General features: G+C 69.2%; 62 protein-coding genes and 4 tRNA genes (2 of these 66 running past the window's edge). 34 read left to right on the top strand and 32 right to left on the bottom strand.

The features are described 5' to 3' along the window. The 4 genes in view from ACQUSM_RS08330 to ACQUSM_RS08315 are tightly spaced (at most 3 nt apart) and all read right to left on the bottom strand, a layout consistent with a single transcriptional unit that may run on beyond the window. A protein-coding gene (locus ACQUSM_RS08330) for an ABC transporter ATP-binding protein (RefSeq protein WP_435117627.1) crosses the window boundary here: on the bottom strand, window positions 1–379 show its 5' end (the start). The gene continues 668 nt to the left of window position 1, outside the view; the window shows 379 of its 1,047 coding nt (coding positions 1–379); its start codon is at window positions 377–379; its stop codon lies off the left edge, out of view. Window position 380: 1 nt separating this feature from the next. Next, window positions 381–1,364 (bottom strand): ABC transporter permease, encoded by a 984-nt coding sequence (locus tag ACQUSM_RS08325; RefSeq protein ID WP_435117625.1) that lies wholly within the window; start codon window positions 1,362–1,364, stop codon window positions 381–383. Then, window positions 1,361–2,317 (bottom strand): ABC transporter permease, encoded by a 957-nt coding sequence (locus tag ACQUSM_RS08320; RefSeq protein WP_435117623.1) that lies wholly within the window; start codon window positions 2,315–2,317, stop codon window positions 1,361–1,363. The genes ACQUSM_RS08325 and ACQUSM_RS08320 overlap by 4 nt, the downstream gene beginning before the upstream one ends. 3 nt (window positions 2,318–2,320) lie before the next feature. Then, complete coding sequence (locus ACQUSM_RS08315) at window positions 2,321–4,009, bottom strand: ABC transporter substrate-binding protein (protein ID WP_435117621.1); 1,689 nt, start codon at window positions 4,007–4,009, stop codon at window positions 2,321–2,323. 101 nt (window positions 4,010–4,110) lie between these two features. On the opposite strand from ACQUSM_RS08315, the gene ACQUSM_RS08310 reads away from it, so the two are divergent. Continuing rightward, complete coding sequence (locus tag ACQUSM_RS08310; protein WP_435117619.1) at window positions 4,111–4,794, top strand: helix-turn-helix domain-containing protein; 684 nt, start codon at window positions 4,111–4,113, stop codon at window positions 4,792–4,794. Window positions 4,795–4,803: 9 nt separating this feature from the next. On the opposite strand, the gene ACQUSM_RS08305 is transcribed toward ACQUSM_RS08310, so the two are convergent. The 3 genes from ACQUSM_RS08305 to ACQUSM_RS08295 all read right to left on the bottom strand — a co-directional run bounded on the left by ACQUSM_RS08305 (window position 4,804) and on the right by ACQUSM_RS08295 (window position 7,631). Beyond that, window positions 4,804–5,238, bottom strand: coding sequence for a universal stress protein (locus tag ACQUSM_RS08305; protein ID WP_435117617.1), 435 nt, complete (start codon window positions 5,236–5,238; stop codon window positions 4,804–4,806). 282 nt (window positions 5,239–5,520) lie between these two features. Next, entirely contained in the window at window positions 5,521–6,882 is a 1,362-nt protein-coding gene (locus ACQUSM_RS08300; RefSeq protein WP_435117615.1) for a M28 family peptidase, read from the bottom strand. 155 nt (window positions 6,883–7,037) lie between these two features. Further along, window positions 7,038–7,631 (bottom strand): DJ-1/PfpI family protein, encoded by a 594-nt coding sequence (locus ACQUSM_RS08295; protein ID WP_435117613.1) that lies wholly within the window; start codon window positions 7,629–7,631, stop codon window positions 7,038–7,040. Window positions 7,632–7,882: 251 nt separating this feature from the next. Between ACQUSM_RS08295 and ACQUSM_RS08290 the strand changes: the two genes are divergently transcribed. The 3 genes from ACQUSM_RS08290 to ACQUSM_RS08280 all read left to right on the top strand — a co-directional run bounded on the left by ACQUSM_RS08290 (window position 7,883) and on the right by ACQUSM_RS08280 (window position 9,730). Next, window positions 7,883–8,707 carry a class I fructose-bisphosphate aldolase gene (locus tag ACQUSM_RS08290; protein WP_435117611.1) on the top strand — a complete coding sequence of 275 codons (825 nt, stop codon included), beginning with the start codon at window positions 7,883–7,885 and terminating at the stop codon, window positions 8,705–8,707. After that, window positions 8,704–9,570, top strand: a complete 867-nt coding sequence (locus ACQUSM_RS08285) for a class 1 fructose-bisphosphatase (protein ID WP_435117609.1) — start codon at window positions 8,704–8,706, stop codon at window positions 9,568–9,570. Before ACQUSM_RS08290 ends, ACQUSM_RS08285 begins: the two co-directional genes overlap by 4 nt. Window positions 9,571–9,645: 75 nt before the next feature. Beyond that, window positions 9,646–9,730: transfer RNA gene (locus ACQUSM_RS08280), tRNA-Leu, on the top strand. A 187-nt stretch (window positions 9,731–9,917) separates the two neighbouring features. Here ACQUSM_RS08280 and ACQUSM_RS08275 read toward each other — a convergent pair. Beyond that, the gene (locus ACQUSM_RS08275; RefSeq protein WP_435117607.1) at window positions 9,918–11,087 is read right to left on the bottom strand and encodes an AI-2E family transporter; all 1,170 of its coding nucleotides are present in this window, start codon (window positions 11,085–11,087) and stop codon (window positions 9,918–9,920) included. Window positions 11,088–11,206: 119 nt separating this feature from the next. Between ACQUSM_RS08275 and dacZ the strand changes: the two genes are divergently transcribed. Further along, a complete protein-coding gene (gene dacZ / locus ACQUSM_RS08270; protein WP_435117605.1) occupies window positions 11,207–12,013 on the top strand; it encodes a diadenylate cyclase DacZ in 807 nt (268 codons plus the stop codon). After that, window positions 12,013–12,816 carry a mechanosensitive ion channel domain-containing protein gene (locus ACQUSM_RS08265; RefSeq protein WP_435117603.1) on the top strand — a complete coding sequence of 268 codons (804 nt, stop codon included), beginning with the start codon at window positions 12,013–12,015 and terminating at the stop codon, window positions 12,814–12,816. Before dacZ ends, ACQUSM_RS08265 begins: the two co-directional genes overlap by 1 nt. Window position 12,817: 1 nt before the next feature. Here ACQUSM_RS08265 and ACQUSM_RS08260 read toward each other — a convergent pair whose 3' ends face one another. Further along, on the bottom strand, window positions 12,818–13,318 hold the full coding sequence (locus ACQUSM_RS08260; RefSeq protein ID WP_435117601.1) for an acyltransferase: 501 nt from the start codon (window positions 13,316–13,318) through the stop codon (window positions 12,818–12,820). Window positions 13,319–13,440: 122 nt separating this feature from the next. Continuing rightward, on the bottom strand, window positions 13,441–13,635 hold the full coding sequence (locus tag ACQUSM_RS08255; protein WP_049981782.1) for a cold-shock protein: 195 nt from the start codon (window positions 13,633–13,635) through the stop codon (window positions 13,441–13,443). Window positions 13,636–13,750: 115 nt separating this feature from the next. On the opposite strand from ACQUSM_RS08255, the gene ACQUSM_RS08250 reads away from it, so the two are divergent. Then, window positions 13,751–14,137, top strand: coding sequence for a ribbon-helix-helix protein, CopG family (locus ACQUSM_RS08250; RefSeq protein WP_435117599.1), 387 nt, complete (start codon window positions 13,751–13,753; stop codon window positions 14,135–14,137). Here ACQUSM_RS08250 and ACQUSM_RS08245 read toward each other — a convergent pair. Next, on the bottom strand, window positions 14,134–14,589 hold the full coding sequence (locus ACQUSM_RS08245) for a DUF5814 domain-containing protein (protein ID WP_053947179.1): 456 nt from the start codon (window positions 14,587–14,589) through the stop codon (window positions 14,134–14,136). The two genes, ACQUSM_RS08250 and ACQUSM_RS08245, sit on opposite strands and share 4 nt — an antisense overlap. 114 nt (window positions 14,590–14,703) lie before the next feature. Between ACQUSM_RS08245 and ACQUSM_RS08240 the strand changes: the two genes are divergently transcribed. Beyond that, window positions 14,704–14,774 (top strand) — tRNA-His (locus ACQUSM_RS08240). Between the two features lie 726 nt (window positions 14,775–15,500). On the opposite strand, the gene ACQUSM_RS08235 is transcribed toward ACQUSM_RS08240, so the two are convergent. Next, the gene (locus ACQUSM_RS08235; RefSeq protein ID WP_435117596.1) at window positions 15,501–16,679 is read right to left on the bottom strand and encodes a CBS domain-containing protein; all 1,179 of its coding nucleotides are present in this window, start codon (window positions 16,677–16,679) and stop codon (window positions 15,501–15,503) included. Between the two features lie 87 nt (window positions 16,680–16,766). On the opposite strand from ACQUSM_RS08235, the gene ACQUSM_RS08230 reads away from it, so the two are divergent. Then, window positions 16,767–17,132: a cupin domain-containing protein gene (locus ACQUSM_RS08230; RefSeq protein WP_435117594.1), complete on the top strand. Its 366-nt coding sequence runs from the start codon at window positions 16,767–16,769 to the stop codon at window positions 17,130–17,132. Window positions 17,133–17,174: 42 nt separating this feature from the next. Here ACQUSM_RS08230 and ACQUSM_RS08225 read toward each other — a convergent pair whose 3' ends face one another. Next, window positions 17,175–17,378: a hypothetical protein gene (locus ACQUSM_RS08225; protein ID WP_435117592.1), complete on the bottom strand. Its 204-nt coding sequence runs from the start codon at window positions 17,376–17,378 to the stop codon at window positions 17,175–17,177. Between the two features lie 131 nt (window positions 17,379–17,509). On the opposite strand from ACQUSM_RS08225, the gene ACQUSM_RS08220 reads away from it, so the two are divergent. The 4 genes from ACQUSM_RS08220 to ACQUSM_RS08205 all read left to right on the top strand — a co-directional run bounded on the left by ACQUSM_RS08220 (window position 17,510) and on the right by ACQUSM_RS08205 (window position 21,852). Further along, on the top strand, window positions 17,510–19,564 hold the full coding sequence (locus tag ACQUSM_RS08220) for a DEAD/DEAH box helicase (protein WP_435117590.1): 2,055 nt from the start codon (window positions 17,510–17,512) through the stop codon (window positions 19,562–19,564). 37 nt (window positions 19,565–19,601) lie between these two features. Beyond that, window positions 19,602–19,805, top strand: a complete 204-nt coding sequence (locus tag ACQUSM_RS08215; protein ID WP_435117588.1) for a hypothetical protein — start codon at window positions 19,602–19,604, stop codon at window positions 19,803–19,805. A 48-nt stretch (window positions 19,806–19,853) separates the two neighbouring features. Beyond that, window positions 19,854–21,737 (top strand): SLC13 family permease, encoded by a 1,884-nt coding sequence (locus ACQUSM_RS08210; RefSeq protein ID WP_435117586.1) that lies wholly within the window; start codon window positions 19,854–19,856, stop codon window positions 21,735–21,737. A 42-nt stretch (window positions 21,738–21,779) separates the two neighbouring features. Continuing rightward, window positions 21,780–21,852: transfer RNA gene (locus ACQUSM_RS08205), tRNA-Pro, on the top strand. A 54-nt stretch (window positions 21,853–21,906) separates the two neighbouring features. On the opposite strand, the gene ACQUSM_RS08200 is transcribed toward ACQUSM_RS08205, so the two are convergent. Then, on the bottom strand, window positions 21,907–22,590 hold the full coding sequence (locus tag ACQUSM_RS08200; protein WP_435117584.1) for a hypothetical protein: 684 nt from the start codon (window positions 22,588–22,590) through the stop codon (window positions 21,907–21,909). A 197-nt stretch (window positions 22,591–22,787) separates the two neighbouring features. On the opposite strand from ACQUSM_RS08200, the gene ACQUSM_RS08195 reads away from it, so the two are divergent. The 3 genes from ACQUSM_RS08195 (at window position 22,788) to ACQUSM_RS08185 (ending at window position 26,817) form a co-directional block, all read left to right on the top strand. Further along, window positions 22,788–24,209 carry a single-stranded DNA binding protein gene (locus ACQUSM_RS08195; protein WP_435117582.1) on the top strand — a complete coding sequence of 474 codons (1,422 nt, stop codon included), beginning with the start codon at window positions 22,788–22,790 and terminating at the stop codon, window positions 24,207–24,209. Window positions 24,210–24,280: 71 nt separating this feature from the next. Next, window positions 24,281–26,182: a flippase activity-associated protein Agl23 gene (locus ACQUSM_RS08190; protein ID WP_435117580.1), complete on the top strand. Its 1,902-nt coding sequence runs from the start codon at window positions 24,281–24,283 to the stop codon at window positions 26,180–26,182. Continuing rightward, a complete protein-coding gene (locus tag ACQUSM_RS08185; protein ID WP_435117578.1) occupies window positions 26,179–26,817 on the top strand; it encodes a DUF309 domain-containing protein in 639 nt (212 codons plus the stop codon). The genes ACQUSM_RS08190 and ACQUSM_RS08185 overlap by 4 nt, the downstream gene beginning before the upstream one ends. Here the strand turns inward: ACQUSM_RS08185 and ACQUSM_RS08180 are convergent. Next, on the bottom strand, window positions 26,814–27,626 hold the full coding sequence (locus tag ACQUSM_RS08180) for an MOSC domain-containing protein (protein WP_435117576.1): 813 nt from the start codon (window positions 27,624–27,626) through the stop codon (window positions 26,814–26,816). The genes ACQUSM_RS08185 and ACQUSM_RS08180 overlap by 4 nt on opposite strands. 89 nt (window positions 27,627–27,715) lie before the next feature. On the opposite strand from ACQUSM_RS08180, the gene ACQUSM_RS08175 reads away from it, so the two are divergent. Together ACQUSM_RS08175 and ACQUSM_RS08170 are read left to right on the top strand one after the other, a co-directional pair. Continuing rightward, a complete protein-coding gene (locus ACQUSM_RS08175) occupies window positions 27,716–28,189 on the top strand; it encodes a redoxin domain-containing protein (protein ID WP_435117574.1) in 474 nt (157 codons plus the stop codon). Between the two features lie 104 nt (window positions 28,190–28,293). Continuing rightward, window positions 28,294–28,839: a type IV pilin gene (locus tag ACQUSM_RS08170; protein ID WP_435117572.1), complete on the top strand. Its 546-nt coding sequence runs from the start codon at window positions 28,294–28,296 to the stop codon at window positions 28,837–28,839. Window positions 28,840–28,853: 14 nt separating this feature from the next. Here the strand turns inward: ACQUSM_RS08170 and azf are convergent, their stop codons facing one another. Continuing rightward, entirely contained in the window at window positions 28,854–29,648 is a 795-nt protein-coding gene (gene azf / locus ACQUSM_RS08165; protein ID WP_435117570.1) for an NAD-dependent glucose-6-phosphate dehydrogenase Azf, read from the bottom strand. 112 nt (window positions 29,649–29,760) lie between these two features. Next, window positions 29,761–29,946 (bottom strand): hypothetical protein, encoded by a 186-nt coding sequence (locus ACQUSM_RS08160; RefSeq protein ID WP_435117568.1) that lies wholly within the window; start codon window positions 29,944–29,946, stop codon window positions 29,761–29,763. A gap of 72 nt (window positions 29,947–30,018) precedes the next feature. Here ACQUSM_RS08160 and ACQUSM_RS08155 point away from each other — a divergent pair, with 72 nt between their 5' ends. Beyond that, window positions 30,019–30,369 carry a dihydroneopterin aldolase family protein gene (locus ACQUSM_RS08155; RefSeq protein WP_435117565.1) on the top strand — a complete coding sequence of 117 codons (351 nt, stop codon included), beginning with the start codon at window positions 30,019–30,021 and terminating at the stop codon, window positions 30,367–30,369. A gap of 142 nt (window positions 30,370–30,511) precedes the next feature. Further along, complete coding sequence (locus ACQUSM_RS08150) at window positions 30,512–30,934, top strand: DUF5790 family protein (protein ID WP_435117563.1); 423 nt, start codon at window positions 30,512–30,514, stop codon at window positions 30,932–30,934. Here the strand turns inward: ACQUSM_RS08150 and ACQUSM_RS08145 are convergent, their stop codons facing one another. Continuing rightward, complete coding sequence (locus ACQUSM_RS08145) at window positions 30,935–31,666, bottom strand: creatininase family protein (RefSeq protein ID WP_435117561.1); 732 nt, start codon at window positions 31,664–31,666, stop codon at window positions 30,935–30,937. It lies immediately after the preceding gene. A gap of 103 nt (window positions 31,667–31,769) precedes the next feature. Here ACQUSM_RS08145 and ACQUSM_RS08140 point away from each other — a divergent pair, with 103 nt between their 5' ends. Continuing rightward, window positions 31,770–32,471, top strand: coding sequence for a TVP38/TMEM64 family protein (locus ACQUSM_RS08140; protein ID WP_435117559.1), 702 nt, complete (start codon window positions 31,770–31,772; stop codon window positions 32,469–32,471). Window positions 32,472–32,483: 12 nt separating this feature from the next. Here ACQUSM_RS08140 and ACQUSM_RS08135 read toward each other — a convergent pair whose 3' ends face one another. The 6 genes from ACQUSM_RS08135 to ACQUSM_RS08110 form a co-directional block, all read right to left on the bottom strand. Beyond that, complete coding sequence (locus ACQUSM_RS08135; protein ID WP_435117557.1) at window positions 32,484–33,146, bottom strand: DUF502 domain-containing protein; 663 nt, start codon at window positions 33,144–33,146, stop codon at window positions 32,484–32,486. 120 nt (window positions 33,147–33,266) lie between these two features. Beyond that, entirely contained in the window at window positions 33,267–34,106 is an 840-nt protein-coding gene (locus ACQUSM_RS08130; protein WP_435117555.1) for a proline dehydrogenase family protein, read from the bottom strand. 24 nt (window positions 34,107–34,130) lie between these two features. Further along, window positions 34,131–34,388 (bottom strand): KEOPS complex subunit Pcc1, encoded by a 258-nt coding sequence (locus tag ACQUSM_RS08125; protein ID WP_435117553.1) that lies wholly within the window; start codon window positions 34,386–34,388, stop codon window positions 34,131–34,133. Further along, on the bottom strand, window positions 34,385–34,519 hold the full coding sequence (locus ACQUSM_RS08120; RefSeq protein ID WP_049981803.1) for a DNA-directed RNA polymerase subunit P: 135 nt from the start codon (window positions 34,517–34,519) through the stop codon (window positions 34,385–34,387). Before ACQUSM_RS08120 ends, ACQUSM_RS08125 begins: the two co-directional genes overlap by 4 nt. A 3-nt stretch (window positions 34,520–34,522) precedes the next feature. Beyond that, a complete protein-coding gene (locus tag ACQUSM_RS08115; RefSeq protein WP_435117551.1) occupies window positions 34,523–34,792 on the bottom strand; it encodes a 50S ribosomal protein L37ae in 270 nt (89 codons plus the stop codon). Between the two features lie 56 nt (window positions 34,793–34,848). Then, the gene (locus ACQUSM_RS08110) at window positions 34,849–35,601 is read right to left on the bottom strand and encodes a DUF2103 domain-containing protein (protein ID WP_435117549.1); all 753 of its coding nucleotides are present in this window, start codon (window positions 35,599–35,601) and stop codon (window positions 34,849–34,851) included. A gap of 87 nt (window positions 35,602–35,688) precedes the next feature. Here ACQUSM_RS08110 and ACQUSM_RS08105 point away from each other — a divergent pair, with 87 nt between their 5' ends. Further along, a complete protein-coding gene (locus ACQUSM_RS08105; RefSeq protein WP_435117547.1) occupies window positions 35,689–37,122 on the top strand; it encodes a hypothetical protein in 1,434 nt (477 codons plus the stop codon). Window positions 37,123–37,126: 4 nt separating this feature from the next. On the opposite strand, the gene truD is transcribed toward ACQUSM_RS08105, so the two are convergent. Together truD and pth2 are read right to left on the bottom strand one after the other, a co-directional pair. Next, window positions 37,127–38,482 carry a tRNA pseudouridine(13) synthase TruD gene (gene truD, locus ACQUSM_RS08100; protein ID WP_435117545.1) on the bottom strand — a complete coding sequence of 452 codons (1,356 nt, stop codon included), beginning with the start codon at window positions 38,480–38,482 and terminating at the stop codon, window positions 37,127–37,129. Window positions 38,483–38,614: 132 nt separating this feature from the next. Next, complete coding sequence (gene pth2, locus ACQUSM_RS08095; RefSeq protein WP_053947205.1) at window positions 38,615–38,953, bottom strand: peptidyl-tRNA hydrolase Pth2; 339 nt, start codon at window positions 38,951–38,953, stop codon at window positions 38,615–38,617. 106 nt (window positions 38,954–39,059) lie between these two features. On the opposite strand from pth2, the gene ACQUSM_RS08090 reads away from it, so the two are divergent. The 3 genes from ACQUSM_RS08090 to ACQUSM_RS08080 all read left to right on the top strand — a co-directional run bounded on the left by ACQUSM_RS08090 (window position 39,060) and on the right by ACQUSM_RS08080 (window position 41,432). After that, a complete protein-coding gene (locus tag ACQUSM_RS08090; RefSeq protein ID WP_435117542.1) occupies window positions 39,060–39,770 on the top strand; it encodes a YIP1 family protein in 711 nt (236 codons plus the stop codon). 163 nt (window positions 39,771–39,933) lie between these two features. Next, entirely contained in the window at window positions 39,934–40,524 is a 591-nt protein-coding gene (gene dcd / locus ACQUSM_RS08085; protein WP_435117540.1) for a dCTP deaminase, read from the top strand. Then, window positions 40,521–41,432 carry a thiamine-phosphate synthase family protein gene (locus ACQUSM_RS08080; RefSeq protein ID WP_435117538.1) on the top strand — a complete coding sequence of 304 codons (912 nt, stop codon included), beginning with the start codon at window positions 40,521–40,523 and terminating at the stop codon, window positions 41,430–41,432. Before dcd ends, ACQUSM_RS08080 begins: the two co-directional genes overlap by 4 nt. 14 nt (window positions 41,433–41,446) lie before the next feature. Here ACQUSM_RS08080 and ACQUSM_RS08075 read toward each other — a convergent pair whose 3' ends face one another. Then, complete coding sequence (locus ACQUSM_RS08075) at window positions 41,447–42,556, bottom strand: hypothetical protein (protein ID WP_435117536.1); 1,110 nt, start codon at window positions 42,554–42,556, stop codon at window positions 41,447–41,449. A 108-nt stretch (window positions 42,557–42,664) separates the two neighbouring features. On the opposite strand from ACQUSM_RS08075, the gene ACQUSM_RS08070 reads away from it, so the two are divergent. From ACQUSM_RS08070 to ACQUSM_RS08060, 3 genes are read left to right on the top strand one after another with little or no spacing between them, the layout of a single operon-like run. Then, complete coding sequence (locus ACQUSM_RS08070) at window positions 42,665–43,666, top strand: glutathione S-transferase family protein (RefSeq protein WP_435117534.1); 1,002 nt, start codon at window positions 42,665–42,667, stop codon at window positions 43,664–43,666. A gap of 39 nt (window positions 43,667–43,705) precedes the next feature. Continuing rightward, window positions 43,706–44,452 carry a hypothetical protein gene (locus tag ACQUSM_RS08065; RefSeq protein WP_435117532.1) on the top strand — a complete coding sequence of 249 codons (747 nt, stop codon included), beginning with the start codon at window positions 43,706–43,708 and terminating at the stop codon, window positions 44,450–44,452. Between the two features lie 46 nt (window positions 44,453–44,498). Further along, a complete protein-coding gene (locus ACQUSM_RS08060) occupies window positions 44,499–45,653 on the top strand; it encodes a pyridoxal phosphate-dependent aminotransferase (RefSeq protein ID WP_435117530.1) in 1,155 nt (384 codons plus the stop codon). A gap of 320 nt (window positions 45,654–45,973) precedes the next feature. Here ACQUSM_RS08060 and ACQUSM_RS08055 read toward each other — a convergent pair whose 3' ends face one another. Then, the gene (locus tag ACQUSM_RS08055) at window positions 45,974–46,708 is read right to left on the bottom strand and encodes an SDR family NAD(P)-dependent oxidoreductase (RefSeq protein ID WP_435117528.1); all 735 of its coding nucleotides are present in this window, start codon (window positions 46,706–46,708) and stop codon (window positions 45,974–45,976) included. Window positions 46,709–46,833: 125 nt separating this feature from the next. Between ACQUSM_RS08055 and ACQUSM_RS08050 the strand changes: the two genes are divergently transcribed. Both ACQUSM_RS08050 and ACQUSM_RS08045 read left to right on the top strand, forming a co-directional pair. Next, window positions 46,834–47,919, top strand: a complete 1,086-nt coding sequence (locus tag ACQUSM_RS08050) for a molybdopterin-dependent oxidoreductase (protein ID WP_435117526.1) — start codon at window positions 46,834–46,836, stop codon at window positions 47,917–47,919. Window positions 47,920–47,960: 41 nt separating this feature from the next. Next, window positions 47,961–48,455, top strand: coding sequence for a cupin domain-containing protein (locus ACQUSM_RS08045; protein WP_435117524.1), 495 nt, complete (start codon window positions 47,961–47,963; stop codon window positions 48,453–48,455). On the opposite strand, the gene ACQUSM_RS08040 is transcribed toward ACQUSM_RS08045, so the two are convergent. Together ACQUSM_RS08040 and ACQUSM_RS08035 are read right to left on the bottom strand one after the other, a co-directional pair. After that, on the bottom strand, window positions 48,456–48,710 hold the full coding sequence (locus ACQUSM_RS08040) for a hypothetical protein (protein ID WP_435117522.1): 255 nt from the start codon (window positions 48,708–48,710) through the stop codon (window positions 48,456–48,458). A 63-nt stretch (window positions 48,711–48,773) separates the two neighbouring features. Further along, entirely contained in the window at window positions 48,774–49,253 is a 480-nt protein-coding gene (locus ACQUSM_RS08035; RefSeq protein WP_435117520.1) for an RNA-binding protein, read from the bottom strand. Between the two features lie 91 nt (window positions 49,254–49,344). Here ACQUSM_RS08035 and ACQUSM_RS08030 point away from each other — a divergent pair, with 91 nt between their 5' ends. The 4 genes from ACQUSM_RS08030 to ACQUSM_RS08015 all read left to right on the top strand — a co-directional run bounded on the left by ACQUSM_RS08030 (window position 49,345) and on the right by ACQUSM_RS08015 (window position 52,574). After that, window positions 49,345–50,139, top strand: a complete 795-nt coding sequence (locus ACQUSM_RS08030) for a GIDE domain-containing protein (RefSeq protein WP_435117518.1) — start codon at window positions 49,345–49,347, stop codon at window positions 50,137–50,139. 67 nt (window positions 50,140–50,206) lie between these two features. Continuing rightward, entirely contained in the window at window positions 50,207–51,514 is a 1,308-nt protein-coding gene (locus ACQUSM_RS08025) for a ribonuclease catalytic domain-containing protein (RefSeq protein ID WP_435117516.1), read from the top strand. Between the two features lie 76 nt (window positions 51,515–51,590). Next, window positions 51,591–51,803, top strand: a complete 213-nt coding sequence (locus ACQUSM_RS08020) for a hypothetical protein (protein ID WP_435117514.1) — start codon at window positions 51,591–51,593, stop codon at window positions 51,801–51,803. Between the two features lie 39 nt (window positions 51,804–51,842). After that, window positions 51,843–52,574 (top strand): DUF7289 family protein, encoded by a 732-nt coding sequence (locus tag ACQUSM_RS08015; protein WP_435117512.1) that lies wholly within the window; start codon window positions 51,843–51,845, stop codon window positions 52,572–52,574. 221 nt (window positions 52,575–52,795) lie between these two features. Here ACQUSM_RS08015 and ACQUSM_RS08010 read toward each other — a convergent pair. Continuing rightward, window positions 52,796–52,867: transfer RNA gene (locus ACQUSM_RS08010), tRNA-Ala, on the bottom strand. 114 nt (window positions 52,868–52,981) lie between these two features. Further along, window positions 52,982–53,091: the 3' end of a 30S ribosomal protein S10 gene (rpsJ, locus tag ACQUSM_RS08005; RefSeq protein WP_053947221.1), read on the bottom strand. The gene runs 205 nt beyond the window's last position; 110 of the gene's 315 nt are visible here — the last part of the coding sequence; its start codon lies beyond the right edge, outside the window; it ends in the stop codon at window positions 52,982–52,984.

The raw sequence follows: 53,091 nt of genomic DNA, 5'->3' as shown, positions 1-53,091 counted from the left end.
ACTCCCCAACGTCCTGGTGGAGCCGGACCGTCTCGGCGATCTGCTCGCCCACCCGGAGGGTGGGGTTCAGGCTGTTCATGGGGTCCTGGAACACCATCGAGACGTTGCCGCCGCGGATCGACTCCCGCTCGGCCTCGGACATCTCGAGCAGCGACTCGCCGTTGAACAGCACGTCGCCGCCGGCGATTTCGCCGGGCTCCTCGACGATGCCGACGACGCTGTCGGCGAGCACGCTCTTGCCGGAGCCGGACTCGCCGACGAGGCCGACGATCTCGCCGGACTCGATCGTGAGGTCGACGCCGTCGACGGCTTTGACGACGCCGCGGTCGGTCGGGAACTGGGTCTGCAGGTCGCGGACTTCGAGCACTGGCTCGCTCATCTCAGTTCACCTCCTCCTCGGAGATGTCGAACGCGTCCCGGAGCCCGTCGCCCAGCGTGTTGAACGCGAGCACGGTGACCATGATCGCGAGCCCGGGCATCACGGAGATCCACCACGCCCGCGAGATGAACTGCCGACCGTCGGAGATCAGCAGCCCCCACGTCGGCGTGGTGGGCTTGACGCCCAGTCCGAGGAACGACAGCCCCGCCTCGGCGAGGATCGCGAACGGGATCATCAGCGTCGCCTGCACGATCAGCGGCGCGACCGCGTTGGGGAGCATCTCCTTGAACATGATGCGGACGTCGTTCATTCCGACCGCGCGGGCGGCGGTGATGTACTCCTCCTCGCGGATCGACAGCACCTCCCCGCGGATGATCCGCGCGAAGTCGTCGATGAACGCGATCCCGATCGCGAGCACGACGTTGGTGACGCCGAGCCCGCCCATCACCGCGATGATCCCCACCCCCAAGATGATCTCGGGGAACGCCCACTGGAAGTCGATGTAGCGCATCACGACGCTGTCGACCCAGCCGCCGTAGAAGCCGGCGAGAATACCGAGCGTCGTCCCGACGGTGAACGCGAACGCCACCGTCGCGAGCGCGACCAGCAGCGACACGCGGGCGCCGAAGATGATCCGGGTGAGGATGTCGTGGCCGAAGGAGTCGGTCCCGAGGTAGTGGGTAACCGTCTCCATCTGCCCGTCACCGTCGAAGTCGCCGGTCGACTGGCTCATCGGCTCCTGCATGAAGCCGAACTGCTCCTCGGGGCCGTGCGGGGCGACGAACGGCGCGAACGCCGCCACGAGCACCAGCAGCACGATCGCGACCGCGCCGGCGAGCGCGAGCTTGTTCGCCCGCAGCGCCTCGACGATCCGGGCGCCGGTGGACTTGTGCTCCTCGACGGTCTCCTCGACGTCGTACTCCGGGGGCACCTCGCCGACGCCGAACTCGCCGTCGTTGCGGGCGTATGAGGGGCTGTCGGTCATCCGCCCTCACCCCCGTACTGGACGCGCGGATCGATTGCTGTGTAGGCGATGTCGACGATGAGGTTCATGAACACGAATATACCGGAGATGAGCAGGATGGTGACCTGGGTCACCGGGTAGTTGCGCTCCAGGATGGAGTTGACCAGCAGCCGACCAAGCCCCTGCACGCCGAACACGATCTCGACCGTGACCGTGCCGCCGAGCACGAGCGCGAGCTGGATCCCCGCGATCGTCACCACCGGCATCAGGGCGTTCTGGAGCGCGTGCTTGTACAGCCGCACGTCGCTTTTCACGCCCTTGGCCAGCGCGGTCCGCATGTACTGTTCGTCCAACGTCTCGATCAGCGACGACCGCATCATCCGGGTGACGCCGGCGGCGTACGGCAGGCCGACGGCGATCCCCGGCAGGACGATGCTCCTGAGCCACGGCACGAACCCCTCCGACAGCGGCGTGTAGCCGACGACGGGGAACCAGCCCAGCCAGACGCCGAACACGATCGCCAGCAGGATGCCGACGAAGAACGCGGGCATCGAGATACCGAGGAACGCGGCGATCGTCGCGGCGTAGTCGGCGGGCTGGTTCCGTCGGGTCGCGCCGACGACGCCGGCCGGGATCGACACCGCGAGCCCGAGCAGCACGCCGAACAGCGCGATCGAGAGCGTGCGCGGTGCCGCTTGGGCGATCAGCGCGCTCACCTCCGCGCCGGAGGTGATGCTGGTGCCGAAGTCGCCGACGAACATGCCGGCCAGCCAGTCGACGTACTGGACCGGCAACGGCTCGTCGAGCCCCAGCTCCTGCCGAAGCGACGCCACGGCCTCCGGCGTCGCCTCCTGTCCGAGCATCGCACGGACGGGCCCGCCGGGGATCGATCGCAGCCCCAGGAACACCGTGGTCGCCACGAGCCACATGACGAACAGGGCGTGAGCGACGCGTTTCGCGATGTATCGCCACATCGATTACTCGTCGAGGTACACCGTGTGGAAGTAGCGGAGGCCGGGGATGTGGGTGAACCCCTGCACGCTGGTGCTGACGCCCGCGATGTCGTCCTGGTGGTGGAGGTAGGCGTGAGGCACGTCCTGGATCAGGTGGTCCTCGAGCTCCCAGAGCACGTCGCGGCGCGCGTCACGGTCGACCGTCGAGCGCTGCTCGGCCAGCAGCTCGTGGACCTCCTCGTCGACGTGGTTGACCCAGTTCCACACGCCGCCCTCGTCGGGCAGGCGGTAGAAGTTCCAGAGCGACTGGTCGGGGTCGGGGTCGATGACGCTCCCGGAGATGGTCGTGTCGTAATCCCCCTCCTCGTAGCGGGTCCAGTACGTCGACGACGTGACCTGATCGATGCTCACGTCCAGCCCGGCGTTGTTGAGCTGGTTCCGCATCGCCTCGGCGGCGCGGAGATTGCCGGAGTTCGCGAGGATCGAGAAGCTGGCGCCGTCGGCGCCGGCGTCCTGGAGCAGCTGCTGCCCCTCCTCGGGGGCGTACTGCTGGTCGCTGGGCTTCTCGCTCTCCTCGCGCCAGACCCACGCGGTCCCCTTGTTGAGCACGCCCGTGTCCGCCAGCGCGTTGCCGAAGAACGCGGAGTCGACGAACGCCTGGTTGTCGATCACCTTCGCGATCCCGCGGCGGACCTGTCGGTCGCCGAACGGTTCGCGCTCCTGGTTCATCGCGAGCCCGGTCCAGTTGATCCCCGGCTGGGAGTCGACCTCCGCGCTCTGAGCGTCCTCGATCTGCTGGAGGTTCTGGAGCGGGAGCATGTTCGCGAAGTCGATGTCGCCCGCCCGGAGCGCGTTGACGATCGACGCCGGCTCGGGGATCGGCTGCACGTCGATCCCGTCGAGGTAGGGGAGCTGGTTTCCGTCCTCGTCGGTCTCGAAGTAGTCGTCGTACGCGTCGAGGGTGACGCCGCTGCCGACCTCGTGTTCGGTGACCTCGAACGGGCCGGTCCCGACCGGCGTGACGCCGTACTGGTCGGCGCCCATCTCCTCGATCGCGGTCTGGTTCACGATCGTCGCCGCGCGGCCGGGGCCGCGGGTCAGGTAGATCAGCGCGACCGCGTTGGGCTCCTCGAACCGGAGCGTGACCTCGTAGTCGCCGACGACCTCGACGCCGCCCTCGTCGACCGGCTGGAGCGACGAGAGCTTCGAGGCGGCGGGGGCACCCTCCTCGATGGTACGGTTGATCGTGTAGCGGACGTCCTCGGCGGTGAACTCCTCGCCGTTGTGGAACGTCACGCCCTCGCGGAGCTGGAACGTGAACGTCGCGCCGTTGTCCTCGACGGTCCAGTCCTCAGCCAGATCACCACGAACGGTGAGGTCGGGCTCGAGCGTCGTCAGCCCGTTGAACACGTTCGCGGCGAGCTGGAAGTACTGCCCGACGCTGATGTACGGCGGGTCCATCTGCTCGATCGCGCCCGTGAACCAGCCGGCCTGGAGTCGGCCGCCGAACTGGTCCTCCGAGGGGGGCGTCGCGGTGGCGCTCGCCGTGCCGTCGCTGCCCATCCCGCCCTCGGTCGGGGTCTCGGTGCCGTCGCCGCCGGTACAGCCGGCCAGCCCGCCCAGCCCGGCCGCACCAAGCAGCGAGATCGCGGTGCGCCTGTCGATCTCGGGGCCGCTCAGTGCTTCGTCGGTCCACTCGGTATCGGGTGCCATAGTCGTGTGTGAGTGTATTTACCACATCACCATGAGTATCACCCCAAATATATCTGGGTCACAGCCGAAAGCCGCTTCCCCGTCGGCGCCGACGGGCGACCATGCGCGAAGTCGTGCTCCGGATCCGCCACCACGGCGAGCCCGAACAGACGGTGTCGGCGGCGTTCCCCGAGGTGACGATGCGGTCGGTGTCGTCGATGACCGGGCGGGGCGACACCCGGCGGCGCATCATCGAACTCGTCGGCGACGCCGACTCGATCCCCGAGTTCATCGAGCAGTTCCGGGAGACCGAGCCCGTCGTCGAAGCGGAACCGCTGTCGGCGCTCGGCGGCGAACGAGTGTACGTCTCCATGACCGTCGACGTGAACCAGTGGGACAGTATCTCCGAGCGGCTCTCGGACATGGGGATCCACCACCGGATGGGAACGACCATCTCGGGCGGGTGGGAGCGCTGGACGATCTACCTCGAGGACCCCGACCGGCTCAACGACATCATCGAACGGATCGAGGCGTGGGGCAACGACGTGCGGCTCGAACGGAACGTGGAGCTGAGCCAGCTCACGATGGAGCCACAGCTCGACGCCTCGAAGCTGTTGACGGTGCTCACCCCCAGACAGCGCGACGCGTTGCGGGCCGCGATCGAGTCCGGCTACTACGGCGTCGACCACGATACCACCGTCGAGGAGATCGCCGAGGAGCTCGACGTGTCACGCACGACGGCGTGGGAGCATCTCGCCCGTGCCGAGGCGAAAGTGATGGAGGAGATCGGCGGCCACCTCTACTGACGGCGGCGGTCAGCGGACGACCGTCACCGGACAGGGGGCGCGGCGGACGACGTTCTCGGCGACGCTGCCCAGCAGCACGCGCGTGACGCCCGTGCGGCCGTGGCTACCGATCACGATGTGGTCGACGCCCTCCTCGTCGGCGTAGTCGACGATCGCCCGGGCCGGCCGGTCGGTGACGCGGACGGTGTCGATCTCCCGACCCTGATCGGCGGCGTGCTCGACGGCGTTGTCGAGGATGGTGTCGGCGCGGTCGTTGGCCTGCTCGATCCACTCGCCGGGGTAGCCGCCGGCGTCGGGGCCGGGGGCGGTGCTGTAGCCGGCCGCGACGGGGTCGACCGCGGTCAGCGCGACGATATCGGCGTCGGGGAACTGCTCGATCGCGTGGTCGAGCGCGGCGTCGGACTGCGGCGATCCGTCGACGGCGACGAGTACGGTCTCGGACATGGCTGACAGGTCGGCTTCGTGGGGCGAAAAACTACCGGCCGTCGCCGCGGCCACTCACTTCGGGGTTTCAGTACACAGAGCCACGGCGGAGGCTCCATGGTCGCGCGACGGAGCGCGCGACAGGTGGCGTGCCGTGTTTCAGTTCCACAGAGCCACGGCGGAGGGTCCGTGCTCGCGGCACGGAGGCCGCGAGCGGTCGCGTGCCGTGTTTCAGTCCGACAGAGCCACGGCGGAGGCTTCGTGGTCGCGCGACGGAGCGCGCGACAGGTCGCGTGCCGTGGCTCAGTACGGCCACCGCCCGCCCATCTTCAACTCCTGTACGTACCCCTCGTCGATCGCGTCACGGGTCTCCTCGCGGCTGCGTGACTCGACCTCGAACTCCTCCTGTGCAGCGCGGTAGGCCGCCTCAGTCACCAGCGTCGCCACGTCGCGCAGGTCTCGAGAGTCGAGCTTGTCGAGCGTGTCGGCGTGGGTGTGGCCCCACCCCCGACCGGACTGGTCGGAGCTGGTGCCGGTCATCGTCGCCGGCACGCCCTCCTGCACGAACGCCCACTGGTCGCCGTGGGGCGAGATGGTCGCCCCCGTCGAGATCGGGGCGTCGAAGTCGGCGGCGACCGAGCGGAACAGCTCGCCGAGCTCGTCGAAGCCGTTCGTGCCGACGCGGAGGTTCCGGGAGCTACAGGCGCCGTCGAGGTTGATCACGCACTTCACGTTCGACAGGTCGATCGTCTCCGCGCAGTGGTAGGCGCCGCGCAGGCCGATCTCCTCGGAGCCGAACGTGACGAGCCGGACGCGGCTGTCGAGATCGTCGGCGACCTGCGAGAGCAGCCGCCCGACCTCGGCGACGAGCACCGAGCCGGCGCCGTTGTCGTTGGCGCCGTCGGCGATGTCGTGGGCGTCGACGTGGGCGGTCACGAGGATCTCGTCGGCCTCGCCGCCCTCGTCCGGTCCTTCGGGGCCGACGTAGGCTTCGACGTTCCGGGAGGTCGCGGGCTCGTTCCGGCAGTCCACCTCGACGGTGACCTCGCAGTCGCCCTCCTTCGCGTAGCGCGCCAGTCGCGCGCCGACCTCCTTCGAGACGCCGACGGCAGGGATCGGCCCGGGGCGGTTGTTGTAGCCGACCTCGCCCGTCGGCGGGAGCGCCCCTTCGATGTGGTTGCGGAACACGAACGCGACCGCGCCGTGGTCGGCGGCGTTGACGTACTTCTCCATCCGGTGGAGCCAGCGGTCGGCCGACTCCGGGGTGTCGCTCGTCGCCATCGCGATCGCGCCGTCGAGTTCGGCGCTCTTGGCCTCGAACTCCTCGTACGTGCCGTCGCCCACGTCGACGATCGGCGCGGTCGCCTCGCCCGCGGGCGTGCCCGGGAGCGCGACGACCTGATGGCTCCCCTCGTGGACGCGCTCGCTCGGCGACTCGACGGTCAGTGACGACTCGCCGCGCCACCAGCCGGGGATCTCGAACTCCTCGATTCGGGGGTTCCGGAGCCCGGCGTCTTCGAACGCCTCCCGGACGATCTCGGCGCCGGCTGCCTCGCCGGCCTGCCCGGCCATGCGGTTGCCCACGTCGACGAGCTCCTCGAGCCGGTTCCACGCGAACAGGCTCGTCTGTGCGTCGCCGACGACGGCGTCGGGTAGGTGGACCATATTCGACGCTGTTTCGGCCGTGGGATAAAGGGGTGCGGATCGCGGAAAGAGCGAGGAGCCGAACTTCGAACGGGTGCTGTGCCGCGCGGAACCACGGCCTCGAAAAAGTGGGCGGACAGTCTCGTGTACCGTGAGCGAGCGCCGCGCCGACGGAATCAGTCGTCCGCGGCCACGGGGTCGGCGTGGTCGATCTCGGTCCCCAGCACGTCGAGGAACTCGGCCAGCCACTCGGGGTGGTCGGGCCACGCCTGCCCGGTGACGAGGTTGCCGTCGCGGACGGTCCCGTCGACCCACGCACAGCCCGCGCCTTCGACCTCCGCGCGCACCGCGGGGTAGGAGGTGGCCTCTCGTCCCTCCAGCACGCCAGCGGCGGCGAGGATCTGCGGGCCGTGACACAGCGCCGCGACGGGCTTGTCTTCCTCGAAGAAGTGCTGCACCGTCTCGATCACGGAGTCGTACGTGCGCAGGTACTCGGGGGCGCGCCCGCCCGGGACCACCAGCGCGTCGTAGTCGGCCGGGTCGATCTCCTCGAGCGTCACGTCGACGCCGAAGTCGTGTCCGCGGGTCTCGAGGTACGTCTGGTCGCCGCGGAAGTCGTGAATCGCGGTCTTGACCACGTCGCCCTCGTCCTTCTCGGGGCAGGCGGCGTGAACCTCGTGCCCGACCATCTCGAGGGCTTGGTACGGTACCATCACTTCGTAGTCCTCGACGAAGTCGCCGACGATCTCTAGAATCTTCTTGCTTGACATGTATCCGCCAAGAGATACGGGCGGTGAGCTATTAGGTATTACGTCGGTTCACCGGGGTAGCCCCGTCGTAAATCCCGAAATCGCGTGTTACGGTCGACGAGCGAACGACGAGAATCGGGGCTGAGGCGTCGTCTGGCGCCCCCGGATCCGGGAGCTGTCGGCCGAGTATCGACCCCAACGGAAAGGTGTATGTGGCGGCCGCGAGGCGGCGCTTGGATAGCTTTTTGTGTCGACTCGCCCGAACGCCGAGTATGATCCCCGGCGCAACTGACCCCATCTCGCGCGACGGCAAGCTGCTGATTCTGGCGTACGACCACGGGCTCGAACACGGCCCCGTCGACTTCGAGGCGGTGCCGGAGTCGAAGGACCCCGAGCACGTGTTCGACGTAGCGACCCACGACGCCGTCACCGCGCTCGCGGTCGGTAAGGGCGTCGCGGAGGCGCACTACCCCGACTACGAGGACGAGGTGAACCTGCTCGCGAAGATCAACGGCACCTCGAACCTCTGGATGGGCGAGCACGACTCCGCGGTGAACTGGTCGGTAGAGTACGCCGACGAGCTCGGTGCCGACGCCATCGGCTTCACCCTCTACGGCGGCTCGAACCACGAGGTCGAGATGGCCGAGGAGTTCCGCGACGCACAGGAGGCTGCCCGGCACCGCGACATGGGCGTCGTGATGTGGTCCTACCCGCGCGGGCAGGGCGTCAAGAACGACACCAAGCCCGGCACGATCTCCTACGCGGCCCGCCTCGGTCTCGAACTCGGCGCCGACGTGGCGAAGATCAAGTACCCCGGCGACCCCGAGGCGATGGCCCATGCCTGCGACGCCGCGGCGTCGACGGACGTGGTGATGTCCGGCGGTTCGAAGGCGTCCGACGAGGCGTTCCTCTCGACGGTGAAGGAGGCGATGGACGCCGGCGCGAAGGGGCTCGCGGTCGGCCGGAACGTCTTCCAGCGGGAGAACCCCGAGGCGCTGCTCGACGGGCTGGAGAAGATCATCTTCGAGGAGACCTCCGTCGAGGAGGCGCTCGCGGCCGTCGAGAGTCACGGCGCGCAGGCGACGCTGGACGGATGAGCGACACCGTCGACGACGTGTTGGAGACGGTCGCGGCGGTCGCACCCGACGTCCGCGACGGGCTCCCGGGGCGCCGACTCACGGAGGCGGGCGTCGAGAACCCCTCCGGCGAGACGGTAACCGCCGCGGACGTCCACGCCGACGAGCTGTTCTTCGAGGCGCTGGGTGCGATCGACGGCGTCGTCGAGTACGCCAGCGAGGAGCGGGAGGCGGTCGCCGAGGTCGGCGACGGCGAGCCCGGCGAGGGGAGCCTCGCGGTCGCGATCGACCCCCTCGACGGCTCCTCGAACCTCGCGTCGAACAACGCGATGGGGACGATCGTCGGCGTCGCCGACGAGTCCCTGCCCGCGAAGGGCGAGGATCTGGTCGCCGCCGCCTACGTGCTCTACGGGCCGATCACGACGATGACCGTCGCTCGTGAGGGCACCGTCACCACGTACGTGCTCGACGGCGGCGAGATGCGCGCGGTCGAGGAAGACGTGACGTTACCGAACGACCCCGTCGTCTACGGGTTCGGCGGCCGCGTACCGGACTGGCCCGATCCGTTCCGCGAGTACGCCCGCGAGGTCGAGACGGAGCTCAAACTCCGCTACGGCGGCGCGATGGTCGGCGACGTGAACCAGGTGCTGAGCTACGGCGGGATCTTCGCCTACCCCGCGCTGGAGTCGGCACCGAACGGGAAGCTCCGCCTGCAGTTCGAGGGTGCGCCGATCGCGAAGATAATCGAGGCCGCCGGCGGCGCCTCCTCGGACGGCGAGCAGTCGCTGCTGACCGTCGAACCGACGGAACTCCACCAGCGCGTGCCCGTTCACGTCGGGAACGAGGCGTACGTCGACCGGCTGGAAGCGGCGCTGGCGGACTGAGGCCGGCCGCCGTCGGCCTCGCGCCGCGAGACGAACGACAGTTTCTTACGGCGATTGGGGCGTAGTGGGAGGTGCGCGCGGGTTGCCGAGCCAGGCCAAAGGCGTAGCGCTTAGGACGCTATCCCGTAGGGGTCCGCCGGTTCGAATCCGGTCCCGCGCACTGACTGAGTTTTCGAGCGGAGCGAGAAAACGAAGGAGGGAGCAGGAGCGGATTCCGAACCCTGCGAGGAACGCGCAGCGAACATAGTGAGCGAGCATTTCTCGCTCCGGTTCGAATCCGGTCCAACGCATCGAACGAAACGCCGGGTCGTCTTTACCCTCCGAAAACGCGGAAGCGAACAGCGCAGCTACTGACGATCGTCCCCAGTGACCCCACCGCGAACCCGCTCCCGGACGCTCTCCCGGAACCCCTTCTGCTCGGTGAAGTCACGGATCCGCATCTGGTCCGACGAGATCCCCTCGTCCTCGTCGGCGCCGAGCAGCCGGGGCAGCGCGGTCTGGGCGAACGTCAGGGCGACCACCAGCACGATCGGCGCGAAGAACAGCCCGTAGAACCCCAGCACCACGGGGCCGAGCGTGTACGCGAGCATCAGGAGCCCGACGTGGGTGTTCTCCCCGCTCAGGATCGGCCGCAGCAGGATGTCCGGGATCGTGTCGACGACGACGACCGCGACGGCGAGGAAGCCGACGATGTAGACGAGCAGCGACTGGTCGCCGCCGAGCACGATCGGGAGCGCGGCGATGGCCGTCAGCGGGATGTAGACGATCTTCATCCCCACCACCGGGATCAGGCTCGCGATGCCCGTCAGCGTCCCCGCCAGCGCGGGGTAGGGGACCTCAGCGGGAGCCGGGGCGACGGCGTTGTAGGCGGTGAACGACGCGATCGCGATCAGCGAGATAGCGATCACGTTCAGGAGGTTGCCGAACAGTACCGACTCCAGCTCCTCGTCGGCGGCCTCCAGATACTCCCGGATGATGGCGTCGTCGTCGAACCGGAGCAGCCAGTCGCGCATCCGCCGGCCGTCGAGCAGCAGGTAGTAGGTGACGATCACGACGACGAAGAGGTTGAGGAAGAAGCCCGAGACCAGCGAGGTCAGCAGCTCCGCGTGGTCGCTCGCGAACTGGATGAACGGGGAGAGGTCCCCCGACTGGTACGCCTCGTACAACCCCTGCACGGTGAACTCCGGGATACTGTCGATCCCGCCGAGCCACTCGACCTCCGTCGCCGCCACGTCGAGCAGCGAGTACTGTTCGACGAACGACCGCGCCTCGATCACCAGCAGCACCGTCGCGTAGCTCACGAGCAGCAACAGCGGCACCGCGAGCGAGACGAGCACCGTCACCGCACGCACCCGCGCGGGGAGCCGGAGCCGCCGGAGGAACTTGAAGTACCGACGCGTCGAGTAGTAGAGGAACACCGACACCGTCAGCGGGGCGACGAACCGGTGTGCGAGGAAGCCGACTACGGCCGTGACGGCCACGCCGAACAGGGCGATAATCAGCCGTCTCTCGTCCATACGCGACCCATCATTCCGTTCGGTCTAAAGTTTGCTGGAGCGCTCGGGCCGATCGGCGTCGGACGCCCGTCTGACAGACCCACAAACCCTTTGATCCACGGGCGGGATTATTCTTGATAATGTCGACCCCTGCCGATCTCCTCGACGACCTGACGGCGGATCTGGACGCCCTGTTCGTGTTTTCACCCAGCAGCGGGTTCTACGAACGGTTCGAGGATCTCGACGGGGAAGTCGTGGTTATCGCGCCGGAGAACGTCGTCGACGCCGAGGTGTTCGTCGAGCTCCCGCTGGAGTTCGAGAACGTCCGCGACCGGATCAAGTTCGGCGTCGAGGGCGCGATGGATCGGGGTATCGTCGACGACGGCGACGAGGTGGCGTGCGTGGTCAGCGTGTTCGACGACCACGACTCCGTCGTTCGCGTGCGCGCCGACGAGTCGATGCACTCCGGCGTGTACGACCTGTTCGCGAACTCGCGTGCGGACCCGGGCGTCATCCGCGACGTGTTCGAGGTCGTGATCGAACTGGGGAAGAAAGGGCAGAAGGGCAAGCCCGTCGGCGCGCTGTTCGTGATCGGCGACGCCGGGAAGGTGATGAACAAGTCCCGGCCGCTCAGCTACAACCCCTTCGAGAAGTCCCACGTCCACGTCGGTGACCCGATCGTGAACGTGATGCTCAAGGAGTTCTCGCGGCTCGACGGTGCGTTCGTCATCAGCGACTCCGGGAAGATCGTCTCCGCGTACCGCTACCTCGAACCGGGCGCGGAGGGCGTCGACATCCCGAAGGGGCTGGGCACCCGCCACATGGCCGGCGCGGCGGTCACCCGGGCGACCAACGCCACCGCGATCGTGCTCTCCGAGTCCGACGGGATGGTGCGGGCGTTCAAGGGCGGCGAGCTGATTCTGGAGATCGACCCGGAGGACTACTGATGCCATCGATCGCCCTCCAGCCCGGGTTCGAGGTCGGCGGTCCGCTGGGCGCGGTTCCCGAGCGTATCTGGCTCGCGCTGGGCGTGTTCGCCCTCGCGGTGATCCTCGCGTGGCTGGTCGTCAAAGTCAACGCCGGGCTGCTCCGGCGGGCCGGCCTGCCGGAGACGATCGAGGGGACGGCGTTCGAGCGCACCGTCCGCGGCATCGGCACCTCGACGGTCGCGATCCTCTCACAGCTCTCGGGGTGGTTCATCGTGATCCTCGGCGGCATCGTCGCGATCTCCATCGCGGAGCCGAGCTACGCCGAGCAGTTCTGGTCCCGCGCGACCGGCTTCTTCCCCAGCTTCTTCGTCGCCCTGCTGATCCTGATCGTCGGCGTCGTCGTCGGCGACAAGATCGAACTCCTGCTCTCCGAGCGGCTCCGGAGCGTCAAGCTCCCCCAGATCGGGATCGTCCCGACCACGGCGAAGTACAGCGTCTTCTACGTCGCGATCGTGCTCGCGCTCGACCAGATCGGCATCGCGACGTTCGCGCTGGTCGTGCTGCTGGCGCTGTACGCGCTCGCGCTGGTGGTGTTCGCCGTCGTCGCCGGCAAGCAGCTCCTCACTTCCGCGGCCGCGGGGCTGTACCTGTTCCTGAACGAGCCGTACGGGATCGGTGACGAGGTGAAGATCGGCGACCAGCGCGGGATAGTTCAGGAGATCGACCTGTTCGTCACCCACATCGAGTCCGACGGTGAGGAGTACATCGTCCCGAACGACCGCGTGTTCGAGGGCGGGATCGTGATCGTCCACGGCGAGTAGCCTACTCCCGGTCCAGCGGCTCCGCGGGCACGCCGGCGACGGTCTCTCCCTCCTGAACGTCCTCGGTCACCAGCGAGTTCGCTGCGACCTGCGCGTCGTCGCCGATCTCGACGCCCGGCAGCACGATCGCGCCCGCGCCGATCATCGCCCGGTCGCCGACGACCACGTCGCCGAGGCGGTACTCCTCCTGCAGGAACTCGTGACAGAGCAGCGTCGCGTCGTAGCCGACGATGGCGTCCTCGCCCAGCGTGATGCGCTCGGGCCAGAACACGTCCGGCGTGGCTTCCAGCCCCCACGAGACCCCTTCGCCCACGTCGGCGCCGAGCCGCCGGAGCAGCCAGTTCTTCAGCCGGAGGCTGGGGGAGATCCGGATCAGCCAGACCGCGACGTAGTTCAGCGCTACCCGCAGCGGGGATTTGGCGTCGGGCCAGTGGCGGAGGGAGTTCCGCGGGCCGGGGGTGGCGTGGCGGTCCAGCCGATCGAACCGCGTGTCGTCGCTCATGGACGGGGTTGGTCGGGGGGAGACAAAACGACAGGGGACGCTCTCGGGGTGTCGTCACTCGGACCGCGAGCGCGGCCGCTACTCGGTGTGATAAACGCAGAAATCCGCAGCGAAGAACCGACTTACAGGCGGGTCAGGTTCGTCGCGCGGGGGCCCTTGTCGGCCTGTTCGATGTCAAACTCAACTTCCTGGCCTTCCTCGAGGTCCGGGCCGCCCACGTCTTCCATGTGGAAGAAGACGTCTTCGTCCGCGTCCTCAGTCTCGATGAAACCGTAACCGCCCGTGTCGTTGAAGAAATCAACCGTTCCAGTCGCCATTGCAACCGAAGCAACGCCCCGCTCTCGGATAACCCTTTCGAGAGCGTGACCCGCACGATCGCCGGTTCGCCGCCCACAAACGCTTAAGTTCGGCCGCTCACAACCGCCGGGCGAGATGGGGACCAAGAGCAAGACGATCTCCTTCCGCGTCGACGAGGACGCGTTCGAGGCGCTGCGGGAGATCGCGGAGGAACGGGAGCTCTCGCTGTCGGCGGTGTTCCGGGACTACGTCGACACGCTCGTCGCTCACGACGGGCAGGTGGATCTCGTCCCCGCCGATCGCGAGGCCGAGGACGAGGAGAGCTTCCCGCCGACGGTGGAGGTATCGAAGAGCTTCATCCGCGAGCACGAGCGGCTGGAGCTGGAGGCCGACCACCTGCGCGAGCAGCTGGAGGAGCACAAACGCTACATCGACTACCTGCGCGAGCAGGCCGACGAGGCCGAAGAGGTCGTCAAGCTGGAGGATCTCGACGGCGACGAGAACACGTACCAGATCGGTTAGCCCGAGAGTTCCTGTTTCGCTTCGCGAGCACGCCGTGCGGCTTCTCGGTCCCCTTCGACTTCCGCCAGCGATTCGACGGCTTCCAGCCGCCGGATCGAGCTGTCGAGGAAGGAGAGCACGTCGCCCGAGTAGGCGTACAGCATGTACTCCGCGGACATCGTGTCGACGATCGCGTCGGGACCCAGTCCTTGCGCGCGGAGTTCGAGCAGGTACTGGATGAACTTCTCCTCGGGGTGGCCGCAGTAGGGGTTGTTGTCGCAGTCGCAGTCGAGGAAGTCCTCCGCGAAGTCGAGCACCTTCTCGCGGGTCGCCTCGTCGAGCTTCTCGATGCCGTCACCGGTAAAGAGAAGATCCAGCGTCGCCCCCTTGAACGCGCCCTTGGGGATCGAGCGCTCCAACTGGGAGGCGATCTGCCGGTGGTTCTTCACGTAGATCTTGTCGGTGATCGCCACTACCGACGGCTACGCGAGTCGGCGGCAAAAGCCTCTCGCTCCCCTGCGGCGGCGTGTCACGGGGCCGGGAATGTCGTAACGTATTTCCCTGAAACCGTGGTAGGAATCGGTGTGTCCGGGCTGGGGTAGTGGTATCCTTCAGCCTTGTGGGGGCTGAGACGCGGGTTCAATTCCCGCGCCCGGACCTCGTTGTCTCCGAGCAACTACGCGAGGAGACACGAGTCCATCGGTAAGGGATTGAACCCTGCCAGTCGCGCGCAGCGAACGGAGTGAGCGAGCACGTCTGGCTCCGGTTCAATTCCCGCGCCCGGACCTTCTGGCTGCGAACGAACGTGAGCAGCCGAAGGTCCGTCAGTAAGGGAATTGAATCAGGGAGTGGAGCGAGCGTAGCGAGCGGAACGACCGTGGTTCAATTCCCGCGCCCTCGTTCGCTGGCTTCTATCCAGTGGATAGTGACGACTGTTCGGGGGACAGCAACAGCCTCTCGATGCTTGACTACTTGTGACCGCAGTGCGCCGAACACGAGGTTCGTCATCAGAAATCGGAGATTTCTGATTGGCAGACGAGAGCCTGCGGCTCTCGTCGACGGCGCAGCGCCGAGTCCCCACCCCTCCCCCCGCGGCCGTCGACCGTCGACGGCCGCGAGGCGTCCACCGCCCCGCGACCGCACCACTGTGGCTGTCGGCGCGGGGCGCTCGCGGCTCCGTCCGCGAGCGAGCGCGAGGGATGAGCGAGTGAGCGGAGCGAACAAGCGAATCGGCTGGGGTGGTGTGCGGGCTGTGCGGGGCGGTGCGGTCGCAAGTGGCCAACGATCGAACTGCTGTTGCTGTACCATCCCTCGATGAAGAAACCACGATCCCAACCAAGAGTACCGACGACTGACCTCCACCAAAACCCACCGAAAACGCCGCTTACCGCCCGAACGGCGAGAGGTTCGGCCCCATCGTCTCGCTCGGGGCGGCGCCGCTCTGCTGGATGATGTCGAACGCGGTCATCAGGTCCGTCCGGGAGATGATCCCGCAGAGCTCGCCGTCGGCGTCGACGACGGGCAGGCGCCCGACGCCGTGCTCCTGCATCGTCTGGAACGCCGCCATCGCCTCCGTGTCGGGCGTCGCGGTGTACACGTCGGTCGACATCACGTCGTCGACGCGCATCGCGTCGCGTTCGACCTCGTCGACCGACTGGGCGTCCGACAGCGTCACCATGCCGACGAGTTCGCCGTTCTCGACCACCGGGTAGCCGGTGTGGCGCTCGCGAAACATCCGGCCCATCAGGTCGGCGATACTGTCGTCCGGGCTGACGGTGTGGAGCTCCGCGGTCATCACGTCGCCGACGGTGACGCCCTGGAACGCCGCCTTGAGCACGGTCTGCTGGGCCTCGCCCGCCGCGCCGATGTAGATGAAGAAGGCGAGCGCGACCAGCAGCAGGTTCGGGCCGCTGAACAGGCCGAGCAGCCCCAGCAGCAGCGCGAACCCTTTCCCGACCTCCGCGGCGATCTGGGTCGCGCGGGCGTGGGTCCGCGTCCGGGCGAGCAGCGCCCGCAGCACGCGCCCGCCGTCCATCGGGAACCCCGGAAGCATGTTGAACACGGCGAGGGTGACGTTCGCGACCATCAGGTAGCCCAGCAGGAACGTCGCGATCGGCTGCCCGCCGCCGGCGACGAGTGAGAAGCCGGCGTACCCCAGCGCGCCCAGCGCGACGCTGACGATCGGCCCCGCGACGGCGACTTGGAACTCGATCTTCCAGTCCTCGGGCATCTCGGCGAACTGTGCGACGCCGCCGAGCAGCCAGAGCGTGATCGAGTCGATCTCGTAGCCGTAGTACATCGCGACCGCCGAGTGGCCCAGCTCGTGGAGCAACACGCACGTGAACAGGCCGATCGCCGCCGCGGCGCCGAGCGCGAACGGCGTGTACCCCTGTGTCAACACGCCGGTCTCGATCCCGGCGCCGAACGTGGGGTTGAACACCTCCTCGACCAGCGTCGTCACGTCGCTCCCGATCAGGTAGGCGAACACCGGCAGGATCAGCAGGAACGTGGCGTCGAGCTTGATCGGGATGCCGAAGATGCTCCCGAGACGGATTCCTCGCATACAGACCGGTTCGGGCGACGGAGTGAAAAAGGCGGTCGCCGCGGCCCGTGCCGTCACGGTTTAGCGCCCCGACGCCGAACGACCGGTATGGTCGATCACGTCGTGAAACGCAGCGAGGAGATCGAGTACGAGCCCGTCGATGCCGCCGAGGGGCTGCAGAAAGGCGTCCTGCTCGACGAGAGCGACGGCGCGCCGAACTTCGCGATCCGGCGGTTCGAACTCGACGCCGGCGCCGCGGTCCCCGAGCACACGAACGCGGTCGAACACGAGCAGTACGTGCTCGCGGGCGAGTACGTCGTCGGGATCGAGGACGAGGAGTACACCGTTTCGGCCGGCGACTCGCTGTTGATCCCCGCCGGCGCGGTCCACTGGTACCGGAACGACAGCGACCGCCCCGGCGCGTTCCTCTGTGCGGTGCCCAACGGCGACGACACGATCGAACTGGTCGAGTAACGCCGCGGGCAGTTTCTGCCCTGCTTGGACGACGGTCGGCGCTCAGTCGCTCGCGACCACGGCGTCGACGCTCCGCTTGCCGGTAGGTCGGCGCGTGATCGTCGTCGTACAGTCCGGGCAGGAGAGCGCGATCCGCTCGCCGAGCTCGGTGGTCGTCGCCGATTCGTCCCAGTCGCCGTCCGGCGGGCTCTCGTGCCCGCAGACGGAGCAGAACAGCGTCGCCTTCGTGCGTGCGGAGGGGGTCATTACCGGAGGGTAGCCGTTCGGGAGTGGTAAACCCTCCGTGAGGCTGTGTTACACCCGCATGCGCCGAATTCCCGTGCCACTGCTTCGCGCCGACCGCATGGCTGAAGTACCCGTTTCGCGTACGCCCACTCGTGTCTCAGCAGGTCGCCCGCGTCGACACCCTGTTCCTCCACGAGTCCGGCGACGACTACCGCGTCGTCGTCCTCCGTGACGGCTCACGGGTGTTCCGCGGCACGCTCGAACTCAAGGAGACCGACGCCGGCCCCCGCCCCCGTCGGTTCCTGCAGTCCGACGACGACGGCGGCGAGCCGATGCGCCCGGAGGAGTTCGTCGAACTCGCCCGCCGCGCCGAACGCATCCGCATCTCCGAGCAGACCTCTCCCGCGGGCCGCGAGCGCCTGCAGGCGATGCTCGACGGCTACCAGCTCGAAGCGCTCGTGGTCCGCACCTGTCGGTACTGCGCCAACGCCGGCCGCTACTCCCCGATCACCGAGGAGACCGCGATCTCCGCGGACCGGGACTACATCTGTCAGGACTGCGCCGTCGAGGAGCTCGAACGCGAACTCGCGTACAAGGGGCAGTTCACCGGCGCCGCACAGGAGCGGCTGGAGGAGCTCCTGCTGGAGGTGGGCGATCTCGACCGCATCACCGACCTCCTCCAAGGGGAGCTCGACCCCGACCTCACGAAGTTCGACACGATCTCCGCCACCACCGACGAGGTCGACCCCTACCCGACGAGCGACCTCGATCTCCACCCGAAACTGCAGTCGATGATCGAGGACCGCTTCGACAGCCTCCTCCCGGTTCAGAGTCTCGCCGTCGAGAACGGGCTGTTCGACGGCGACGATCAGCTCGTCGTCTCCGCGACGGCGACGGGGAAGACCCTCGTCGGCGAGCTCGCCGGCGTCGACCGCGCGCTGAAGGGCGGGGGGAAGCTGCTCTTCCTCGTCCCGCTGGTCGCGCTCGCGAACCAGAAACACGAGGACTTCCAGGACCGCTACGGCGACATCCTCGACGTGACCCTGCGAGTGGGCGGCTCCCGGGTGACCGACTCCGGCGCCCAGTTCGACCCCAACGCCGACGTGATCGTCGGCACCTACGAGGGGATCGACCACGGCCTCCGGACCGGCAAGGACATGGGCGACATCGGGACGGTCGTCATCGACGAGGTCCACAGCCTGAAGGAGGGCGAACGCGGCCACCGCCTCGACGGAATGATCTCCCGGCTCAAACACTACTGCGAGCAGCGCGCGAAGGATCGGTCGGAGTACGACGGCGCGCAGTACGTGTATCTCTCCGCGACGGTCGGCAACCCCGAGTGGCTGGCCGAACAGCTCCGCGCGACGCTGATCGAGTTCGAGGAGCGGCCCGTGCCGATCGAGCGCCACGTCACGTTCGCCGACGGCCGCGAGAAGCTCCGGATCGAGGACCGGCTCGTCAGGCGGGAGTTCGACAGCAAGTCCTCGAAGGGGTACCGCGGGCAGACGATCATCTTCACCAACTCCCGGCGGCGCTGTCACGAGATCTCCCGGAAGCTGGAGTACGACTCCGCGCCGTACCACGCCGGGCTCGACTACGGCCGGCGCAAGCAGGTCGAGCGCCAGTTCGGCGATCAGGAGCTCGCGGCGGTCGTCACCACCGCCGCGCTGGCCGCGGGCGTGGACTTCCCCGCCTCGCAGGTGGTGTTCGACTCGCTCGCGATGGGGATCGAGTGGCTCTCGGTGCAGGAGTTCTCCCAGATGCTCGGCCGCGCGGGTCGCCCCGACTACCACGATCAGGGGAAGGTGTACCTGCTGGTCGAACCGGACTGCAGCTACCACGCCTCGATGGAGGCCACCGAGGACGAGATCGCGTTCAAGCTGCTCAAGGGGGAGATGGAGGACGTCTCGACCGTGTACGACGAGAACGCCGCCGCCGAGGAGACTTTGGCGAACATCGCCGTCGCGGGCAAACTCGCGAAGCGACTCAACGACCGCATGATCGGCGACGTGCCCACCAAACACGCCGTCGGCAAGCTGCTGGAGTGGGAGTTCATCGACGGCTTCGAAGCCACACCGCTCGGGCGAGCCGTCACGAGTCACTTCCTCTCGCCCGACGACGCGTTCCTGATCCTCGAGGGGATCCGCGAAGGGAAGAGCCCCTACGAGCAGGTGGCGACGCTCGAACTCGCCGAACAGGAGCTGTAGCGAAATCGACTTCTCCCCGCGCGTTCCCGGCTCTCACATGACGACCGACGAGGTGCCCGAGGAGCCGACCGACGACGAGTCCGAAGCGATGGACGACGACGAAGCCATGGCGCTGGGGATGGGTCTCGGCGTCGCGCTCGGCGCGGCGATCGGCCTGTCGCTGGAGAACCTCGCGATCGGGATGGGGATCGGCATCGCGCTGGGCGCCGCTTTCGGCGCCGCGTTCGCCGACCGGGACTGATCGACGGGAACCCGCACCCTTTTGCCGAGCGGCGGCAACCACACCTCCGTGGCAGCGATCACGCCCGGAGTCGTCGTCGTCGCCCTGATCGTGCTGGCGGCGCTGGTGCTGTTCGCGACGGAGCCCGTCCCCGTCGACATCACCGCGCTGGGGGTGATGGTGACGCTGATGCTGGTCGAGCCCGTCACCGGGCTGCTCGCCGACGCCGGCGTCCTCGCGGGGCAGGTGACGATGATCACGCCCGAGCAGGGGCTCTCCGGCTTCGCCAGCCCCGCGACGATCACCGTGCTCGCGATGTTCATCCTCAGCGAGGGCGTCCGCCGGACGGGGATCGTCCAGACGCTCGGGGAGTACATCGGCCGGATCACCGGCGACAGCGAGACGAAACAGCTGAGCGCGATCGTCGGGATCGTCTCGCCGGTGTCGGGCTTCATCAACAACACCGCCGCGGTCGCGATCCTGCTCCCGATGGTGACCGACGTGGCCAACCGCGGCAACACCTCACCCTCGAAGCTCCTGCTCCCGCTGTCGTACGCCTCGATGTTCGGCGGGACGCTCACGCTGATCGGCACCTCGACCAACGTGCTCGCGAGCGACGTGGCCGCGCGGCTGGCTGCGGCGCCGGAGTACGCCAACACCGACCTCCACGAGCTCGGGATGTTCGAGTTCACGGGGCTGGGCGTCGTGGTGATGCTGGTCGGCATCGCCTACCTGCTGACCGTCGGTCGCTGGCTCACCCCTGCCCGGATCGAGCCCACCGACGACCTGACCAAGGAGTTCGGCGTCGGCGACTACCTCACGGAAGTGACCGTCCGGGAGGACTCCCCGCTCGTCGGCCGGAAAGTCAGGAACGCGCTGGCCGAGGGCGATCTCGACGTGGACCTGCTCCAGCTCATCCGCGGGGAGGAGGTGTTCCTCGAACCGCTCGGCCCAAAGCAGATTCAGGCCGGCGACACGTTCACGCTCCGGACCGACCGCGACACGCTGCTCTCGCTGCTCGACCTCGAAGGGCTGGATCTGGTGGACGTGCCCGTCGACGAGGCCGAACTCGAACAGGCCGAGGCGGGCCAGAACCTCGTCGAGGTCGTTGTCGCCCCGGGCTCGCCGCTGGTCGGCGAGTCGCTGACCTCGATCGGCTTCCGGCAGCGCTACAACGCGACCGTGCTCGCGCTCCGCCGGGGGCGTGAGGTCGTGCGCCGCCGGATGGACGAGGTGCCGCTGAAAGTCGGCGACACGCTGCTGGTGCAGGCGCCGACGGAGACGATCGAGCGGATCGACGGCGGCCGGGAGTTCATCCTGATCGGGGAGGTCGAACACCACGACTACCGCGAGGAGAAGACCGGGCTCGCGATCGGCATCGTCGCCGCCGTCGTCGCGCTCGCGGGGCTGGGGATCCTCCCCATCGTCGTCTCCGCGCTGGCGGGCTCGCTCGCGATGGTCGTCACGCGCTGTCTCGACCCCGGGGAGATCTACGAGGCGGTGCAGTGGGACGTGATCCTCCTGCTGGCGGGCGTGATCCCGCTGGGGATCGCGCTCGAACGCACCGGCGCCGCCTCGCTGCTCGCGGAGGGGGTCGTCGCGTCCTCGGCGGCGCTCCCTGTGATCGGCGTGCTCGCGGTGTTCTACCTACTCACCGCGCTGCTGACCAACGTGATCAGCAACAACGCCAGCGTCGTGCTGATGATCCCCGTCGCCGTCGAGACCGCACAGGCCGTCGACGCCAGCGCGACTGCGTTCCTGTTCGCGGTGATGTTCGCGGCGAGCACGGCGTTCATGACGCCGGTGGGGTATCAGACGAACCTGTTCGTCTACGGCCCCGGTGGCTACCGGTTTACGGACTACGTCCGGGTGGGCGGCCCGCTCCAACTGCTGCTGATGGGCGTGACGACGCTCGGGATCGCGACGATGTTCGGCATCCCGATCGCGATCTGACCCCGAAACCCTTTAGCGCGAGTGTCGTGGAGTTGGGGGTACGGGACCGTGGGTTAGCCTGGTATACTTCGGGCCTTGGGTGCCCGTGACCCCGGTTCGAATCCGGGCGGTCCCACTTTTCGCAGCGGTGAACGAACAACGCAGCGACGCGAGCCGTTGGGCGGCGACGCTACCGCTCGGCCAGCATCCGCACCACGATCTGGAGCACGTGGACGAACACCCCGGCGACGGCGACGTACAGCCCCACGGACTGCATCGCCGGCCGCCCGCGACTCTCCCGGACCTGCCACATCTCGTAGCCCAGTCGCAGCAGGAACCCGGCGAAGATCAGTGCGAACGCGGCGACGCCGACGACGGGGACGAACGTCGCGAGCAGGAGCGCCCCCAGCCCCCCGAGGAACGCGTACGTCGCCCAGCGGCCGTAGTGGTCGAACTGCGTGTCCGAGCGCAGGTAGACGTACGCGCCGATCAGCGCCGTCATCGCGACGACGACGACGCCGGTGATCGCCAGCGCGGTGATCCGCACCCCCTCCGAGAGGAAGGAGAGCACGCCGCCGCCGAACGCGCCGAAGGCGAGTTCGAGCACGATGACGCCGGCCATCGCCAGCCCCATCGAGTCGTTCTCGAAGCCGCGCTCGGCGACCATCTGCCCGCCCGTGATCAGCGCGCCGTAGATCAGCGCGCCGACGATCGGGATCGAGAACACGATCCGATTGACCTGTGCGACCGGCGTCGCCGCCGCGACGTACATCACCAACACGTTGAGGAGCATCAGCCCCGTCGCGCCGCCGACGACGCCCCACTCGCGGGCCGACAGCAGGAACCCCCGCTCGGTCGTGGTCTCGTAGCTCATACCCTCGACAAGCGCCAGCGCACCGAAAAGCGTTGTCGCCGGCGTCCCGCCCGTTCGCTCCGCCCCGATCCTCTTGTAGCAGGGCGAACCAGCCCGTGTATGCCCGCCACGAACCGATCCACGAAACCGCACGCAAGCGGCGCGTTCCCACCCCAACGGCAACGCTTAACCGTCGGCTGTGCTACCCACCGCTACGAATGAGTGCCATCGACGACGTCCACGAGGAACTCGACGCGGACGTCTCCGCCGAGGAGTTCGAGGAGATGGTGGCGGAGAAAGTCGAGGAGATGGGTGGCCTCGCTGACGACGAGACGGCGGCGATGCTGGTCGCCCACGAGCTCGAGGACGAGGGCGGCGAGGTCGAGAGCGTCGCGGACATCGAGCCCGGCATGGACGACGTGAAGTTCGTCGCGAAGCTGGTCTCCATCGGCGAGAAGCGCACGTTCGAGCGCGACGGCGACCAGCCCGACGGGCAGGTCGTCAACACCGAGGTCGCCGACGAGTCCGGGCGGATCCGGCTCTCGCTGTGGGACGAGATGGCCGAGTCCGCGCTCGACGAGCTGGAGGAGGGCGACGTGCTCCGGATCGCCGGCCGGCCGAAGGAGGGGTACAACGGCGTCGAGGTCTCCGCCGACAAGGCCGAGATCGAGCCCGACGTGGAGATCGACGTGTCGCTGACCGATAGCTACTCCATCGAGGACCTCTCGATGGGGCTCTCGGACGTGACCGTGGTCGGGAAGCTGCTCGACGTCGACGACCAGTACCGGACGTTCGACCGCGACGACGGCTCCGAGGGCCGCGTCGGCAACGTTGCCATCGGCGACGAGACGGGCCGCATCCGGGTGACGCTCTGGGACGACGCGACCGAGCTGCTCGACGAGCTCGAGGCCGGCGAAGTCGTCGAAGTCGTCGAGGGCTCCGTCCGGGACAACGACGGCGACCTCGAACTCCACGTCGGATCGCGGGGGACGATCGAGGAAGTCGACGAGGACGTGGAGTACGTCCCCGAGACGACGGAGATCGACGACGTGGAGATGGGCGACACCGTCGACATCGCGGGCGCGGTGATCGAGACCGACGACAAGCGCACGTTCGACCGCGACGACGGCTCCGAGGGGCAGGTCCGGAACGTCCGCGTCCGGGACGACACCGGCGACATCCGGGTCGCGCTCTGGGGGGAGAAAGCCGACCGCGACATCACGCTCGCCGACCGCGTCGCGTTCACCGACGTGGAGATTCAGGACGGCTGGCAGGACGAGCTCGAAGCCTCCGCCGGCTGGCAGTCCACCGTCTCGATCCTCGACGGCGAGGCCGACGTGGCAGGCGCCGACGCGGGCGACGACGAGAAGACGCCCCCCGCGGCCGATCAGGGCGGCCTCTCGGCGTTCGGCGAGGACGGCGACGGGGCGGACGAACTCCGCGACGACGAGAGCACCGCGGGGGACGGCGAGGAAGTCGAGTTCACGGGCACGGTGGTCCAGTCAGGCAGCCCGGTCGTCGTCGACAACGGCGAGGAGACACGCAGCGTCGAGACGAGCGAGAGCGTCCAGCTCGGCGAGGAGGTCACGGTCCGCGGCGTCGAGCACGACGGCCGCATCGACGCCGACGAGCTACTCTGAGCCGCTCCGAGGCTGTACCGCCTGAACCGGGAAGGACACACTTAGGTTTCGCCCGTTACACTCGCTGACCGATGGATCGTTCCTCGCTCCCCGACGCCCTCCGCCGGACCGACGACACCGTCCGGGCCGTGCTCGTCGTCGTCGCCGCCGGGTTGGTCGCCCGGCTGCTGTTCCTCGGCCAGCGCGTCGCTCACTTCGACGAGGGACGCGTGGCGTACTGGGCGCTCCACTACCTCGAGACGGGTGAGATCAGCTACCGCTACATCGTCCACGGGCCGCTCGCACAGTACGCCGATGCGTGGGTGTTCGCGGTGCTCGGCCCGACCGACTTCTCGATGCGGCTGTTCGTCGCCGTCGTCGGCGCGCTGCTGCCGCTCTCCGCGCTGCTGTTCCGCCAGCGCCTGCGCGACACGGAGACGGTGATCGTCGCCGCCCTGCTCGCGTTCAACCCGATCCTGCTCTACTACTCGCGGTTCTACCGGAGCACGCTGCTGGTCGCGGCGTTCATGTTCGTCGCGTTCGGCTTCGGCCTCCGCGCGGTGGACGACGCCCGGCCACGGCTGCTCTACCCCGCCTTCGCGTTCGGCGCGCTCGGCTTCGCGGCCAAGGAGAACGCGCTCGTCTATCTGATGTGCTGGGCCGGCGCGGGCGCGCTCCTGCTCGACTTCTCGCTGATGCACCCCCGGAACTACGACTCCGGGATCGGCGCCGTCGCCGCCCGCGTCGAGCCGTACGTCGCCGCACTGCGTGACCCCGAGCGCTCGACCGACGCCGCCGTCTGGACGGTCCTGACGGCGCTCACGCTGCTGGTGCTGGGCTACGCGGCGCTGTCGGGATGGCCCACGACCGCGATGGTGGCGGCGCTGGTGCTGCTGGTCTCGCTGACGATGCTCGTCGACGTGGTTCGCCCGGACGGGCGTGCGATCCGGTGGGGCGGCGCGCTGCTGGGCAGTCTCGGGCTGTTCCTCCTGATCTCGCTGTTCTTCTACGCCCCGCGAACCGTCGGCGCGGGCGTCGGCCTCTGGGACGCCGTGTTCGACCCCCTTCGCTTCCCCGCGCTGCTCGACGCGACGTGGGGTGACATCCGCCCCGGGCTGGAGTACTGGTTCGGCGGGAGCGTCGAGCCGAAATGCGGCAAGGAGACGATCGTCGGCGGGTACGTCTGCTTCCTGAAGGACACGGCCGGGGTGCTCGCGAACTACGCGATCGTCGTCGTGCCGTTCGCGGCGCTGGGGTTCGTCGTCGCGCGCTACGCGGGCGACCGTCCGCGCTCGCTGGTGATGTTCACGGGCTACTGGGGGTTCGTCAGCATCCTCGGCTACCCGCTGGCGACGGACATCCGCGCGGGCTGGATCATGGTGAACGCGATCGTCCCGCTGGTGATCCCGGCCGCCGTCGCGCTGGGGCTGGTGGTCCGCTGGGGCTGGCAGTCGCTCGCCGCGGAGGACCGCGTCGGCACCGTGCTGACGGTTGCGCTGCTGCTGCTCGTCACCGGGGCGATGCTCGTCCCGGCCGCCTCGGCGTCGTACGTCAACCCCACCGCCGACGACAACGAGCTCGTGCAGTACGCCCAGCCCCAGCAGGAGTTCCGGGAGACGTTCGACGACATCGGCGCGATCGCGCCCACACACGAGGGGACTGACATGCTCGTTTACGGCGAGGAGCTGGTCGTCGAGCCCGGCACCGGCGGCGGGATGGCGCCGGAGTGTCTCAACCTCGGCCACGCGCTCCCCTTGCACTGGTACATCGCGGCCGACGACGTGAATCAGCAGTGTGCGTACAACGAGACCGCGCTCCAGTCACAGATCGAGGCGGACAGTCCGGCGGTCGTGATCGCCCACGTCGACCACGACGAGACGGTCGATGAGGCGCTCGACGACGACTACGAGCGCCGCCAGCACCACCTCCGGACGATCGGCCGGGAGGTCGTCGTGTACATCGACGAGGCGGCGCTGGCGGAGGCGGAACAGTGACCGACGAAACGCCGGCGACGGCGGCCGACGCGCTGCGTGCCGGCGTCGCCGCCCACAACGTCGGCGAGTACGACATCGCCCGAGCCATCTGGGCGGGCGAGACCCCGATGGCTCCCGAGACCGACGCCGACGATTCGTTTCGAACGGGGCTCGCGGCGTTCGCGACGGCCGTTCTCGACGCGCGCCGCGGGAGGTGGACCGCCGCCCTCGCTGCGGCAGAGGAGGCCGACTCCGAACTCGCTGACTACGACCCGAGCGATCACACTGGCGTCGATCTCACGTCGGTCGAGCGCTGGCTGGCAGCGTTCCGCGCCGATCCAGAGCTCGTCGAGCGGTCGCCGCCGCCGCGTCTCTCTATCGACGGGGAACAGCCCACGCCCGGGGAGCTACCCCTCTCGGCGGCTGCGCTGGTCGCCGTCGCCGTCGCGACCGGTATCGGCGACGACCCCGAGGTCGTGGTCGACGCCGTCCGGTACGCCCGCGAGAGCGATCAGCCGGAGAGCACGCGCTACGCGACGTTCGTGCGGGACTACGCGGACGCCGACGCGAGTCAGCGATCCATCGTTTTCGAACGGCTCTCGTCGATGGTCCAGCGAGAGCGCCGGAAGGAGGACGACGTTTCGGGGCTGTTCTAGTCGACGATCTCGACGGGATCACCGACAGCGAGGCGCTGTCCGCGGTCGGACTCCGGCACTCGCGCGATCAGCATCAGCGTGTAGAAGTGGTCGAACGCCGCCTCGTCGGCCCACTCGGGGAACGTCTCCTCGCGCTTCTCGACGAACCGCTGCCGGAACTCGGGGGTCGGCTCCCCCGTCTCGGGGTCGCGTTCGGGCACGACACAGCGAGCGCAGGGAGTCACACCCTCGATCCGGACGCCGCCGACCTCGAACGCGGGGGCGTCGTCGCCGACGAAGCGGTCCTCCCAGAACGCCGGCACGCCCGAGATTTCGAGGTTCGCGCGCAAGCGCTGGCGCGCCCCCTCGACGGTCAGGTCGTCGAACCACGAGGCGACGGCCTCCAGCGTGGCGGTGCTGATCACCGACGGCCCCATCCCCCGCCGGTCGACGAACCCCCGCGACGCGTCGCGCCGGAGGGTGAGATCGGCGTCGAAGAACTCGGCGAACCACGCCCCGGCTGCCCCGCGCTCGTCGTCGAGGTCGAACTCCCGGTGCTCCCCGTCGGCGGTTTCGACGGTCAGCGTCGTCGTTCCGGGGTCGTACGCGGTGTCGAGCTCGTGGAACCGGTCGCTGTGCTTGGCGTTGAACACGCCGTTGTCGTGGGGGTTGCCGTCGATGCGGTCGCTCTCGGACGCGGCATCGGCGTCGAACAGCGCGAACTCGCGATCGCCCGCGAGCGTGCCGCCGTCGAGAACCTCGCTGGACTCGACCTCGGTGGCGTCGAGCCCCTTCACCGGGTAGATCCGGACGCGTTCGAGTCTGGACACGGCCGAGAGTAGCCGCCCGCGGACATAGATGTTCGTCCCCGCCCATGTTCGTCTCCGTGTTTAACTGTCGGCAGTCCGTACCGTTCGGCATGGTCTCTACCGGCGATTCGGCACCAGTGTTCACGGCGACGAAGGGGACGAGCGACCACGAGGCGTTCGACCTCGACGACCACCTCGGCGACGGGCCGGTCGTGCTCGCGTTCTTCCCCGGCGCGTTCACGCCGCCCTGCACCAACGAGATGGTCGCGCTACAGGAGCGCATCGGCGAGTTCGAGGCCGCCGGCGCGACGGTGTTCGGCGTCAGCGCCGACTCGCCGTTCTCCCAGGGGGCGTTCCGTGAGGAGCACGGCATCGAGTTCGACCTCGTGAGCGACATGGCCGGCGAGGCGATCCGGGCGTACGGGCTGGAGATGGACATCCCCGATCTCGGCCTCTACGGCATCGCGAACCGCGCGGTGTTCGTGCTGGACGACGACGGGACGGTGACGTACTCGTGGGTCGCCGACGACCCGACGAACGAGCCGCCGTACGACGACCTGCTCGCGGCGGTCGAGGACGCGTAGCTACGCGGCTGTCGGCCTCTCGGGCCGGTAGCGGGGCTTTCGCCCGCTCGATGCGGGAGTGATGAACAACTCATTAGTGTCGCTCGTCGCTAAAAACCGGTAGCGTGGTCCGCTCCGGCTCCCGCGGCGTTTCGTCCGTCATCGCGACGATCCTGCTGGTCGCCGTCGTCGTCGTCCTCGCCGCGACGGTGTCGGTGTTTGTGTTTGGGGTCGCCGACGACGTCGACGAGGCTGCCCCCACAGTCGCTCAATCGAGCGGGGAGCTCGTCACTCAGGAGGGGAACGACGGCGGGATCGTCCGACTCACCCACGAGGGCGGCGACTCCCTCGCCGTCTCGAACCTCGAGATCGTCGTGGACGCACGGAAGGCCTGCGGGAAAACTGGACGGTTAGTGAACCTCCCGGCGGAGGGTGGTGATCCACGACCGACTGACGAGTACGTCCGCGGCGACGACGTGTTCGACAACTCCTACAACTCGGTTGGCGGACCGATCGGCGAAGCCGGCGGGGTATGGGAAGTCGGAGGGACGTCGACGTTCCGGCTCGCCAAGAGCGAATGCCCGCTGGATCGCGGCGACTCGATAACGGTTCACGTCGTCCACACGCCGACGGACTCGATCGTGATCGAGCAAACGATGACCGCGAGATAACGAGACCTCAGAACTCATTCGGTCCCGTCGCCGTCTTTCGGTTCGCCCTCGAACGTGTACTCGGCGGAGTTGTCGACGGGCTCGTACCCCAGCACCTCCCTCGCGCGCTCGATGGAGTAGTACTTCCGGTCGTTGTCCGAGATCCCGTAGACGATCTCGTAGCCGTACTCTGCCTCCAGACAGCGCCGGAACAGGCGGGCGCAGTCGCGGTGGGAGAGCCACATCGCCTGCCCGCGTTCGTACTCCCGCGGGGGGTGGCCCTCGGTGAGGTTGCCGATCCGGACGCAGACCACGTCGAGGTCGGCGTGATCGTGGTAGTAACGGCCGAGCGTCTCGCCGCTGGCCTTCGAGACGCCGTAGAGGTTCGACGGTCGCGGGAGCTCCGTCCCGTCGAGGCGGTACTCGTGGTCGGTCCGGTACAGCTCCGGCGTGCGCTCGTCGGTTTCGTAGGCGCCGACGGCGTGGTTGGAGGAGGCGAAAGCGACCTTCTTGACGCCGGCGTCGACGGCCGCGGAGAACACGGTCTGAGCGCCGTCGATGTTGTTCGCGAGCACCGAGTCCCACGGCGCGTCGGGCCGGGGGTCGCCCGCGAGGTGGATCACCGCGCCACAGCCCGCGACGGCATCCGCGACGGCGTGCTCGTCGGTCACGTCGGCGACGATCGACGCCGACTCGGGGACGCCGTGGCGTCGCGCTTCGGGGATCGGCTCCCGGTCGAGCAGCCGCCAGTCGTACTCGTCGGCGAGCCGCGAGAGGATCGCCTGCCCCACGCGGCCGCCGGCACCCGTCAGCAGCACCGGGTCGTCCATTCGGGTGGATATGTGGATACCGAGGGTAAATACGGTGCGGTCCGGGGTCGGTTGGTATCCGCGGCGACGGGCAGCCGCGGTGGTCGGTCGGCCTCCCTCCCGAGAGGCGCCGTCAGTCCTCGCGCTCGTCGACCGCCGTTTCGAGGTCGTCGAGCCGGTCCTCGATCCGGTCCAGTCGATCGCCGTACTCGTCGGTCGCGGCCTCGATCCGCGTATCGATCAGGTGGGTGAGCCAGACGTAGCCGAGGGCGACGGCGAAGAAGGCGGTGAGCACTGCCGCGCCGAGCAGGTCGACCATGCCCGCCACGACTGCCCGATCGGGGAAAGCTCTCCCGACACCGCTTTCCACCGGCCGGCCGCACGTCCGCTCATGTCCGACGCGCCCACCGACGCCCAGCAGGCCTGCTTCGAGGCCGGCATCAAGTTCGGCTCGCTCTACCACCAGTTCGCCGGCACGCCCGTCTCGCCGGCCAGCACCCGCAGCCTCGAAACCGCAATCGAGGAGGCGATCGAGAATCAGCCCTACTGCGACTCCGTCGCCGTCGAGATCCTCGACGACCGCGTCGCCGACGCGATCGACCACGACGAGGGGTACGCCGAGCTCACGGGCAGCCTGATGGAGGTCGAGATGCGGATCGACTACGAGGGAACCGAGGTTCGGACCCGGATGGCGATGGAGGACGGCTACCCGCGGATGAAGCTGGTCTCGATCGAGGACTGAGACGGCGGCCCCGACCGCCGGAACGGCGCGGTGAAACTGGTCGCCGGGATCCGGCTGAACCGCGTTCTGAACCGATATCTCCCGTCGTTTCAGTTCCGCTCCGTGGCGACCTTTTTACCGCCCCGGTGTGCAAACTACCCGCATGAGTCAGACCACGTTCGACGAGGACGACCTGTTCGGCGAGGCGGCCGAGGAGATGCGCGGCGAGGTCGAGCGCCACCTCGCCGACGCCCGCGAGTCGCTCCCGGCCGCCGACGCGATCTGGGAGGTCGACGCGGACAACGCGCTCGGCGTGCTCAACGGCCTCAAGTCCGCGCTGGACACCGCCGACGCCGCCGACCACCTCCGGGCGGCGAAGAAGCAGTACGTGATGGGCGAGCGCGCCGACGCGTTCGAGGACGCCGACGATCTCGAAGACGAGATCGACGACTTGGAGGATCTCATCGAGGATGTTCAGGACGCCCACGAGGACGTGGGCGACCTCGCCGGCGCGCTGCCGGAACTGCGCTCCGAACTACAGGACGCCGCGGAGGCGGGCGACGAGGAAGACGAGGACGACGAGTAGCTACGACCGCTCCCGAACCGCTTCGAGCAGGTCGACCAGCGCCGCCGTCGCGAGCTCCTCCAGCTCCGCCCCCCGTTCGGCGTCGCCCGCCGCCGGATCGCCGACCACGCCGTTCTCGCTGAACTCGTCGCTGTCGACCGCGAGGTTCACCCCCGACACCCAGTCGCCCCAGCGCTCGCTTCCGCCCTCGCGGGCCTCGTCGATGCGGTCCTCGTGGACGAGTTCGGGGCGGTCGTGTCGCAGGAACGCGGTCTCCAGCGGGCCGGCGTGGCCCATGTCGCTGCTGTGCTCGCCGACCGCCTCGAACCAAGTGAACGGGGCGACGCGGGCCACCCCGTCCCGGGTGAGCCGCGCGGCGACCTCCCGGAGCGCGTCAGTGTTCCCGCCGTGACCGTTGACCAACACGACCGCGTCCGGGCCGTCGCCGGCGGCGAGGCTCTCGACGGTCTCGCGGACGTACGCGCGGAACGTGTCCGGCGACACCCAGAGCGTCCCGTCGAACGCGCGGTGTTCCTCGCTGATCCCGACCGGCACCGTCGGCGCGACGAGGACGGGCTCGTCCGTCTCCGTCTCGTAGGCGTCGGCGCCGGCCTCGGCGACGGTTTCGGCGGTGAACGCGTCGGTACCCAGCGGGGCGTGCGGGCCGTGGCCCTCGGTCGAGCCGACCGGGAGCACGGCGAGATCGGCGTCGGCGTCGCGAACGTCGGTCCAGGTGGCGTCGGCGAGGCGCATACGCGGTGCCTCGGGTGGGCGGCGCTTGTAGGCTGTGGGTCGACAATGCGAACCTGTGTCACGAGAAAGAAGATTCAAGACCGCGCACCGTCAACTGAACTCCATGAAGTTCTTCTCGTCACGGGAAGCCCGTTGGCGAGTGGTCCTCGCGACCCTCCTCCTCGGCGCCGGGTTCGTCGCCCTCTATCTCGGGCTGCAGCGCTACGCGCCGTTCGTCTTCGACACGGAGGCGCTGCGGCTCTGGATCGACCAGTTCGGCGTGTTCGCTCCGCTCGTGTTCGTGCTCGTGCAGGCGACGCAGGTCGTCGTCGCCCCTATCCCCGGACAGATCGTGGCCCTCGTCGCCGGCTACCTCTTCGGCGCGGTCGCCGGGACCGTGTACAGCCTCGTCGGCGTGCTGATCGGGAGCGCCATCGCGTTCAGCCTCGCGAAGCGGTACGGCCGTCCGTTCGTCGAGAGCGCGCTCCACGAGGACATCCTCACGCGGTTCGACGGGTTCGTCGAGCGGGTCGGGATCCCGGGGCTCATCGTGTTCGTCCTCATCCCCGGCCTCCCGGACGACGCGATCTGCTTTCTGAGCGGGCTCACGACCTGGCGTCTGCGAACGTTCATGGCGGTCATCGCCGTCGGCCGCTTACCCGCCTACGTCATCACGGTGTACGCCGGCGGCGAACTGGCGGACGGACAGTTCCTCTCGGGTGCGGTGCTGATCGGTATGGTGATCTCGCTCTCGCTGCTCGGCTACTACAACCAGGACCGTGTCCGGCGGTTCGTCGAACGACTCGAACCACGGATCCCGTTCTGAGCCCCGGCGCCGTCAGGGTTCGGACCGCTCCCTCTCCGGGTCGCCGGCGCCGATATCGCCCAGCGCGCTCTCGGCCTCGCTCGACTCCCCGAACCCCGCGGAGAGCACGCGAGTCAGCGCCTGTTCGACGTTCTCCTCGGTCTCCTCGTAGTCGTCGGGGTCGACCTCCACGACGAACCCGGTGGTGATGTTCGGCGCCGTCGGGAGGAACAGCACGTCCCGGCCGTCGGCGGTCGTCTGCCCGGTTTTGAACGCGGTCATCCGCATTCCGTCCCAGGGCTCCAGCTTCACTGGCTGTTGCAGATCGCTCGCGCCCGAGACGGCGGTCTCGACCGCCAGCTTGGAGGCGTTGTACAGCACGCGAACGCCGGGGACGCGGTTCACCACGTCGTCGAACAGCCCCTCGGCGATCCGGCCCATCTGCGTGCGCATCAGGTAGCCGGCCGCCAGCGTGACCGAGAGGAACAGCCCGAGCGTCAGCCCCAGCTCGATCGCCATCGCCGCCGCCTCGACGGTGATCGGCCGCGGCACCAGATCCACCGGGATACTGTCGGGCGGGACGTTCAGCGGCAGGCCGAGCAGGTGACCGATCAGCCACCGCAGCACCAACAACAACACCACGACCGGGAGGACGACGATCAGGCCGCTGGCGAAGTCGCGCTTCCACCGGGTCATTCACTCGAACGTGTCGCCCGGAGAAGTAAAGCCGTACCGCTACCCGTTCAGGGTCGCGCTTCGCGGTTACCCGCTCACGATTGCGTCACGCGGTCACCCGCTCACGATTGCGTCACGCGGTTACCCGCTCACGATTGCCCGCAGCGCGAACAGCGCGTTCTCCTTGCGCTCGCGCACACGGCGGTAGAAGTACGAGAGCCACTTGTCGCCGTAGGGCGCGTACTGCCAGACTTCCTCGCCCTCGGCGGCGAGCTCGCGCTGGGCGTCGCCGCGGACCCCCATCAGCATCTGGATCTCGAACTCCCGGCCGTACTCCTCCCGGAGATCGCGGGCGTAGTCGATCATCTGCGGGTCGTGGCTGCCGACGGCGACCTCTCCCTCGTACTCCGCGAACAGCGTCTCCAGGTCCTCGCGGTAGCGTTCGTTCACCTCCGACTTCTCGGTGTAGGCGATCGACTCCGGCTCGTCGTAGGCCCCCTTGACCAGTCGGATCTTGCCGGGCACGTCCGCCAGTCGCTCGAGATCGTCGGCCGTCCGTCTGAGGTTCGACTGCACGCACTGCCCGACGCCGCCGTCGAACTCCCGGGCGAGCTCTTCGAAGGCGTCCAGCGTCACGTCGGTCGTGTCGGCGTCCTCCATGTCACACCAGACGAACACGCCGGCGTCCTGTGCGGCCTCGACGATCGAGCGGAAGTTCGACGTGAACACGCCGTCGCCGATGTCGATGCCCAGCTGTGAGGGTTTGACCGAGATGCAGGCATCGACGTCGCTGTCGGCGATGTCGCGCACCAGCGCCCGGTAGGCTTTCGTGTCCGCGGCGGCGTTCTCGGGCTCCTCGTAGTGTTCGCCGAGGAGGTTCAGAATGACGTTCACGCCGTCGTCGTTCGTGCGCGCGGCGTGATCGAGTGCGGCCGCCGGGCTCTCACCCGCGACGAAGTTGCTGGCGATCGGGGGTATCACACCCCTATAGTTGCTGTGCAGAGGCTAAAACCGTTGGGCTCTGAACTCAGTCACCCGCTCCGCGACGGTCAAGAGCCGACTCCAACTGGTCGTGCCGGCCCGGAGCGCGGTCAGATCCGCCGCTTCGACGGTCACTTCGACGGTGTTCGCCTCGCGAGCCACGCGCGCGCTGGCCCGGTCGTCGTCGACGCCGCCGACCTCGGGGTCGAGACTGGCGGCGACGCGTCTGGCGCGGTCGGGAGAGCCGTAGGAGACGGAGAGCGTCGCCGTGTGTGCCGTCACTTCACGTCGACTTCCTTCACGTCGCCGCCGCGCTCCTTCAGCAGGACGCGGTGGCCACAGTAGGGACAGCGCACGCCGCCGTACTCGTCGAGTTCGACGTCGCGCTTACAGCGGGAGCACTTGTAGCTCATGCGTTACTCGCTGTCTTCGGAGAGTGCCGCGCGAATGGAGCGCTGGACCGAGCGACCGCCGGGCGTCTCCGGGCGGTAGGCGCCGCCGGTGAACGTCTCGCCCGTCTCCTCGTTCTTCCAGATGCCGGTGCCGATGCGTTTGACGGAGTCGCCGTCGACGGTGGCGTTCTCCATCGCGTCCTCGATCTCCGAGACGCGTCGCCGGGAGACCCGCCCGTAGCGCGCACCGAAGCGACCGGCGCTGCCGACGGACCGGGACTTGTTCTCAGCCATAGTGCACGGGAGTAGCCCCAGTACGCACAAAAACCCTGCGAGTCGCACCGCCCCCGTCAGTCGTCCTGATACCCCGCCTCGACCAACGCTTCGTTGAGCGCCTCCCGGACGCGCTCGCCGGTCTCGCGGTCCATCGCCGTCGTCACGACACGGTTCTCCTGCACGCTGGAGCCGTCCCGGATCAGCAGCCGGACGTTGCCGCTCTCGCCCGCCCGCGTCGCCTTCGCCCGCACGCCGCCGCGGCTGCCGCCACCGCCGGCCTCGATCGGCCCCGGGATGAGCTTCTTCACGTTCGGATGCGACGCGACCGTGTTCACCACGTCCCGGCCGTCGCGGCCGCCGATGAGGGTGGAGTGGGAGCCGCCGAGCTTCTCCGTCGGCGGGGTGTCGACCACCGCCAGCGACCGCTCGCCGCGCTGGCTCCGCACCCGCTCGACGGGCTCGTCGTCGGGGACGCGGTAGAAGCGGTGGTGGAGCTGGGCGCGACACTCCCGCAGCGGCTCGCGCGCGCCGGCGGCGTACACCTCCTCGGGGCGCTTGCGCCGGATCTCGTCGGCGACCTTCCCGGCGAAGTTGCGGAGTTCGACCACGCGCGCCTCGGGGTCCTCCTCGGGGACGGTCGTGATCGTCGTCTCGCCGACGATCTCGGGCTCCTCCCCGTCGGCGTGCTCGGGCGGGTCGCGCAGGAACGTGAGCGTCGCGCGTTCGCGCTCGAACGCGACGACGACGGCGTCGCAGTTGGCGGTGTCGCAGGCCAGACAGTAGTCGCCCGGCCGGTCGAGTTCGGTGCCACACCGCCGACAGTCCATGCCCGAGGCAGGCGATTGTGGGGGAAAAGCGGCGTGCTTCGGCCGGCGCGGGGGAACGTTCAACTCTCTGCCGGCGAAAGCGCCCCCGTGTCCCGACGTGCCCTCCACGCGCTCGTCCTGCTGCTCGCCCTCTCGGCGACGCTCACGCTCGCCGCGCCCGCGATCGCGGCGCCGCCGCCCGAACCGGTCTGTACGAACTGCGCGCCGGCGTACGAACGCGCCGCCGCCGACGCCGGCGTCGACGTGACCGTCGCCCGGAGCGCGGCGGTCGTCACGCTCGCCGAGAGCGGCAACGCGACGTGGCGTGTCGGTCTCGCGCTCGAAGGTCCCGACGCCGAACGGCTCGCGCGGAACGACAGCCTCCACCGCCGGCTCGCAGCCGAGGCGGTCGGCACGGAGTTCGTCGAAGCAGGCCCCGGACCCGGCGTCGACCGCGTCGGTGGCGGCGGCGGCCCGCGGTTCCCGGACGTCGACCACGTCCGGTACTACCGGTTCCGCGACCCCGATTTCGCCCGGCAGACGGTCGGTGGCGCCGTGGTCGTCACGGAGTTCCGGCAGGATCTCCAGGGCGAGAACTACGCCGGGCTCGGCGTCGATCGGCTGTCGGTTCACAGCTTCCTCGACGTGACGCACACGCTGCCCGGAACAGAGACGATCAGCGGACTGGAGGGGACCGTGTTCTCGATCACTGAGCCCCGAACCGGGCTGGTGACGTTCGAGCCCCGTACCGGCGTCGCCGGCCACGCGAGCTACCTGCCGACGCTCCTCGGTCTCGCAGAAGTACTGCTCCCCGTGGTCGTTCGGAACGCCGCCGTCGTCGTCCTGCCGGCGCTGGCCGTCCACGCGCTCGTGACCGGCGGACTGTTCGCGCTCCTCGCCGGGAGCTTCCCCGACCCGGACGATCGCTGGCGACGAGGGGTCGCCGCACTCCTCGGCGCGACCGCCGCGCTCCTCACTCTCCAGCCGTTGCTCGGCGGGACGCTCGGTGCACCGTTCCTCGGCGTTGCCGAACCGCTGCTGCTCGGTCCGGCTGCCGCGTTCGCGGCCGTCGCCGTCGGGCTCGTTCGACCGTCGATGATCGGCGACGGTTCACCGAACCGACTCGCGGTCCGCGCGCTCGGGACTGGTGCCGCCGTCGGCGTCCTCGCCGGCACCGTCGCCCCGGGAACGACGGGGTGGAGGTTCGCCGCGTGGGCGTTCGAACCGACACCGCCCGGCGCGACCGCGTGGGACGGGCTCGGCTTCGCGCTGATGCTCGGGGGGCCGACGCTCGCGCTGCTCCCCGCCGGCGCCAGCCTTGCGGCGGGCCGAACTCGCGCGGCGCTGGGCGTCGCGCTCGCGGGCGCTGCGCTCGGCTGGATCGCGTCGCCGACGCTCTACTTCGCACAGACCGGACTGCTCGTGCCCGGGATCCTGCTCGGCTTCCCGGCCGTCAGCGCCGCGTTACTGCTCGGTGCGCCGCTGCTGCTGGCGGGGTGGGTGCTCGGCGAGGAACGAGCGTCGACACCGCCCGAGGCCTGACCGCTCACAGATCGGTCGGGTCGGTTTTCAGGTACTCCCGGAGCACCGCCGTCGCGTAGCTTCCCGAGGGGAGCGCGAACTCGAACGTCAGTGGATCGCGTTCGACGGTCATCTCGGTGTCGACCAGTATCGCCCGCCGCGTGCCCGTGGACTCGAAGTTCCCCGGCAGGTCGAACATCTCCGGCGCCAGTCCGAGCTCGTCGAACACCTCGCGTTCGATCTCGCCGGGCTCGCCGTCGGCGAACTCGGTTTCGGTCCCGATGAGGGGGGCGGTCACGAACGCCCGACCGCGCTCGCAGTGCCGCGTGAGCACGCCGACGCGGTCGCCGGTCGCGCGCTGGAGCCGGTCGGGGTCGGGCTTCCGGACGGCGTCGACCGCGTTGTCGGCGAAACAGCACACGTCGCCCTCGACGGGCTCGTGGAACGGGAGCCCACGGCCGAGACGCTCGCTCAGGATCCGGTTGAACGCGTACGACTGGGCGGCGTTGACGAACAGCCGCTGGAGGTTCGACGGGACGGCTTCGAGCGCGTGGCGCCAGTCGTCCGGCTCCCCGCCGTCGGCGCCGCCGGCGTTCCGCTCCTCCAGCCGGTGGAGCATTGACCGCTCGTACCCCAGCTTCCGGGGCATCCGGTCGAGGCAGGCGCCCCAGTCGGGATCGTCGCTCGCGGCCTGTTCGTCGACGAACGCCCGGGCCTCGCGGGTGTCGTCGGGTTCGGTGTCGTAGGGGTTGCCCACGTACGCCAGCACCGCGTCGCGCCACTCCCCGCGGACGGTCGCGAGCCCGACTTCGTGGGTGACGGGCCGGCGGCTGCCGAACCGCTGGTGGCCGAAGGCGTTGGGAACGCCGATCCGCCCCTCGTCCCCGCCGGCGAACGCCCGCAGTTGGTCGGTGATCTCTGTCGCGTTCTCCGGACGAGCGGCGTCCCGGACCGTGATCTCGAACGCGTTGCCCGCGAGGTCGCCGTAGGAGAGATGTCGACCGGCGCGGCCGACGACCTCGATCTCGGCGTCGCGGACCTCGGGCAGGTCCTCCGGGTCGGCGTCGTACACCGAGAACAGCTGGGTCGTGACGGCGTGTTTGTCCTTCGTGCCCGCCCAGTCGACGCGTTCGCGGGAGGCGCCCATCGCGTCGGAGAGCCGCCCGGCGAAATCGTTGGTGTCCCAGCCCGACAGCGTCGCCCGGAGCACGAGGTAGGGGTAGTCGTCGGCGCCGCTGTCGACGGGCTCGGTGTCGAACGCCTCCAGCTCCCGAACGCGGAACTCCTCCGGCCGGTCGCGGAGCCGGCCGCCGACGCCGTCGGCGTCGCTGACGTACCACTCGACGCCGACGATCCGCTCGCGGGGATGGGCTTCACGCATCGCCCGGGAGTACCCCGCCTCGGGGGTTAACGCTGTTCGTCCCGTGTTCGGAACCCCCTCGACGAGGATAGATCGTGCCGACTCTGGGAACGGTTCGAGAAGCGGCGTCGGTTCGGGTTCTGCGGCGATCGGTCAGTAGAGCGAGAGGTCGCCCGTCACGCGATCGACCACCTCGTCCTCGCCGGGACCGATCGCGACCGTCGTCGCCGTGCCGGGGTCGAGCTGGGTGTGGCCGGCGTCCCGGACGACCGCGTTGGGGAGTCCCTCACGCTCGGCGCGGTCGGCCAGCTCGAACAGCTGGTCCTCGCCGCTGCCCTTCAGGACGACCTTCTTCTGTCCCTCGCCTTTCCACGCCGTCCGGGTGCGGCTGTCGGCGTCCTCGTACGCCGAGAGCGAGGCGTGTGCGACCTGTGCAGCCAGCTTCCCGGTCCCCATCCCGAGGTCGGTCCGCGCGACGATCGCCTGCTTCATACCCGACTCTCCCGCGGCGCGGGGGAAAGCGCTTCGGGAGTGCGGCGGGGTCGGCACTAGCCGTTGACGGCAGGCTATTTGCCGCTTCGGCGACCAACGTGGAGCGATGGCTGGTCCCCGCACGCCCCTCCTCCGACCGGATCGGTACTTCGGTGAGCGCCCACCCCAACTGGCCCACGCCGCGATCGTCGTCGCCGTCGTCGCGGTCGTGAGCGCCGCCGGGGTCGCCGTGTTCCTCGATCAGTTCGCCGCCGCGCTCGACACGACGGTGACCGTCGACAACCCGGCGTACCCGGGCGACACGTTCTGTGAGGATCCCGCGTTCGAGCAGACGCCGAGCGGCTGTGACGAGCCCCCGACCGTCGAGCGGCAGCTGGGCGCCATGGTCGCCCAAGAGCTCTCGTGGCTGCCGATCGCGGTGGCCGTGATCGTCCCGCTCTGGTGGCTCTGGCAGGCCGTCGTGCTCCACGCCGCCGGCTCGGTCGCCGGCGGGTCGGGTAGCGTCGGGGAGGCGCTGCCCGTCGCGGGCTGGGGGATGGCGCCGAGCCTCCTGCGGCTGCTCGTCGTCCTCGGCTTCGCGATCCGCCGACTGCGTTCGGTGTCAGTCCCGGACGACCCCGAAAACGCCCTCGCCGTGCTCCAGTCGGCGATCGCGGGCATCGGGACGGTCAGTCTGCTCGCGGTGCTCGTCGTCGCGCTGTGGGCCGGCGCGATCCGAGCGTACGGACTGGCCGACAGCCACGACCTCCCGGTGCCGAGGGCGGCCGTCGCCGTCGTTGTGCTCACCCTCGTCGGGCTCCTCTTCGAACTCGGCTGAGCCGTCTTGCGAACAGGCAGGCTCACGGCTCCCGAAGCGGTGCGCTGCGCTCCCGCTCGTCGCTCCGGGGCGGCTCTCAGATCACGGGGGGCTGGTCGCGCCCTCCCTTTTCAACTCTCGGCGGACCGGGGCGTTTAGGCCCCCGCGGCTCTCTCCCTCGGGTATGATCCTCTCGGACCGCGACATCCTGCGCCGGATGGAGGAGGGCGACCTCGTCGTCGACCCCGTCGACGACCTCGACACCCAACTGCAGCCGGCCAGCCTCGACCTCCGTCTCGGCGAGGAGTTCCTCGAGTTCCAGCGCACCAACATCTCCTGCATCCACCCCAACCGCGAGCAGGAAGTGGGCGACTACGTCCGGGAGACGACCGTCCCCGAGGGCGAGGAGTTCATCCTCCACCCCGGCGACTTCGTGCTCGGGACGACGAAGGAGCGCGTGGATATCCCAGACGACCTGATCGCCACCGTGCAGGGGCGCTCCTCGCTGGGCCGACTCGCGGTCGTGATCCACGCCACGGCGGGGATCGTCGACCCCGGCTACCGCGGGCAGATCACGCTGGAACTCTCGAACCTGGGCACCGCACCGGTCGCGCTCTCGCCCGGGATGCGCGTCTCACAGCTCATCTTCACCGAGCTCTCCTCGGCCGCGGATCGCCCGTACGGCGTCGAGCGCGACTCGAAGTACCAGGACCAGTCCGGCCCGCAGGCGTCCCGGATCGGCGTCGATCCGGAGTTCTCGGAGGGGAAGGAATGAAGTTCGTCGAGGAGGTCGTCGTCGACGCCTTCCTCCCGACGTACCGGGCGATGCTGGCCGAGCGGCTCCGGGACCGCGGGCTGACGCAGGCGGAGGTCGCCGACCTGCTCGGCGTGAGCCAGTCGGCCGTCTCGAAGTACGCCCACGGGGAGGTCGACGTCCACCCCGACGTGGAGGGCGACGAACGCGTGCGTGCGCTCGCCGATCGCGTCGCGGAGGGGCTGGCCGACGGGACGCTCAGCCGCGTCGGCGCGCTGGTCGAGACCGAAGTGCTGATCCGCGAACTGGAGGACGGCGACCTGCTCGCCCGCCTCCACGAGGAGGCCGTCCCGGAACTTGCGGAGGCTGACGCGACGTTCGCGGTCCACGACGCTGACTCGGCGCTCCGGACGAGCGAGCAGGTGCTCGCCTCCGTCCGCCGGGGGCTGAGGGTGCTCACCAACGCCTCCGGCTTCGCGGGGCTGATCCCCAACGTCGGCACGAACCTCGCGGAGAGTCTCCCGGACCCCACGGGGATCGAGGACGTGGCCGCGGTGCCGGGCCGGGTCGTCGACGTGAAAGGCGCCGCGACGGTGCCGGGCGACCCGGAGTTCGGCGTCAGCGAGCACGTCGCGGGCGTCCTGCTCTCGGCTCGGGCCGGCGGCGCCGACGCCCACGCCGCGGTCAACGTCGCCTACGACGAGGAGATCCTCGCGGCGTTCACGGACGCGGGCTATCGAACCGTCGAGTTCGACCCCGGGGCGGGCGAGGACGCCGTGGAGGCGGCGATTACGGCGGCCGATTTCGACACGGAGGAGCCGTTCGTGCTCTACCAGACCGGCGCCCACGGCGTCGAAGCGATCACCTACGTGCTCGGCCCCGACGCGCCGACGGTCGCCCGCGCTGTCGTAGAGACGCTGCTGCGGTAACGCGACGACGCTTCTCAGACGATCCCGAACAGCGGCGCGGCGAGCGCGGCGAGCCACCCCACGACACCGACAGTGACGATGCGCCGGTCGTCGCGGGCGCTGCCCGAGGCGACGATTCCCAGCGTCAGCGCCAGCGCGATCCGGTGGCGAACGATCCGGCCCGGGATCGGTTCGACGCCGACGAGCGTGAGGTCGAGCAGCGTTGCGACGGCGACCCCGCCGAACGCCAGCACCGCGGCCCGGAACGCGGGACGATCGCGTGCCAGCCGGACCGCGGCTGCCGGCGGAACGGCGACGAGGACGGGGTAGCCGACAGCGACGTACAGCTTCGGGTTCACGCCCGGGGCGACTGCCTCGGCGGCCAGCCCCCACGCGCGGACGCCGAGGACGACCCCGAGGAGCGCGACCGGGAGCAGGAGGTCACGTCGCGTCAGCCGTCGGGTCGTCAGCGGGACGGCCGCGCCGAGCAGCGTCGCCGCCGCGAACTCGACGGCGAGCCACGAGCCGTCGCTGCCGCCCCCCGCGTGGCCGTGGCGCTGCCGGCTGACGCCGTCGACGAACGGCTCGTCCGCGAGGTCGCGATCGACGAACGCCGCGCCCGGACCGACGCCGGTGACGGTGTGTCTGAGCCGGAACCAGTCCCAGTACTCCGTGTGGGCCTGTAGCGCCGTCCAGTTGCCCGACGCGCTGGGGTAGGCGCGGATGTGAGTTCGCGCGCCGAAATACTCCCCGACTGCGAGCTGGTAGGCGGGCGCGACCCACTCGCCGCCTCCCGCGCGGTCGGCGCTGACGTAGGTGTAGCGTACCGAGCCGTGGGCCGGCCGCCACGGCGACACGTCGACGCTCGCGTTTCCGACCCCCGTCCAGTTGGCGTCAGACCGCCCGACGAACGCCCGCCGGACGCGGTCGGGCTCGCCGAAGAGAACGACGTTGAGTGCGAGCGTCCGCCCGTCCACCGACCGACTCCGGCTCGTGTACGGCCAGACGTAGCTCTCGGTTCCGTCAGGGGAGACCAGTTGGTCCGGGGGCGGCGGCTGCTCGGCCGCCGGCGCCCCGGCTGCCGCAGTAGCGGCCAGCGCGGCGACGACGAGCAGCGCCGCCAGCATGGGGCGACGTGAACGCACGGCCCCGCGTTGCGCCGCCACCGACAATACTGTTGGCGTCGGGTAGCTGTCGCCGACACATCCGCCGCCGGCGCTCGGCTTATCCGGCTCGCTCCCCTCCGTTCGCCCATGAACATGCTCGTCGACGGCGAGTGGCGGATCGACGCCTACGAATCCACGAACGAGGAGGGGGAGTTCGACCGGAGCGAGAGCAGCTTCCGGAACTGGCTCGACGGGAGCGTCGCCGCCGCGGGCGAGGCACCGAAATCATCGGAGTTCGCGCCCGAGTCCGGCCGCTACCACCTCTACATCTGCCGGGCCTGCCCGTGGGCCCACCGCGCGGCGATGACCCGACAGCTCCGCGGGCTGGAAGAGGAGATCTCCATCTCGCTCGTTCAGCCCGAGCGCTACGACGAGGGGTGGGAGTTCTCCGCGGAGCACCCGGACCCCTTCCACGACTACGAGTACCTCCGCGAGGTGTACACCGACGCCGACCCCGACTACACGGGCCGGGTGACGGTGCCCGTGCTGTGGGACAAACAGGAGGAGACCATCGTCAACAACGAGTCCAGCGAGATCATGCGGATGCTCGACACCGCGTTCGACGGCAACGAGTTCTCCCTGTACCCCGAGGACCTCCGCGGCGAGATCGACGAGATCGTCGACGCGATCTACGAGCCGATCAACAACGGCGTCTACCGAGCCGGCTTCGCGGGCACGCAGGACGCCTACGAGGACGCGGTCGACGACCTGTTCGACGCGCTCGACCACTGGGAGGACGTGCTCGCCGACCAGCGCTACCTCGCCGGCGACGGCGAACGCCTGACGCTCGCGGACGTGGCGATGTTCGCGACGCTGGTCCGGTTCGACCACGTCTACCACACCCACTTCAAGTGCAACCGCCGGGCGATTCACGAGTACCCGAACCTCTGGGGGTACACGAAGGACCTCTACCAGACCCCGGGAATCGAGGAGACGGTGAACATGGACCACATCACTCGTCACTACTACGTCAGTCACGGCGACCTCAACCCCACGCGGATCGTGGCTGTCGGCCCGGATATCGACTTCACCGAGCCCCACAGTCGCGACGAGCTCCCCGGCGGTCCGCCCGCGGCGCTGACCGAGTAGACCGCCAGTTCCTTCTCGTGGCCGGCCCGATCCGGCCACATGGTCCTCGGACTCTCCGGCTCCGATCTGTTCGCCGTCGCGATGCTGCTCGCCGGCGCGGTCGTCCTCCTCGCGAGCGCGCGGTACGTCTGGCGTGCGAGTGCGGTGGTTCGCGCGGACGCGGCCGACTCGCTCGCCGGGATCGACTCGGGCTCGCTCGTCCGGCTCTCGGGAACGGCCGAACCCGGCGCCGACGAAGAACTCCTCACGGCCCCGTTCTCCGGCACCGACTCGCTGGCCCTGCGCTACGCCGTCGAGGAGCGTCGGCTCAGCCCGTACCTGCTGCCGTGGTTCGTGACGATCCACGAGCGTGCGGGCTCGGTGCCGTTCCGGCTCCGAACGCCGGCGGCGGTCGTCGACGTGACCGAACCGACACGGACGGTGACGCTCGACACCGAGCGCGTCGCGACGGTGCGACCGGACGAGACCCCGCCCGAGCGTGTCGAACGGTTCGAGCAGCGGACCGACGCGCTCCCGTCGACGACGTTCTGGCACGCGCGACCGCCCGGACTCGGACCGGTCGTGAACGCGCTCTCGCTCGGCACGCGGCGGTACACCGAGCAGCGCGCGTCGCCGGGTGACGAGGTGACGGTCGTCGGCCGCGTCAGCGAGGGCGGCGTCGATCCGCTGGTGGTCTCGGACCGCTCGCCCGCGGGGACGCTCCGCCGGATGGCGGGCATCTCGCTCGTCGGGCTCGCGATCGGCGCGTTCGTGGTCGCGCTCGGGCTCGTGCTGCTGGTGGCCTGATCGCCGGGAGGGGAAGGACCTTGGGCCCGCGGCCTCATCTCGGGGTATGCCCACGCCTACCGAGCGCGTTCGCGCCTGCGAGCGCTCGCAGATCCGCGTGATGTTCGACCTCGCGAACGCCGCCGACCGCGACCTCGTCCGCCTCGAAGTCGGGGAGCCGGACTTCGACACGCCCGAGCACATCGTCGACGCCGCCGCGGAGGCCGCCCGCGCCGGCGAGACACATTACACCTCCAACGCCGGCCTGCCCGAACTCAGGGAGGCCATCTCGGACACCCTCGACCGCGAGTACGACGTGACGTACGACCCCGAGCAGTTCGTCGTCACCAACGGCGGGATGGAGGCGCTGCATCTCGCGGTGCTGTCGGTGCTCGGCGCGGGCGAGGAGCTGTTGATCCCCTCGCCGTCGTGGCCGAACTACTGGACGCAGGCCCGGCTGGCCGACGGCGTGCCGGTCGAGATCCCGATGCCCGAGGAGACGGGGTACGCGCTCGACGCCGAGCGCGTGATCGACCGCATGGGTGAGGAGACGGGCGCCGTCGTCCTGTGCTCGCCCGCCAACCCCACGGGACAGCTGTACGACCCCGACGAGATGCGCGCGGTCGTCGACGCCGCGGCCGAGCACGACGCCTACGTGATCGCCGACGAGGTGTATCTCGGCCTCACTTACGACCGCGATCCCGTCGGCCTCGCCGCGCTGACGGACCACCCCGAGCACGTGCTCACGGTCGGCTCCTGCTCGAAGACGTACGCGATGACGGGCTGGCGGGTCGGCTGGCTCGGCGGCCCCCAGAACGTGATCGACGAGGTGACCAAGATCCACGAGAGCACGACCGCCTGCGCGGGCTCGGTCGCCCAGCACGCCGCGATCGCCGCGCTCACCGGGCCACAGGAGCCCGTCGAGGAGATGTACGACGCCTTCGCGGAGCGCCGGGAGTACGTCGCCGACCGGATCGAGTCGATGGAGGGCGTGTCGGCGCCGACGCCCGACGGCGCGTTCTACGCGTTCCTCGACGTGGACCTCCCGGGGAACAGCCTCGACATCGCGAAACGCCTGCTCCGGGAGCGCGATGTGGTGCTCGCGCCGGGTGACGGGTTCGGCGAGGCCGGGCAGGGGAAGCTCCGGCTCTCCTTCGCGAACTCGCTGGACCAGCTGGAGAAAGGGCTGGACGGGATCGAGGCAGCAGTTCGAGAGAACTGACGACTGCGGTTGCTGTGCGGTGGCGCGAAGCGGGCGCACCTCTGTGTGCGCCCCGAGCGCGAGGGATGAGCGACCGAACGAAGTGAGGGAGCGAATCGGCTGAGGAGGTTCGTGGTCGTTGCTGTCGGGGTGGGACTGAAAGGGGCTGGCCGCTGGACGAAGGCCGGCGACGAAAGCACCGCAGCGAAGCGAGGAGCGCAGCGAGCCGCCCGAGTCCAGCGGCCAGGGGCTTTCACGGTGTTGCTGATCACCGAACCTGCAGTCGCCGTCCCAAATCTATGGGACCGAGCGCGCCCTCTCTCCGGAAAATCCACCGAGAACTACCGCATCAACTCCCCACCATTAACGTGCAACGTCTCCCCGGTCACGAACCCGGCATCACGTAAGTAAGCACACCCGTCAGCAATATCTTCCACCTGTCCGATCCGCCCCACCGGGATCGCCGCGATCTCCTCGGCCAACTCCTCCTCCGTCCGATCGCTCACCATGTCCGTCTCGATGTGCCCCGGCGCGACCGCGTTCACCCGGATCTCCGGCGCGAAGTCCCGCGCGTGGCTCTTCGTCAGCGAGAGCAGCGCGCCCTTCGAGGCCGCGTAGTGCACCTCGATCGGCGCGCCCGTGAACGCCAGAATGGACGAGATATTCACGATCGACGGCGAGTCCTCCGACTCCCGAAGGTACGGCAGCGCCGCCTTGGTGACGTTGAACGCGCTGTTGACGTTCACGTCCATCACGCGGTCGAAATCGTCCGGCGACAGCTCTTCGGTGAACACGTGCTGGTCGATCCCGGCGTTGTTGACCACGTGATCGACGCCGCCGAACGCCGAGACGGCCTCCTCGACCAGTCGCTCGGCCGCCGCCGGATCCGACACGTCCGCGCCGACGACGATCGCCTCCTGCCCCGCCGCTCTGACGCGCTCCGCCGTCTCCTCGGCTTTCGCCTCGTTGGTGTGGTAGTTCACCGCGATGTCGTAGCCGTCGGCGGCGTAGCGTTCGGCGACGCCGCGACCGATTCCTCTGGACGAGCCGGTGACGATGGCTGCTGGCACGGTCACCTATCCGTCGCTGTGGCACTTGGCTGTCGGGGTGGCGGCGACGGCGGCCGCGACGTTTACACTGGACACACCCCCGTCCCCACGGCCGCGACGCACTCTTGCCCGTGGGAACCCAACCCACGGGCATGCGCGGTTCCAGCCGCCTGCGCCGCCTCGCGCCGCCGCCGCGAGCGGTGGACTGGGCGATCCTCGTCGCCGTCGCGAGCGCCGTCGCGACGGGGCTGCTCGCGTGGACCGGCTGGCTCCCGCCCGCGCTGCTGGTCGACCTCCACGGGATCGTCGGCCTCACGCTCGCCGGGCTGCTCGTGTTCAAGTTCGCTCGCGTCGCCAAGCGCGTGCTCGACCGCCGAGCGTGGGATCGCGCGACGCCGATCTCGATCCTCCTCGGCGTCGTCGCCGTCGCCGCACTCGTCTCCGGGGCGTTCTGGGGGCTTGGTGGGAACGTCCCGATCGGGCCGTGGACCACCCTCAACGCCCACGTCGGGCTGGGGCTGCTCGCGATCCCGATCCTGCTCGTCCACCTCCGCGCGCGGCTGCGGCTCCCCTCCAGAACCGACGCTTCGCGGCGCAGCGCGCTCCGGCTCGGCGGCCTGCTCGTCGCCGGCACGATCGCGTGGCGCCTCAGCGAGGCCGTCGCCGCGCTCGGGGGGACGATCCGCGACACCGGTTCGAAGCCGACCGGCGAGCTGTACGACACCGAGACCGAAGGCGGCTCGTTCCCCGTCACCTCGTGGGTCGCCGACGATCCCGACCCGATCGACCGCTCGGACTGGTCGCTCACGGTCGCCGGGCTGGACAGTGAGGGGAGCGAACTGGGGTACGACGAGCTGCTCGCCGCCGCCGGCGACGAGCGCCGCGCGACGCTCGACTGCACGAGCGGCTGGTACACGGTCCAGAACTGGCAGGGAATCCGCGTCGGCGACCTGCTCGACCAAGCGGGCGTCGACGCCGAGGCCGCGGACGCGCGCTGGGTCCGGTTCGTCAGCGTCACGGGCTACCGCTGGAGCCTCCCGATCGCGGAGGCCCGGGAGGCGCTGCTCTCGACCGCCATCGACGGCTCACCGCTCGGCCACGGCCACGGCGGCCCCGCGCGGCTGGTCGCGCCCGGGCGCCGGGGGTTCCAGTGGGTCAAGTGGGTCGAACGCGTCGAACTCCGACGCGACCCCGACCCGGCGCAGTGGGCGGTGACGCTCGTGAGCGGCTTCGACTGACCGCGGCGCGGCTTTTTGCCTGTTCGGTCCACCATCCGGGTATGGAGCGCATCGCAGTCGACGACGTGGACGGCCGGATCGGCCCCGCCGCGGTGGTGCGGGGGCTCACGGAGCCGCTCGGGCTGACGGATCTCGCGATGAACTACTACGAGCTCGAACCCGGCGACTCCTTCGCGTACGCCTACCACAGCCACGAGATCCAGGAGGAGGTGTTCTACGTGATCGAGGGGACGGCGACGTTCGAGACCGAGTCGGGCGATGTCGAAGTCGGCCCCGGCGAGGCAGTCCGGTTCGGTCGCGAGGAGCTCCAGCGCGGCTGGAACCGCGGCGACGAGCGCGTCGTCGCGATCGCGATGGGCGCACCGCTTGAGTACGGCGAGTCGGTGACGCTGCGCGACTGTCCCGCGTGTGAGGCGGAGACCGACAACGAGCTCGGCCGCGCGGACGACGACGACGCGATCGCGGCCCACTGTACGCAGTGTGGGACCGAGACCGGTCGCTGGTACCGCGGCTCGATGCCCGGCGAGGTGCCCTGACTACTCGTCGTCCGCGGCTTCGTCGGCCGTCGCGGGCCCGCTCTCGCCGTCGCGATCGCGCTCGCGGTCGGCGAGGATCGCGAAGCCGGGGAGCCCGATCCCGAGTCCCAGCAGGAACGGCACCCAGAACAGCGGCTCGCCGACGAACAGCAGCGCCAGCGAGAACACGAACGCGCCGATCACCGAGAACCCCGCCAGCCGGTCGAGCCGGTAGCTCCGTTCGGTGTCTCCCTCGGTGCCGGGCTGTTCACTCATACGCGGACCGACGCGGCGAGCGCTCAAAGGGACTGTGTTCCGGCGACGGAACCGATGTCCCGCTCACACCGAGAACTCGTACACGTCGTCGCCGACGTGGTGGAGCGACTCGATCACCTTCCCGCTCTCGCCGACCATCTCCTCGCCGGCGACCAGCGCGCGGCCGACCGCCAGCGCCTTGCCGTGGCTCTCCTCGACGATCACGACGAGGTCGCCCTCCTCGATCGTCCCGTCGGCCTCGGTGATCCCCGGCCGCATCACGTCGGCGCCGTTGCTCACGAACGACACCGCACCGGCGTCGACGGTGACGACGCCCTCCTCGGGCGGGTGAGCGTTGGCACCGCGGACCGAGAGGAACGGTTCGCCGTCGTAGTACAGCACGTCCGGGTCGCCGTCGACCAGCACCACGTCGAACTCGGTGTCCTCCAGCTCCACCAGCTCGTAGGTGTCGGCGTCCAGTTCGACGCCCAGCCCCTCGCTGAGCGCGTCCTCGATCTCGGCCACGGCGTCGCTGCGCAGATGGTGGCGGGAGCTGATCTCCATACCCGCCTGTGGACCGTCTCGGGGGATAAATCGCCCGCTCCGAACCGCGCCGTCGAACCGCTTTTGCCCGGGGGCGCCGACCGTCGAGGGGATGCCTCCGCTCTGGCCCGCCGCCTTCCTCCTCGTCGGCGTCCTCGTCTGGCTCGGCGCCGCGCCCGCCCCGCTGACCGGCCTCCGGCTCCTGCGGACGCCCGACCGCCCTGTCTCGGACCTACTGAGCGACCGCCCCGACAGCGCCTGCTTCACCGGGACGGTCGTCGAGACCGAGGACGGCGGGACCGTTGAGGCCCCCTTTTCGGGACACCCGGCAGTCGCGATGGCGTACCAAGTGCTGGAGGAGGAGTCCTCTGCGCTGTGGTGGCTGTTCGGCTTCACGCTGTGGCGCCCGACCAGCTTCGAGCCGATCGACGGCGGCGCCGTCGCCAACTCGTTCCTGCTCGATGACGGGAGCGGGCAGGTCCGTGTCGACCCGAGCGGTGCGACGTTCCGGCTCGAACCGGACACGGTGATCGGCGTGAAAGGCGGCGACACGCCGCCGGAACGGATCCGACGATACATCGACGCTAACGAGGATATCGACGACGAGGACGTGAGCCTGAACCTCGGCATCGTCGACTGGGGCGTCGGGACCGACCGACGCTACGTCGAGCGCCGGCTAGAGCCCGGCGACGAGGTGCTGGTCTGTGGCGCCGCCCGGGACGCCCGCGGCGCCGTCGGCGCCGTGCAGGCGACGATCGACAGCGGTCGGCCGTTCCTGCTGGCCGACGCCGACCGCCGGACGCTCGCCCGACGCCTCCTCGTCGGCAGCCCCGCCGCAGTACTGCTCTCGCTGGCGCTGGTCGCGGGTGGCGGGCTGGCGTACGCCGGCTTCTTCGGTCTGCTCTGACCCCGCGCATCGCGGAACACGGCTCGCGCCCCGAAACGCCTACCTGCCGGCTCCGCCAACGGGAACCATGAGCGAAACTGACGACGCCCAGGCCGCGGCCGGCACCGCCGAGGGGCAGGGCCCCGTGCTGATCTCCGAGGCCCTCGACGAGGCGCTGGCCGAGAAACGCGAGGAGCTGTTCGAGGAGTTCGACCTCCGCGACGAGTTCCCCCCCGCGGTGATGCGCGAGGCCGAGCGACGCATCGAGAACGTCGAACAGGAGATTCAGGACGAACTCGACGATCGGGAGGACCTCCGCGATCTGACCGCGTGGACCACCGACCCCGCGGACGCACAGGACTTCGACGACGCGCTCTCCGTGAAAGAGCACGACGACGAGTACGTGCTCTACGTCCACATCGCCGACGTGAGCCACTACGTCCACCCGGACTCGCTGATGTGGGAGGAGGCCGTCGAGCGCTGCAACACCGTCTACCTCCCGGGGTACACGACCCACATGCTCCCGCCGGCGCTGGCGGAGACGGTCTGCTCCCTCGTCCCCGAGGAGGACCGACTCGCCCACACCGTCGAGATGCATCTCGACAAGGAGGAGCTCTCCTTCGAGGAGATCGAGATCTACAAGTCGGTGATCAACTCCGACGAGCGCCTCACCTACACGCAGTGTGAGCACCGCCTCGACGACGAGGACGCGCCGCTGCACGAGGAGAACACGCTGGCGTTCGAGCTCGCGGACCGCATGCACGAGCAGCGCAAGGCGGACGGCTCGCTCGTGCTCAACCCCCGGCGGGACCGGGCGCACACGATGATCGAGGAGTGTATGCTGAAGGCGAACAAGGCGGTCACGCACACGCTGATGTGGGATCGCGGCGTCGAGGCGATGTACCGCGTCCACCCCCAGCCCACCCCGGACCAGTGGAACGAGGCGCTGAAGGAGATTCAGGAGCTCGACGGCGTCTCCATCCCGGGCGAGGCGTTCGGCGACGACCCGCGGAAGGCGGTCAACGCCGCGCTGGAGGAGTCGCCCGGGCGCTCGCTGGACAAGATCCAGCGCGCCGTGCTGAAGGTGATGCCCCGCGCGAAGTACATGAACGACCCCTTCGGCGGCCACCACGCGCTCAACTTCGACATCTACGGCCACTTCACCTCGCCCATCCGGCGGCTGTCGGACCTGATCAACCACTGGATCGTCCACACCAACGAGGTGCCCGAGGATCTCGTGGAGCTCTGTGACCGCGCTTCGGACAAGCAGAAGGACGGCGAGACGGCCGAACGCCTGTACAAGCAGTTCATGCAGGAGCAGGGACTGGATCCGCACGCGGTGAACAACCGCGGGGTCGAGGTCGTCGACGCCGAGGACGCCGACCACGACGTGTAGGGCGGCGAACCGCCGTGCAGTCCGTTTCGGCGGGAACCACCCGGACGCTTATAGTCGCGGCTGCCGACGACCGAGTATGAGCGACGACGACGGCCCGCAGGTGCCGATCCACTGCCCCGAGTGTGAGACCACCACTCGCGTCCCCTTCTCGGATCTCGAGGATCGGATCGAGAGCCACAACGACGCGGTGCACGACGGCGACGACGTGGCCCAGGTCGATCCGGGCGTCGCCGAGCAGTTCCAGAACATCGTCGTCGAGGAGGAGGGGCTGCTCGAGGACGACGCCTGACTGCCGAACGCTTATGCCGACGCTGACCCTGGTTCGAGCGTGATCCGTGACCGCCGCGGGGTGAGCGAGACCGTCGGCTTCGTGCTCGTGTTCTCGCTCGTGCTGCTCACCGTCGGCACCGTCCTCACCGTCGGCTACGGCGGCCTGCAGGACGTGCGCGACGCCGAACGCGTCAACAACGCCCAGCGGGCGTTCGACGTCCTCGCGAACAACATCGAGGACATCACCGCCCGCGGCGCCCCCAGCCGCGGCACGGAGATCCGACTCGCCGAGGCCAGCCTCGGCCGGGGGGAGCCGACGATACTGAACATCTCGGCGGACTGGGGGGCGTCGAACTTCTCGACGGGGAACGACAGCCTCGGCTCGATCGTGTACGAGGCCGAGGGGACCCAGATCCGCTACGCCGCCGGCGCGGTGACGCGAGTCCAGTCCGACGGCTCGGTGATGCTCGTCGACCCCAACTTCGTGATCTCCGATCGACGGGTGATCCTCCCGGTGGTGGAGCTCGTCGTCGAACAGCGCAGCATCGCCGGGTCGCGCACCGTGTTGGTCCGGTCGGTACGGAACGACCGCACCGTGGAACTCGACCGTGAGGCGGTCGATCGGTTCGAACTCAACGTCACGAGCCCGGCGACCGACGCGTGGGAGGGGTATCTCGAGGACGAGGGGATGAACTGCTCACGCCTCGACGACGACCGCCTCGCCTGCTCGATCGAGAACCTCGATCGCGTCCAAGTGGTCCGCTTCACGATCGAAGTCACGTTCGGCTGAGGCGGGGGCCGAACTTCTGCCGTCGCTCGACTGAGACGGACTATCGGGAGGAGTAGTGAGCGAACTCTCAGTGAGGGAGTGAAGAAGTGGACTCGCTGGGATTTGAACCGGAATCAGACGGTCCTGCTCGGTTCGCTTCGCTCACCTGTGCGGGCTGCGACTGATAGGGGTTCAAATCCGCTCGCCCATTCTCGCTCCCTCGTAGAACTCGGTCGCTCCGATGGACTCGCTGGGATTTGAACCCAGGGCCTCTTCCTTGCGAAGGAAGCGATCTACCACTGATCTACGAGCCCGCAGTCGAATCGAGGCGGGGGAGCGGTTTGAACGTTGCGCTTCCTCGTCGACCCCGCGGCGTCGACACAGCCGTCGCTTGCCGGCGTGAGAAAACGGGGAGAACGGAAAGCCGCTCAGTCCTCGAGGACGATCTCGATCGAGACGTCGTTCGGGACCTGAATCCGCATCAGCTGGCGGAGCGCGCGCTCGTCCGCGTCGATGTCGATCAGCCGCTTGTGGACCC

This window comes from Halolamina sp. C58 (assembly GCF_051195095.1).
GTDB lineage: Archaea > Halobacteriota > Halobacteria > Halobacteriales > Haloferacaceae > Halolamina.
The sequence above is the reverse complement of the archived record's forward strand: the minus strand, read 5'-3'. Positions and strand labels throughout refer to the sequence as shown.

Coding starts and splice junctions, on each gene's coding strand:
- ACQUSM_RS08325 (WP_435117625.1), bottom strand. CDS start 1,364: ATGACCGACAGCCCCTCATACGCCCGCAACGACGGCGAGTTCGGCGTC.
- ACQUSM_RS08110 (WP_435117549.1), bottom strand. CDS start 35,601: ATGGACTGTCGGCGGTGTGGCACCGAACTCGACCGGCCGGGCGACTAC.
- ACQUSM_RS08230 (WP_435117594.1), top strand. CDS start 16,767: ATGGTCGATCACGTCGTGAAACGCAGCGAGGAGATCGAGTACGAGCCC.
- ACQUSM_RS08155 (WP_435117565.1), top strand. CDS start 30,019: ATGTCCGACGCGCCCACCGACGCCCAGCAGGCCTGCTTCGAGGCCGGC.
- ACQUSM_RS08150 (WP_435117563.1), top strand. CDS start 30,512: ATGAGTCAGACCACGTTCGACGAGGACGACCTGTTCGGCGAGGCGGCC.
- ACQUSM_RS08250 (WP_435117599.1), top strand. CDS start 13,751: ATGGGGACCAAGAGCAAGACGATCTCCTTCCGCGTCGACGAGGACGCG.
- ACQUSM_RS08060 (WP_435117530.1), top strand. CDS start 44,499: ATGCCCACGCCTACCGAGCGCGTTCGCGCCTGCGAGCGCTCGCAGATC.
- ACQUSM_RS08235 (WP_435117596.1), bottom strand. CDS start 16,679: ATGCGAGGAATCCGTCTCGGGAGCATCTTCGGCATCCCGATCAAGCTC.
- ACQUSM_RS08175 (WP_435117574.1), top strand. CDS start 27,716: ATGGTCTCTACCGGCGATTCGGCACCAGTGTTCACGGCGACGAAGGGG.
- ACQUSM_RS08140 (WP_435117559.1), top strand. CDS start 31,770: ATGAAGTTCTTCTCGTCACGGGAAGCCCGTTGGCGAGTGGTCCTCGCG.
- ACQUSM_RS08215 (WP_435117588.1), top strand. CDS start 19,602: ATGACGACCGACGAGGTGCCCGAGGAGCCGACCGACGACGAGTCCGAA.
- ACQUSM_RS08020 (WP_435117514.1), top strand. CDS start 51,591: ATGAGCGACGACGACGGCCCGCAGGTGCCGATCCACTGCCCCGAGTGT.
- ACQUSM_RS08080 (WP_435117538.1), top strand. CDS start 40,521: ATGAAGTTCGTCGAGGAGGTCGTCGTCGACGCCTTCCTCCCGACGTAC.
- ACQUSM_RS08315 (WP_435117621.1), bottom strand. CDS start 4,009: ATGGCACCCGATACCGAGTGGACCGACGAAGCACTGAGCGGCCCCGAG.
- ACQUSM_RS08320 (WP_435117623.1), bottom strand. CDS start 2,317: ATGTGGCGATACATCGCGAAACGCGTCGCTCACGCCCTGTTCGTCATG.
- ACQUSM_RS08115 (WP_435117551.1), bottom strand. CDS start 34,792: ATGGCTGAGAACAAGTCCCGGTCCGTCGGCAGCGCCGGTCGCTTCGGT.
- ACQUSM_RS08285 (WP_435117609.1), top strand. CDS start 8,704: ATGAGCGACACCGTCGACGACGTGTTGGAGACGGTCGCGGCGGTCGCA.
- ACQUSM_RS08290 (WP_435117611.1), top strand. CDS start 7,883: ATGATCCCCGGCGCAACTGACCCCATCTCGCGCGACGGCAAGCTGCTG.
- ACQUSM_RS08035 (WP_435117520.1), bottom strand. CDS start 49,253: ATGGAGATCAGCTCCCGCCACCATCTGCGCAGCGACGCCGTGGCCGAG.
- ACQUSM_RS08190 (WP_435117580.1), top strand. CDS start 24,281: ATGGATCGTTCCTCGCTCCCCGACGCCCTCCGCCGGACCGACGACACC.
- ACQUSM_RS08160 (WP_435117568.1), bottom strand. CDS start 29,946: ATGGTCGACCTGCTCGGCGCGGCAGTGCTCACCGCCTTCTTCGCCGTC.
- ACQUSM_RS08120 (WP_049981803.1), bottom strand. CDS start 34,519: ATGAGCTACAAGTGCTCCCGCTGTAAGCGCGACGTCGAACTCGACGAG.
- ACQUSM_RS08275 (WP_435117607.1), bottom strand. CDS start 11,087: ATGGACGAGAGACGGCTGATTATCGCCCTGTTCGGCGTGGCCGTCACG.
- ACQUSM_RS08310 (WP_435117619.1), top strand. CDS start 4,111: ATGCGCGAAGTCGTGCTCCGGATCCGCCACCACGGCGAGCCCGAACAG.
- ACQUSM_RS08040 (WP_435117522.1), bottom strand. CDS start 48,710: ATGAGTGAACAGCCCGGCACCGAGGGAGACACCGAACGGAGCTACCGG.
- ACQUSM_RS08200 (WP_435117584.1), bottom strand. CDS start 22,590: ATGAGCTACGAGACCACGACCGAGCGGGGGTTCCTGCTGTCGGCCCGC.
- ACQUSM_RS08135 (WP_435117557.1), bottom strand. CDS start 33,146: ATGACCCGGTGGAAGCGCGACTTCGCCAGCGGCCTGATCGTCGTCCTC.
- ACQUSM_RS08260 (WP_435117601.1), bottom strand. CDS start 13,318: ATGAGCGACGACACGCGGTTCGATCGGCTGGACCGCCACGCCACCCCC.
- ACQUSM_RS08295 (WP_435117613.1), bottom strand. CDS start 7,631: ATGTCAAGCAAGAAGATTCTAGAGATCGTCGGCGACTTCGTCGAGGAC.
- ACQUSM_RS08065 (WP_435117532.1), top strand. CDS start 43,706: ATGGTCCTCGGACTCTCCGGCTCCGATCTGTTCGCCGTCGCGATGCTG.
- ACQUSM_RS08305 (WP_435117617.1), bottom strand. CDS start 5,238: ATGTCCGAGACCGTACTCGTCGCCGTCGACGGATCGCCGCAGTCCGAC.
- ACQUSM_RS08195 (WP_435117582.1), top strand. CDS start 22,788: ATGAGTGCCATCGACGACGTCCACGAGGAACTCGACGCGGACGTCTCC.
- ACQUSM_RS08145 (WP_435117561.1), bottom strand. CDS start 31,666: ATGCGCCTCGCCGACGCCACCTGGACCGACGTTCGCGACGCCGACGCC.
- ACQUSM_RS08030 (WP_435117518.1), top strand. CDS start 49,345: ATGCCTCCGCTCTGGCCCGCCGCCTTCCTCCTCGTCGGCGTCCTCGTC.
- dacZ (WP_435117605.1), top strand. CDS start 11,207: ATGTCGACCCCTGCCGATCTCCTCGACGACCTGACGGCGGATCTGGAC.
- ACQUSM_RS08255 (WP_049981782.1), bottom strand. CDS start 13,635: ATGGCGACTGGAACGGTTGATTTCTTCAACGACACGGGCGGTTACGGT.
- dcd (WP_435117540.1), top strand. CDS start 39,934: ATGATCCTCTCGGACCGCGACATCCTGCGCCGGATGGAGGAGGGCGAC.
- ACQUSM_RS08070 (WP_435117534.1), top strand. CDS start 42,665: ATGAACATGCTCGTCGACGGCGAGTGGCGGATCGACGCCTACGAATCC.
- truD (WP_435117545.1), bottom strand. CDS start 38,482: ATGCGTGAAGCCCATCCCCGCGAGCGGATCGTCGGCGTCGAGTGGTAC.
- azf (WP_435117570.1), bottom strand. CDS start 29,648: ATGGACGACCCGGTGCTGCTGACGGGTGCCGGCGGCCGCGTGGGGCAG.
- ACQUSM_RS08265 (WP_435117603.1), top strand. CDS start 12,013: ATGCCATCGATCGCCCTCCAGCCCGGGTTCGAGGTCGGCGGTCCGCTG.
- ACQUSM_RS08025 (WP_435117516.1), top strand. CDS start 50,207: ATGAGCGAAACTGACGACGCCCAGGCCGCGGCCGGCACCGCCGAGGGG.
- pth2 (WP_053947205.1), bottom strand. CDS start 38,953: ATGAAGCAGGCGATCGTCGCGCGGACCGACCTCGGGATGGGGACCGGG.
- ACQUSM_RS08090 (WP_435117542.1), top strand. CDS start 39,060: ATGGCTGGTCCCCGCACGCCCCTCCTCCGACCGGATCGGTACTTCGGT.
- ACQUSM_RS08225 (WP_435117592.1), bottom strand. CDS start 17,378: ATGACCCCCTCCGCACGCACGAAGGCGACGCTGTTCTGCTCCGTCTGC.
- ACQUSM_RS08300 (WP_435117615.1), bottom strand. CDS start 6,882: ATGGTCCACCTACCCGACGCCGTCGTCGGCGACGCACAGACGAGCCTG.
- ACQUSM_RS08045 (WP_435117524.1), top strand. CDS start 47,961: ATGGAGCGCATCGCAGTCGACGACGTGGACGGCCGGATCGGCCCCGCC.
- ACQUSM_RS08050 (WP_435117526.1), top strand. CDS start 46,834: ATGCGCGGTTCCAGCCGCCTGCGCCGCCTCGCGCCGCCGCCGCGAGCG.